Here is a 57,671-nt window from a genome sequence, read left to right on the forward strand (position 1 = left end):
GCGGCTGACGGTGCTGGTTCGCGAACCCGACTGTTCGCGGACCAGAACCGTCACCGCGCTGACGAGAACACGCCTCGGGCGGTGGCGAGCATCGAGGGCGGGCGATGGAAGGCCACCAGTACGCGCGAGTGACCCGCTGCGTCCGCGGCGGCTCCAGCGCACGCAGCGCGCTCAGCGCCCCAGGGCCTCCCGGCCAGTGCGGGCCTCGGCGACCGCCGGGCCGAAGTCGACGACGCGGTCGTCGATCGCGAACCGGTACCGGCCGAGCCGACGGACCTGCGGGTCGTGGCCCAGGAACGACGCGAGGTCGTCGTGTTCCGCCGGCGTGAGCCGCTGCACCGGGTCCGACGTGGAGCGGAAGCCGCACACCCGCGCGAGGTCGGCGAGCAGGGCGCGCTGGTCGGCGGGCAGCGCCTCGTCGTCGGCGGTCCCGTCGCCGGCGCGGAACGAGACGACGTCGGGGTCGATCCGGTACAGCGAGTGCATCCAGATGCGTTCGAGCGGGCCGATCAGGCCGTTCAGACCGCCCTCGTGGCTGGGATCGGGCACGGTGGCATCGCTCTTCCAGAACGACGCCGTGTCGGGGCCGGCACGCATCGCGTCGAGGACACCGATGGACGCCAGCATCGGCGCGCCGCACCCGAGCAGGTGCACGTCGTCACCGACGACCCGGCGGATGAGCGTGATCGCGTCGCGGTAGACCTGCTCCCGGTCGCCGTCCCGGTGGCGGACGCCACGCAGTGCGGCGGCGGACAGGAAGTCGAGCTTCAGGTAGCGGAAGCCCCAGTCGACGACGGCGCGGAAGACCCCCGTCAGGTGTTCCTGCACCGCCGGCAGCGTGGTGTCGAGCGCCCAGTAGTGCGTGTCCCAGTTGTACCCGGCGATGATCGGACCGCCACCGTCTTCACGCTGGACGAGCCAGTCCGGGTGCTCGCGGGCGGTGCGGGAGTCGGGCAGGCAGATGAACGGCGCGAGCCAGAGCCCCGGGCGGGAGCCTCGGGCCGCGATCCGTCCCGCGATCGGCGCGAGTCCGTCGGGGAACCGGTCGTTCGGCTGCCAGTCGCCGACGATCTCCTCCCAGCCGTCGTCGACCTGGACGACGTCGAACGGCAGGTCGCCGAGGGCCTCGACGCCGCGCTCGATGCGCTCGGCGTCGATGTCCTCGAAGAACGAGTACCAGCTGCACCAGACGGTCGACACCGACCCGGCGTCCGGCGAGGTGCCGAAGTGGGCGGCGAGCTGCGCGGCGTAGGCGTCGAACACGGCGGACTCGTCGCCGACCCCGAGGAACCACTGCCCGCCGTCGTGCTCGGTCCGGCCCCACAGCGACGCGTCGTTCGCTCCCGCCCGCGGGACGCCGAGTCCGACGGCGCCGAGCAGCACCACCCGGCCGTCGGCCAGGGTGACCGCGACGGCGCCGTTGCCCTCGTGCCGGTCCGGGGTGTCGTTCGCGGCGTCGTCGGCGGTCACGGTCCGCTCCGGGTCACCCGAGATGCGCAGGGGTGCATCGTCGATCGGGGTCCAGCCGGTCGGCGACCACGAGGTCCAGCCGTGGCGGTGCACCTCGACGGCCGCTCCGTCGTGCTCCACGGTGAGGGGCCCGGAGGGCAGCAGCCAACCGCCCGGAACAGCGTGCGCGCCCGGGTCGTCCGGTCCGGTCCCGCGCAGGCGGACCGTCCGTCCGGTCGTCGGGGGCGTCCGGTTCACGTCGTCGTCGCGGTGCACGGTCGGCAGTCTGCCGTCCACGGTCGTGGCACGACCAGTGCGGGCACGGAGGTGCGCAGTCGGTCTGCGCGGTCCGTGCACGATCGCGCCCCCGAACGGGCATCGCGCCCCGGAGCGTCGGGGCGCGACGACCGTGGAGGGGCGCAACCGCGACCGAGCAACCGCGCGACCGGGCCGCTGCGACCAGGCGCCCGGCGCGGGACCGGCGTCAGCGGGGCTCGGGGGAGCGGTTCGCGACGACGTGCACCCGCACGCCCAGGTCCGCGATGCGGCCGAGCTCGGCGGGGTCCGCGCCGTCGTCGGTGACCAGGTCGTGCACGCCGCGCATCCCGACCACGGGCGCGAGCGTCGTCCGCCCGATCTTCGACGAGTCGGCGACGACGATCGTGCGCTGGGCGTTGCGGAGCATCGCGGCGTTCGTCCTGGCCTCGGTCTCGTCGTGCGTGGTGGCACCGCCGGCGGCGCTCACCCCGTCCATCCCGACGAAGGCGGCGCCGACGTTCATCGCCGCGAACGCGTTCTCGGCCAGGACGCCGACGAGTTCGAACGAGTGCGGCCGGATCGTGCCGCCGGTCATGACGACGCGCAGGTTCGGCCGCGCCCCGATCTCGCCGGCGGTGGTCAGGGAGTTCGTGACGATCGTGAGCCCGCTGCGGAACACCAGGGACCGTGCGACCGTCGCCGCGGTGGTGCCGCCGCCGATCGCCACCGCCAAGGGGCCGTCCGGCAGGAGCGCGGCGGCGGCTCGCCCGATGCGCTGCTTCACCCCGCGCGACCGGCCCTCACGCAGCCGGACGGGGATCTCGGACGTCGGGACCGCGATCCGCGCACCCCCGTGCGTGCGGGCCAGCAGTCCCTGCTGCTCGAGGTCGGCGAGGTCCCGCCGGGCGGTCGCCGCGGAGACCCCGAGGGTGTCGACGAGTTCCTGCAGCGACACCGCACCCTGCTCGGACAGGAGTTCGAGCATCGCGAGCATGCGCCGGGACCGCTTGCCCGAGCCGGACGCGGGCGAGGTCTGGCCGAGGGCGGTGGAGCGGTCGTCGATCACGATGGCGATCGTAGCGGTCAGTCATTCTGATCGTTTCGCTCGGAATGTTGGCCGGACGATCGATCCGCAGCATCATTCCTGAGCATGACCCGTGTTGCGTTCATCGGTGCCGGCAGTGTCGTCTTCACCCGACAGCTGCTCGCCGACCTCCTCGGCTTCGAGGACCTGCCCCAGCTCGACCTCCGACTCCACGACGTCGACGAGCGCCGTCTCGCCGTCGCCGAGGGCACCGCCCACCAGGTGAGCGAGCGCCTCGGCCGCCCCCTGCAGGTGACGGCGACGACCGACCGGCGTCGCGCCCTCGCCGACGTCGACTTCGTCGTGAACATGGTGCAGATCGGTGGGGTGGACGCCACGCGCCTCGACCTCGAGATCCCGGCCCGGCACGGCCTGCAGCAGACGATCGGTGACACCACCGGCGTCGGCGGCGTCTTCCGTGCGCTGCGGACCTTCCCGTTCCTGACCGGCCTGCTCGAGGACATGCGGGCCGTGGCCCCCGGCGCGGTGCTGCTGAACTACACGAACCCGATGGCGATGAACGTCTGGTGGGCGAACGTCGTGGCACCGGACATCACGACCATGGGGCTGTGCCACAGCGTCTACTGGACGGCGAACGACCTCGCCGAACTGGTCGGCCTGCACGTCGACGACACCCGGTTCCGGGCCGCCGGCGTCAACCACCAGGCATGGCTCCTCGACTGGACCCACGACGGCCAGGACCTGTACCCGCGACTGCGCGAGCGCATCCGGCAGGACCCCGAGCTCGAACGCCGGGTGCGCGTCGAGGTGTTCCGCCGCATCGGCTTCTACCCGACCGAGACGAGCGAGCACTCGTCGGAGTACCTGCCGTGGTTCCTGCGGTCCGCCGAGCAGATCGAGCGGTTCCGGCTGCAGCCGCTGGAGTACGTCGGGATCTCCGAGGAGAACCTCGCCGAGTTCGCGGCCGCCGAGCGCGCCCTGGCGAACGGCGAGCCGCTCGAACTCGAGCAGGGGGCCGCGGAGTACGCCCCGCAGGTGATCCACTCCCTGGTCACCGGCACCGAGCGCGAGATCCACGCCAACGTCGTCAACGACGGACTCATCGACAACCTGCCGGCCGGGTGCGTGGTCGAGGTCCCGACGAGCGTCGGCGCCGGCGGTGTCGTACCGCAGCCGATGGGCTCGCTGCCGACGGCGGCGGCGGCGCTGAACCGCTCGTACGTGTCGGTGAACGAACTCACGATCCGTGCCGCGCGCGACGGCGACCCGCTGGCCGTCCGCCAGGCCGTGCTCGTCGACCCGAACGCGTCGTCCACGCTCACCCCCGCGCAGATCTGGGACCTGTGCAACGAGCTCGTCGCGGCCCACGGCGACCTGCTGCCGGAGCCGCTCCGCGTGCAGCTCGACCCGGCCGCGATCTGATCCGCTCCCGAGCGACCACCCGACACTGACGACGAAGGAGTCCCCAGTGACCCGAACACGAACCCGCGCGACCCCGGCCCGGTCCGGCCGTCGCCGCCGTGCCCGCTGGACCGCGGCGGCGGCCGTCCTGGCGGTGACGGCCTCGGCCCTCGCCGGCTGCGCCACCCAGGGCGCCACGGAACTCGACACCGACGCCCCCGTGCGCCTGACCATGTGGTCGGGGCAGAGCGACGAGGCCGAGAAGCTGCTGCAGCGACTCGTCGACGAGTACGAGGACGACCACCCCAACGTGACGATCGACATGTCACCAGGGGCGTCGTCGACGGACGAACTGCTGCAGAAGCTCGCGGCCTCGTTCGCCGGGAACGACTCGCCGGACATCTCGTACACGTTCGGCTCGTGGGCGAGCCAGCTCGAGCGCTCGGACCGCACGCTCGACCTGCGGGACACCGTCGCCGAGCCGGAGGTCGCGTGGGACGAGTTCACCCAGGCGGCGCGCGACACCGCCCAGCCGACCGGCGGCAAGGTCATCGGGTTCCCCGCGGTGGTGGACAACATCTCGCTGCTCTACAACACGACGGTGTTCGACCGCGCGGGCGTCGCGTACCCGACGGCCGACTGGACGTGGGAGGACTTCCGGGAGGCCGCGGAGCAGCTCACCGACGAGGACAGCAACACCTTCGGGTACGGCTACTCGGTGTCCGGCAGCGAGGAGACGACCTGGCAGATGTGGCCGCACCTGTGGCAGAACGGCGGCGAGATCCTGAGCGCCGACGGCAAGCACGCGGCGTTCGACTCCGAGGCCGGCGTCGAGGCGCTCTCGTTCCTGCGCGACATGGCCGTCGAGGACGAGAGCGTGTACCTCGACCAGACGGACACGAAGTTCGCGCAGCTGTTCGAGAGCGACCGCATCGGCATGATCACCTCGGGCCCGTGGGAGCTGTCCGCCCTGAAGACCGCGGGGACCTCGTACGGGGTCGTGCAGCTGCCGGGCACCGACGGCGACCACCAGACGGTGTCCGGCCCGGACCTGTGGACCCTGTTCGACAACAAGGACGTCAACCGTGCCTACTGGGCGACGGACTTCACCAAGTGGTTGACGGCGAAGGAGCAGGACGAGCGCTTCAACGTCGCGGTCGGCAACCTGCCGCTGCGCTCGAGCGAGGCGTCGAGCCCGGCGTTCCGGAAGCAGGCGAAGGCGCTCCCGGGCCTCGACGTCATGCAGGAGAACTCCGCGAACGCGAAGCAGACCCGCCCGACCGTCCCCGGCTACAACGGCCTGTCCGAGGCCTTCGGCAACGCGGTCGCGCACGTGCTGCAGGGCGAGGGCGACCCGAAGACCGCACTCCGGCAGGCGAGCGACGCCGCCGACAAGGCACTCCGCCAAGGCTAGGAGCCCCCATGACCACCTTCGCACTCCGCCCCGCCGAGCACGCGGACCACCCGGACGACCCCGAGCGGCCCCGCCGCCGTCGTCGATCCGCCGCGGCCGTCCGCGAGGGCCTGGCCGGCTGGGGCTTCGTCGCCCCCGCACTCGTCGTCGTGCTCGGGCTCACCCTGTTCCCCGGCGCCTGGGCACTCGTCCTGTCGTTCCAGAGCTGGGACGGGTTCAGCCCCGCGACCTTCGTGGGCGGGCAGAACTACGCCGACCTGGTGACCGACGACGGCGTCCGCGCGGCGGTCGTGCACACCGTGCTCTACACGGTGCTGTTCGTGCCCGCCTCGCTGCTGCTCGGTCTCGCCCTGGCGGTCGCCCTGAACCGGCGGATCCGCTTCATCGGGCTGTACCGCACGGCGATCTTCGTGCCCTTCGTCGCGTCCGCCGCGGCCACCGGCATCCTGACGACCTACCTGTTCAGCCCGCAGTTCGGCATCGTGAACAACGTGCTGCGGGTCCTGCACCTGCCGCAGCAGGGCTGGCTGGAGGACCGGAGCGAGGCGATGCTCGTCATCGTCATCATGTCGCTCTGGGGGCAGGCGGCCTTCACGACGGTGATCTACCTGGCGGCGCTGCAGGACGTCCCCGCCGACGTGATCGAGGCCGCCCGCATCGACGGCGCGAACGCCTGGCAGACCTTCTGGCGCGTCGTGTGGCCGCACCTGGCCCCGGTCACGGCGTTCGTCGCGATCTACCAGACGCTGCAGGCGGTGCAGCTGTTCGACCTCGTGTACGCCACCACGCGCGGCGGCCCGCTCGACGCCACGCAGACCATCGTCTACTACCTATGGAAGACCGCGTTCCAGAACCTGCAGTTCGGGTACGGGTCGGCGATCGCCTACGGCATGTTCTTCGTCACCCTCGTCGCCACCGTCGTCGTCACGCTCGTGCAGCGGCGCGCGGGAAGGAGCTCGCTCTGATGTCCACCGAGACCCAGGTCCTCGAGTCCCCGTCCCGCGTGCGGGTCGGTGCCGCGTCCCGCCCGACCGGGGCCGTCCGACGCCGTCGCCGCCTGCCGTTCAGCCCGTGGCACCTGCTCCTGCTGCCGGTGTCCGTCCTGTTCCTGCTGCCGTTCGTCGAGATGTTCCTCACGTCGATCGAACCGGCGTCGGAGATCAACAAGTTCCCGCCGTCGTTCTTCCCGACGCAGTTCACCCTGGGCGGATACGCCCGGCTGTTCGCCGACTCGGACATCCTGCACTGGCTGCTCAACACCGTCATCGTCTCGTCGTCGGCGATCGTGTCGCACCTGGTGCTGTGCTCCCTGGCCGGCTACGGCTTCGCACGGTTGCGGTTCCCGGGCCGCACCCTCGGGTTCCTCGCCGTCCTGGCGACGATCATGATCCCGTCGCAGCTGCTGATGATCCCGACGTACGTGATGTTCGCCCGGCTGCACCTGGTCGACCACCTCGGCGCCGCCATCGTGCCCTGGCTCGCCTCGGCCTTCGGCATCTTCCTCATGCGCCAGTTCTTCCTGTCGCTGCCGGCCGAGCTCGAGGAGGCCGGCATGATCGACGGCTGCAACCGGCTGCAGGTGTTCTTCCGCATCGTGCTGCCGCTCGCCAGGCCCGCCCTGGCGACGCTGGCGATCTTCACCCTGCTCGGTTCGTGGAACGACCTGGTGTGGCCGCTCGTCGCGATCAACGACGACGACGCCTTCACGCTGCAGCTCGGCCTGACCAACTTCCAGGGGTTCCGTCGAACCGACTGGTCGTTGCTCATGGCGGGGAACGTGGTCGCCACGCTCCCGCTCATCCTGCTGTTCCTGGTCGCCCAGAAGCAGTTCGTCGCGACGATGGCGTCGGCGGGCCTCAAGGGCTGACCGCCCACCCGCGTCCCCGTCGCACCCCCGGAAAGGAACACCGTGACCACCGACGTCACCACCCCCGCAAGCGCCACCCTCGGCGAGATCCACCAGCAGCCCCGGGCCTGGCGTGACCTCGCCGTGCTCCTCGACCAGGCACGGGAGCCGCTCGACGCCTTCCTCGGTCGAGCGCTCGAGGACCCCCGCACCCGCGTCGTGCTGACCGGTGCCGGTACCTCGGCGTTCGTCGGCCGCATCGTCGCCGAGTCGCTGCGCGGTCGCCTGCACCGGCGGTTCGACGCCGTGTCGAGCACCGACCTCGTCGCGGCGCCCCGCACGGTGCTCGCCGAGGGCGTCCCCGTGCTGCTCGTCTCGTTCGCACGGTCGGGCAACAGCCCCGAGAGCATCGCCGCGACGGAACTCGTCGACGCGCTCGCCCCCACCGCCCACCACCTGGTCGTGACCTGCGACCCGACGGGTGCGCTGGCCGTCGGGCACGGGGACCGCGAGGACTCCTTCGTGCTGACGATGCCGCCGCAGACGAACGACACCGGCTTCGCGATGACGTCGAGCTTCTCGAGCATGCTGCTCGCCGCCCTGCTGGCCTTCGTGCCGACGGACGCCGCGGCGCTCGACCGCATCGTGGCGTCGGGGGAGCGGGCGCTCGCCGCCGAGGACGGCCTCGACCGGATCCTCGACCGCGCACCGCGCCGCATGGTGTTCCTGGGCGGGGGTGCGCTCGCCGGGCTCGCCGAGGAGTGCGCGCTGAAGACGCTGGAGCTGACCGCGGGCACGGTCGCGGCGTTCCACGACACCCCGCTCGGCTTCCGGCACGGTCCGAAGGCGGTGCTCGACGACGAGACCGTGGTGGTCGTGCTGCGATCGGCGGACCCGCGGGTGCGGCGGTACGACGACGACATCGTCCGCGAGATCCGCTCGGACCGCCCCGACCAGGTCGTCGTGGTCGGCGCGGACGCCGACCAGCAGGGGGCCGGGGGCCTCGACCTCGTCATCCCCGAGGCCGAGGGACTCGACGACGGCCTGCGCGCCGTCGGGCTCGTCGCCGTCGCGCAGCTGCTCGCGCTGCACGCCTCGGTGCGGCTCGGCTGCACCCCGGACAACCCGTTCCCGGACGGGTCGGTCAACCGTGTCGTCCGCGGCGTCACCATCCACCCGCTCGACGCGACGGACGCGGGAGCGGGACGGGCATGACGCTGTTCCTGGGCCTGGACGGCGGCGGCACGAAGACCGCCGTGGTCCTCGCCGAGGGCGACGGCCGGGTGCTCGCCCGGTGGCGCGGTCCGGCGTGCTCGTGGCTGGACGGCGGCGTCGCCGTGGTGGCGGACGTGGTCGCTCGCGGGACGCACGCGGTGCTCGCCGAGGCGGGGCGCTCGACCGCCGAGGTCACGCACGCGTTCTTCGGGGTCCCCGGTCACGGCGAGTCCTCGGGCGCCGACGACCGGCTGGACGCGCTGCCCGCTCAGGCGCTCGGCCACCGCCGGTACACGGTCGGCAACGACATGCTCGCCGGGTGGGCGGGGTCACTCGGTGGTCGCGACGGCATCAACGTCATCGCGGGCACGGGCTCGATGGCCTACGGCGAACGGGGCTCGCGGACGCACCGGGTCGGCGGCTGGAGCGAGCTCATCGGCGACGAGGGGTCGGCGCACTGGATCGCCCGCCGCGGCCTCAACGCCTTCAGCCGCATGGCCGACGGCCGCCTGCCGCGGACGCCCCTGTACGACCTGCTGCGGGCGCGGACCGGGATCACGGACGACCTCGACCTGGTCGGCCTGGTGATGCACGACTGGCAGGCCGGCCGGACCGAGGTCGCGACGCTCTCCCGGGTCGTCACGGCCGCGGCCGCCGCGGGGGACCCGGCCGCCGGAGCCGTCCTGGACGCCGCCGCCGTCGAACTCGTCGAGCAGGTCCGGGTGGTCGTGGACCGCATCGGCGACGACCCGGACGGGCAGCCGACCGCGGTGTCGACCTCGGGCGGGGTGTTCTCCGACGACGGGTTCCGCACCCGGTTCGCGAGCCGCGTGGTGGCCGGACGGGGGAGCGGACAGGGGAGCGGCGCAGGCCCGAGCTTCGCCCTGGTCGAGCCGGTGCTGCCGCCCGACCTGGGCGCGGTCGTCTACGCGATGCGCGTCGTCGGGCACGCCGTCCCCGCCACGTGGACCGCGGCGGAGGACCCGGCGCGCCAGCGCGCGACCGGCTGACACGTCGGCCCGCGCCGTCCGGTGTGCGGGCCGGTCGCGCCGTCGACGCGACCCGTGTCGGTATGGAGGCCCGTGGCGGGCCCCGCCCCGGGCCTCCAGACCGTCACGGGGGGGCGTCAGCGACGCACGTCGCACCCGCAACTCGCGCCGACGACCAACTCGGCGGGCACCAGGTCGCGGTGCCACTGGTTGTCGGCGTCGAGGCCGAGCACCCGGTCGACCGCGGCGACGGCCATCGCGCCGGTCGGCTGCCGCACCGTGGTGAGCTGCGGGTTCGTGTAGTCCGCCTCGGCCGTGCCGTCGAACGACACGATCGCGACGTCCTCGGGGACGCGCAGGCCGAGCTCCCACAGCGCCCGCATGACGCCGATGGCCTGCATGTCCGAGCTGACGAACACCGACCGCGGTCCGGAACCGTCGGCAAACATCCGCAGGCCAGCGTCGTAGCCGCCGCGTCGTGTGAAGTCGGTGCGGACGATGGGGCCGTCGGGCAGGTCCGCCTGGCGCAGGGCGCGCATCCAGCCCTGCTCGCGCAGCTCCATCGAGCCGGTGTGGCCCATCACCAGGCCCACGGAGCGGTACCCGTGCTCGATCAGGTGCCGGGTGCCGTCGAGGGCGCCGCCGAGTGCGTCGACGCCGATGCTGGCGTACTCGGGGACCTCGAAGAACGTGTTGAGCAGCACCATCGGCAGTCCCGGGTCGGTCACCGTGGACAGGTCCGGCCTTGTCAGGATGCTCGTCACGATGACGCCGTCGACCTGGCGGGCGGAGAGACTGCGGAGCCGCTCGCGTTCCTGCCGGGCGTCGCCGTCGCTGTTGGCGAGCAGGACGTCGTACCCGCGGGCGGCCGCGGCGTGGGTGACCTCGACCGCGAGCTCGGACCAGAACGGGTTCTCGAGCTCCGGGACGATCAGGCCGAGCATCTTCGACGACCCCGTGCGCAGGGCCTGGGCGCTGGCGTTCGGGCGGTAGCCGAGCACGCGGATGGCCTCGCGCACGCGGGCGGCGGTGGCGGCCGCGACCGGGCGCGGACCGTCGTGCACGACGTAGCTGACCACCGAGGTGCTGACGCCGGCGTAGCGGGCGACGTCCGCGCGGGTGACCGCCCTCGGGTTCGTCGGGACGGTCACGGCAGCCACCTTCGTCGGGTCCGGGTACGGCGTCCGGGTGCCGGCCCCGCAGGACCGACACCCGGACGACGTGTTACTCGGACGCGATCGTAGTCGACGCCGTGGCCCCCGCCGACGCCGGTGCGTTCGTCGACCCCGCGGTGCTGGTCGACGCCGCGGTGCTCGCGGTCTCGGGGGCGTCGCCGAAGTCCGGCACCTCCAGACGGACGCCCCCCTGCAGGGCGGACTGGTGGGCGACGATGCCGGGCAGCGTGAACCGGGCGGCCGTCCAGGCGTTCACCGGCGGCAGCGTCCGGTCGACGACGGCACGGACGAAGTCGTCGGCCAGGAACTGGTGGCTGCCCTCGTGCCCGGTCGGCACGCCGTCGTACTCGGCCGGCAGACGGTCGGTGTCGTGCACCTCGGCGTAGCCGGACACGAACGCCTCGCGCAGGGACGGGTCGACGTCGGCCAGGCGCGGGTCGTCGAGCGACATCGTGGCCTTGGTGTCGATCTTGTCGCTGATGTCGACCGAGTCCTGCTTGTCCTGCCAGACGCTGACCTTCGCCAGCTGCTCGAAGCTCGCCTCGGTGCCGAAGTACCGGAAGCGGGACTCGCGGATGTGCGACGGGTAGCCGACGCGGCGCATCTCGTTGATGCGCACGACGCCGCCGTTGTCGAGCTCGAACAGTGCCGTGGCGTTCGAGAAGTCGTTGTCGAACTGGCTGACGTCCTTGTCGAAGACGCCGTCGCCGCGGTCGTCGCGAACGCCGATGCAGCTGACGCTCACCGCGTGCCCCGGGATCGCGCCGAGCACCCCGCCGACCGAGTGGGTGGGGTAGAGCATCGGCGGGTAGCTGGCGGTGCGCTTCCACTCGTCGCCGCCGCTGTACTGGTACGCGGCGTAGAACCCGAGGTCCATGTCGTGCACGTAGTCGCCCTCGGCGTAGAACACCCGGCCGAAGGCGCCGGCGGCGACCTGCTGTCGGGCGAAGACCGTCGCCGGGTTGTAGTAGCTCGTCTCGCCCATCATGTAGGTGAGGCCGGTCTCGCGCACGGCGTCGATGATGTCGCGGATCTCGTCGACCGAGATCGCCATCGGCACCGCGGAGTACACGTGCTTGCCGGCCCGCAGTGCCCGGACCACGAGCGGGCCGTGGGTCCAGCGCTGCGTGAAGATCGCGACGGCGTCGACGTCCGACGCGAGCACGGCGTCGAAGTCGGGGAACGTGCCGTCCAGGCCCTGGGACTCGACGAGTTCGGACGCGCGCTCGTCGACGAGGTCGGTGACGAAGACCCGGTCGACGTCGGGGTGGAGCTTGAACAGCTTGGCGAACTGGGGGGCGAACTGGCCCGCGCCGACCATGCCGACAGAGATCATCAGTGACCTTTCCGAGGTGAGGGATGCGTCGCCGGGCGGGTCGCCCCGATGCGAACGCCGTCATCCTGTCACACGGTGTCTACACGTGACAACCCGCTTTCCCGCCGTTGGAACAGCCCTTGTCACCGTGTGTCCCCACGTGTAGATTCCCGGCTCACGGACTGCTGCACGTCAGTCCACCGCAGACGAAGGAGTCGCGATGGCCACCGAGAGCCCCGTGTCGTCAGCCCTGACGACCGCCAGCACGAGACGGAGGAGTCGGCCGGCCGACCTCGCCCGTGCACGCACCAGCGCACCGCGGCGCCGCCCCAGGAACGACCTGTGGCTCGCGCTCGCCTTCATCGCCCCGGCCGCCCTCGGCTTCGTGGTGTTCCTCGCCTGGCCGACGGTCCGGGGCATCTGGCTGAGCTTCACCTCGTACAACCTGCTGACCGAACCCGAGTTCACCGGCCTGCAGAACTACGCCCGGCTGGTGCAGGACTCGATCTTCTGGCACTCGATGGTGGTGACGATCGAGTACGTCGCGATCAACATCGTCATCCAGACCGTCGTGGCGCTGTTCATCGCCGTGATGATGCACCGCCTGACGAAGTCGACGTTCGTGCGGGGCATCGTCCTGGCGCCCTACCTGGTGTCGAACGTCGTCGCCGCCCTCGTCTGGCTGTGGATCCTCGACACCCAGCTCGGCATCGGCAACGAGTTGCTCGCCGCGATCGGGCTCGACCGGGTCCCGTTCCTGCAGAGCGACGTCTGGGGCATCCCCTCGATCGCGCTCATCAACGTCTGGCGGCACGTCGGGTACACGGCCCTGCTCATCTTCGCGGGCCTGCAGTCCCTGCCCGAGACCGTGTACGAGGCCGGGCGCATCGACGGCGCGAGCGAGTGGAAGATGTTCTGGCGCATCACGGTGCCGCTGCTCCGCCCGATCCTGTCCCTGGTGCTCATCATCACCGTCATCGGCTCGTTCCAGGTGTTCGACACCGTCGCCGTCACCACACAGGGCGGGCCCGCGAACGCCACGAACGTCGTGCAGAACTACATCTACAACCTGGCGTTCGGCCGGTTCCAGTTCGGCTACGCGTCCGCAGTCTCGGTCGCGCTCCTCATCGTCCTCAGCATCATCACGATCATCCAGTACCGACTCACCCGCTCGGGCGAGTCCGACCTGGACTGAACGGAAGCGCCATGACCACGACACTCACCCGTTCCGTCACCACGTCCCGTCCGCCCCGGATGGGAGCAGGCCACCGCAGTCGCCCCTCGGTCGGCCGGGTCCTCGCCTGGGCCGCGATGATCCTGGTCATCGTCGTCACCCTGTTCCCGTTCTACTGGATCCTGCGCACCGCGCTCTCGTCGAACACCGCGATCAACGCCGACCCCACCTCGCTGCTGCCCGTCGGGTTCAGCACGGGCGGGTTCGAGCGCGTGTTCGGCCTGCAGTCCACCGAGGAAGCACTGGCGCAGGGCGGCTCCGGTGCCGCGCTCGACTTCTGGCGGTACCTGGGCAACTCGATCCTGGTGTCGACGCTCGTCACGGTCGGCCAGGTGTTCTTCTCGGCAGCGGCCGCCTACGCGTTCGCCCGCCTGCGCTGGCCCGGCCGCGACCGGGTGTTCGCGGTGTTCCTGGCCGGGCTCATGGTCCCCGCGATCTTCACGCTGCTGCCGAACTTCACGCTCATCAAGCAGCTCGGCCTCGTCGACAACCTGCTCGGCATCGCCCTGCCGACGATGTTCATGACCCCGTTCGCGGTGTTCTTCCTGCGGCAGTTCTTCCTGGGCATCTCGAAGGAGGTCGAAGAGGCAGCACTCATCGACGGCGCCGGAAAGGTCCGAGTGTTCTTCCGACTGGTCATCCCGATGGCCGCGGCCCCCATCGCCACCCTCGCCGTGCTCACCTACATCACGAGCTGGAACGACTACTTCTGGCCGCTCATGGTGTCGTACACCGACAGCTCGCGGGTGCTCACCGTCGCGCTCGGCGTCTTCAAGTCGCAGACCCCGCAGTCCGGCACCGACTGGGCGGGGCTGATGGCCGCGACCCTGGTGGCGGCGCTCCCGATGATCCTGCTGTTCGGCGTCTTCGCCAAGCGGATCGTCAACTCCATCGGCTTCTCCGGGATCAAGTGACCCGGCTCCGGACAGGACAGACACCATGACGAACCACCTGACCCGCCGTGCCCTGCTCGCCGGTGGCGCCTCCGCCCTCGCCCTCGGCGCGCTCGCCGCCTGCTCGTCACCGGGCGACCGCCGGACCCCGGCCCGCTCGGGCACCCGCACCGTGAGCTACTGGCTGTGGGACGCCAACCAGCAGCCCGCCTACCAGGCCGTCGCCGACGCCTTCCACCGCGAGCACCCCGACATCACCGTGCAGATCACCCAGCTCGGCTGGAACGACTACTGGACCAAGCTCACGGCGGGGTTCATCGCCGGCACCGCGCCGGACGTCTTCACCGACCACCTGACGAAGTTCCCGCAGTACGCCGACCTCGACGTGCTGTACGGGCTCGACGAGCTCGAGGCGACGAAGGGCATCCGCGACGACGACTACCAGTCCGGGCTCGCCGCACTGTGGACGGGCCGGGACGGACACCGCTACGGATCACCGAAGGACTGGGACACCGTCGCGATGTTCTACGACCGGAAGGCCATGGCGACGGCCGGGGTCTCCGCCGAGGAGCTCGGGTCGCTCGCGTGGAACCCGGACGACGGCGGCACGTTCGAGCGGATGCTCGCGCGGCTGACCGTGGACGCGAAGGGGCGGCGCGGCGACGAGGACGGCTTCGACAAGGACGACGTCGCCGTCTACGGCATCTCGTCGAACGGGTCGGGCGGTGACGGCTTCGGGCAGACCCAGTGGTCGCCCTTCACCGGTTCGGTCGACTGGTCCTACACGAACGAGAACCCCTGGGGCGACCGGTTCCGCTACGACGAGCGGGTCGTGCAGGACACCCTCGCCTGGTACTACCGGCTGGCCGACAAGGGCTACATGGCGAAGTACGGGGTGTTCTCCACCACGACCGGGCCCGAGGTCCAGCTCGGCGCGGGCAAGTGCGCGCTGTCGTTCAACGGCTCGTGGATGATCGGCTCGTACCTCGGCATGGAGGATCTGGACATCGCGGTCGCCCCGACCCCGATCGGTCCGAGCGGCCACCGGGCGTCGATGTTCAACGGGCTCGGCGACTCGATCACGAAGCAGGCGAAGGACCCCGAGGCCGCGGCGGAGTGGGTCGCGTTCCTCGGCAGTGACGAGGCACAGCGGATCGTCGGCGAGCGCGGGATCGTGTTCCCCGCCCGACCCGCCGGCACCGAGGCCGCGGTCGCGTCCTTCCGCGAGCGCGGGCTCGACGTGTCGGCCTTCACCCGCCAGGTCGAGGAGGGCACGACGTTCCTGTTCCCGGTGACGAAGAACCCGGCCGACGTGCAGGCGCTCCTGCAGCCCGCCTTCGACGGCGTCTACGCCAACGGCGAGCCGATCTCGACGCTCAGCGGCGTCAACGAGCAGGTGAACACCCTGCTCGCGCTGACGTGACCCGAGCCGACCCCGCGAGCACGGACCGGACGCGCCGCGCCCGGTGGCCCTGGTCGTCCGCACACCGCACCGGCCAGTGCGGTGTGCGGACGACGCGTTGACCGCTCCGCCGACCGGACCGAGACTGGGGCCGATGACAGCTCTCACCTCACTCGTGTACATGTCCGTCGCCGTCGACGACCTGACCGACGACCAGCTGGTCGCCATGCTGCGCGAAGCGCGGCTCCGCAACGACGCCCTGGGGGTCTCGGGGCTCCTGCTCGCCAAGGGCGGCCGGTTCATGCAGGTGCTCGAGGGACCGGCGTGGAGCGTCGAGGACCGCTTCGCCGCCATCGAGCGCGACCCGCGTCACCGGGACGTGAAGTCGCTGTCCCGCGAGACCATCAGCGCACGCCGCTTCGACGGCTGGGCGATGGCCTTCGGCAACCCGACCGCGGCCGAGATCCAGGACGAGCCCGGCTTCAGCACCTTCCTGAGCGAGCGCAGCGGCCTGCCGACGGGTCTCGCCGGCACGCCGGCCGACTGGCTGCTCCGCTGGTTCCGTGGTCGCGACCTGCAGGACCTGCCCGAGGAGCGGATCTCGCTGGGCCGCCACGCGGCCTGACGCCACCACCGGCGTTCTGGGCCGACGCGACCGGCCGTTCCGGTCGGGAGGCGCGGTGCGGCGCCGCCCCGCGCCTCCCGACCGGCAGACTGGTCGCGTGGAACGACGTGAGCAGATCCTGGTGGCCGCGGCCGAGGAGTTCGACCGCGTCGGCTTCGCCGCCGCGACGATCGCGGCGATCGCCCGCGCGGCGGGTGTGTCGCAGGGAGCGCTGCACTTCCACTTCCCGACGAAGACCGCCCTGGCGCTCGGCGTCATCGGCGAGCAGAACGCCCGCACCTTCGACGTCGTCAGCCACACCGACAGCTCGCCCGTCGCCGCGCTGATCGGGGCGTCGCACGGCATCGCGCTGCTGCTCCGCACCGACCCGATCGTGCGCGCGGGCATCCGGCTGTCGCTGGAGCGCGGGGAGTTCCAGACCGCGACGCTGAGCTTCTACGAGCAGTGGATCGGCGGGATCGTCGACGTCTTCCGCCTGGCGGGCGCGAGCGGGGAACTCCGCACCGACCTGACCGCCGAGCAGCTCGGGTCGACCGTGGTGCCGTACTTCACGGGCGTGCAGCTGGTGTCCGACGTCCGGACGCGGCGCACCGACCTGTTCCCGGCGGTCGCGACGATGTGGCGTGTGGTGATCGCGGCCACGGCGGACCCGAGGCACCGCGACCGGCTGCTCGCCGTGGTCGACGAGGCGTTCGGCACTGACTGACGCCGGGGGATCCGGCCGCTGGGTCGAGCCGGCGTCAGGGGAGTTCGTGCAGCTCGCGGTCGCGGAACCACTTCAGCAGCCAGGCGGCGCTGGTGCGGTCGAACGACCGCGGGAAGTCCATGGTGCCGGACAGGAAGGGACTGAAGCCCTCCTCGGACCGCACGTCGGCGTCGTCGAGTGCACGGTAGGCCATCGACCAGCCGTCGAAGCGCCGTCGCTCGATGTCCTCGCGCACGAGCGACTTCACCTCGCCGTGGCGGGGGTCCTTCGCGATCACGGCGAACCGGTCGTCGACGCTCCACGCCGGCCCCTCGAGCAGCTGCATGAACCGGCCGCCCTTGGCGAGCAGGAGCCCGGAGACCCCGAGCGCCTCGTTGCGGAGCCGCGACTCGGCGAGCAGCACCGCCAGCGCGTCGTCGTCGAAGGGGACGACGGCGCGACTCATGTAGACGATCGAGACGAGCACCACACCATCCTGCTGTGCGAGGGCGCATTGCGCGAAGTGGATGTCCGCAACGCGCCCGCTGGGGCGGCGCTGCGGGTCAGCCCTGCGGCAGCTCGTGCGCGGTGACGTCCTCGTTGCGCTTCTTCCGCCACGGGCGGGCGGGCGTGTTCGGGCCGTCCCAGACGAGGATCGCGCCCCAGGCCGCGGCGATCAGCGGCACGGAGATGATCGCGCCGGTGATGCCGGCGAGGACGGTGCCGGCGGTCAGCCCGATCAGGATGACGAGGCCGTGCAGCTTGAGGGTGCGACCCATCAGGACCGGCTGCAGGAAGTTGCCCTCGAGCTGGTTCACGACGATCACGATGCCGATCACGATGAGCGCCTGCACGGGGCCGAGGGCCACGAGCGCGACGAGGGCGGCGAGGATGCCGGCGGCGGTGGCACCGACGATCGGGATGAACGCCGTGATGAAGACGATGACGGCCAGCGGCAGGGCGAGCGGGACGCCGACGATCGCGATGCTGACACCGATGCCGATCGCGTCGACGGCAGCGACGGTGGCCGTACCGCGGACGTACCCGCCGAGGGTCGAGACCACACGGTCGCCGACGCGGCGTGCACGGGCGTAGCGCTCACCGGTGAAGGGCCGGAGCAGGAACTCCCAGATGCTCGGGCCGTCCTTCAGGAAGAAGAACAGCACGACGATCATCAGGACGAGCCCGGTCAGGAAGTTTGCCGTGGCCGAGGCACCGGCGAGGGCACCGGAGCCGAACTGCGCGCTCGTCACGAAGTCGGAGGCACCCGCGACGGCGTCGTCGATCTGCTTGTCCGAGATCGAGAACGGCAGGGTCTTCGCGAACGTCTGCAGCTGCTGGAACCCGTCGACGGCGGACTTCTGCAGCTGTGCCCACTGGTTCTCGACCGCGACGACGATGAGCCAGCCGATCAGCCCCAGGACCGCGAGGACGCCGATGAGCACCGCGAGGGTGGCCAGCACCGACGGCACCCGGTGCTTGCGGAGCCACGACACCACGGGGTGCATGGCCGACGCGATGATGAGCGCGAGGAGCACGGGGATCGTGACGACGCTCAGGATGTTGCTCGCCCAGACGATGCCGGCGATGACCACCACGACGATGATGAGCTGCAGGCACCGGGTCGCGAGGTGCCCCGCGGAGTCGGACCAGGCCGCCTGGACCCTCGACGGAGTGGGCGTGGTGGTCGGGCGCGGAGCGTCGCGGAAGAACGGCATGCCCGAGACGCTACCGACCGGACGGCCGACGCGCCGGTTCCGCCGGTTCGATCGTGGGTGGGGTGTCCTGTCCCCGCGTCGCCGGGGCGACGAGGAACGCCGCGACCAGCAGGACGAGGGGCACGAGCATCGCCGTCTGCAGGCCGAGGTGCTCCCCGACGAACCCGAGCAGCGGCGGCCCCACCAGGAAGGCGATGTACCCGGCCGTGGCCACCACCGACACACGGCGGTCGCCGTCGGTGGGGTGGTCGCCCGCGGCCGAGATCGACAGGGGGAACCCGAGGGCGATGCCCAGCCCCCAGACGCCGGCGGCCGCCGCGGTGACGACCGGACTCGGCGACAGCACGACGAGCAGGACCCCGACGGCACCGACCGCGGCACAGACCCGGACGACCGGGGCGCGACCGAACCGGGCGACGAGCGGGGTGCCGGCCGCTCGACCGATGAGCATGGCGAGGGCGAACCCGGTGAACACGAGGGACCCGACCGATTCGGGGGCGTCGTGGTCGGTGGTCATCAGCAGCGGGAGCCAGTCGCTCGCGGCACCCTCGGCGAAGGCCATCGCCAGCGTGATGACGGCGATCATGGCGAGCTGCACGGTGAGGACGGAGCGGCGGGCTCCCCGGCGGGCGCCGGGGGCATCGGCAGGCGTGTCGGCCGGTGTGTCACGGGGCACCGGCCGCAGGTTCAGCGCCGCGAACCCCGCCAGTGCGGCCATCACCGCGGCACCGACGAGCAGGTGCGCCCCGACCGGGGTCCGCACCGCCGTCACGGCGATGCCGACGACCCCGCCGACCACGCTGCCCAGGCTGAAGCAGGCGTGCAGCACCGGCACGACCGGTCGCCCGATCTGCCGTTCGACCGCGGCGGCCTCGACGTTCAGCCCGATCTCGGCGACGCCCGCCCCGAAGCCGATCAGGAACAGCCCGGCCCAGACCCCGGCGGCGACCTGCGCCGGGGCGAGCAGCGCGACGAGCACCATGCCGACGACGGGCAGCGCGCCCCCGAGCAGGATGAGCGGGCGGTTGCCGGTCCGTCGCACCAGCGCCCCGGCGCCGAGGATCCCGATCATCGACCCGATCGACAGCCCGAGCAGGACCAGGCCCATCGCCTCGATGGACGCCCCGAGCTCGTCGCGGATCGCGGGCGTCCGGGTGATCCACGTCGCGATCCCGAACCCGGTCACCGTCGACGTGGCGAAGAGTGCGAGTCGATGCCGCCCGGCCATGCCCCCATCTGATCGGTCCGCGGGCAGCCCGTCAAGGGCGACCGCGTCACGCGCCTAGGATCGGGCCCATGGCGACCGTCCTCCTCGTCCGTCACGGACGCACCACCGCGAACGCCACCGGCGTCCTGGCCGGACGCACCGCCGGCGTGCGGCTCGACGCCGTCGGCCGCACCCAGGCCGAGCGGACCGCGGAGCGCATCGCCGCGGTGCCCGTCGTCGCCGTGGTGTCGAGTCCGCTCGAGCGCTGCCGGCAGACCGCCCGCGCGATCCTCGACCGGCAGACCGACCGGCAGACCGACCGACCGGCCGGGCCGCCCGCCTCGTTGATCGAGCGGGCCATCACCGAAGCCGACTACGGGAAGTGGCAGGGCCGGAAGCTCGCCGACCTGGCGAAGGAGCCCCTCTGGCGCACGGTGCAGGCGAACCCGAGCGCCGTCGTGTTCCCCGGTGGTGAGTCCATGCAGACGATGCAGTCCCGGGCCGTCGCGGCCGTCCGGCGCATCGACGCCGAGGTCGAGGCGGAGCACGGACCCGGCGCCGTCTGGGTCGCGGTGAGCCACGGCGACATCATCAAGAGCGTCCTCGCCGACGCGTTCGGCATGCACCTGGACCTGTTCCAGCGCATCGGGGTCGGCCCGGCCTCGGTGTCCGTCGTGCGCTACGGCGAACACCGCCCCGAGGTCGTCGCGACGAACACCGAGTCCGGTGACTTGTCCTGGCTGCGCACCGCCCCGGCACCCAGCGGCGACGCCGCGGTCGGCGGCGGCGCGGGCCACCCGGCACCCGACGCGTCCGCGGGTCCTGCCCGACCCTGAACGGGCGGAGCCGAGCGCTCCTACAATGCGGGTATGCCCACCATCGTCCACGGCTTCGACTGGCCGGACCGCCTCGTCGTCGGCACCATCGGCCGTCCGGGTGAGCGCGCCTTCTACATCCAGGCCCGCTCCGGTCGGCGCGTCACCAGCGTCGCGCTCGAGAAGGAGCAGACCGCCGTGCTCGCCGACAAGATCGACGAGCTCCTCGACGAGGTGGCGACCGTCGACGACAACCGCTTCAGCGTGCCGCCGTCGGTGCCCGTCGAACTCCGCGACCCGGAGCCGCTCGACCAGCCGGTCGAAGCCGAGTTCCGCGCCGGGGCCCTGAGCCTGGGCTTCGACCCGTCCACCGCGCAGGTCGTCATCGAGGCGTACCCGATCGACGACGACGTCGAGATCGTGTCCGAGGAGAGCGAGGACGGCCTGGAGATCGAGGCCGTGGTCGAGATCCCCGAACCCGCCGAGCTCTTCCAGGTGAAGATCCCGGTCGGCACCGCCCGGGCCTTCGTCCAGCGCACGCGCGAGGTCGTCGCCGCGGGTCGTCCGCCCGGCTCCGGGCGACCGTCCGGCGACGCATGACCGACGGATCGGTGTCCATCCGGGCACGCATCCGCGAGGCGTCGAACGCCACCTTCCTCGCCGAGCTCGACGGCGCGTCCGTCGTCTACAAACCCGTCGAGGGCGAGCGCCCGCTGTGGGACTTCCCGGACGGCACGCTGGCCGGCCGCGAGGTGGCGGCGCACCTGGTGTCCGAGGCGTTCGGCTGGGGCGTGGTCCCGCCCACCTGGATCGGCGACGGTCCGTTCGGGCCGGGCATGGTGCAGCGGTGGCAGGACGTCGACCCCGAGCAGGACGCCGTCGACCTGGTCGACCCCGAGACGGCCGAGGCGGACGGATCGCCCTGGCTGCCCGTGCTCGAGGCCATCGACGAGCACGACCGGCCCGTGACGCTCGTGCACGAGGACTCCGAGGCCCTGCGCCGGATGGCCGTCTTCGACGTCGTCGTGAACAACGCCGACCGCAAGGGCGGGCACGTGCTCGCGATGCCCGACGGGCACCGCTACGGCGTGGACCACGGCCTGACCTTCCACGTCGAGCACAAGCTGCGGACGGTGCTGTGGGGCTGGATCGGGGAGCCGCTGAACCCGGACGAGCTGGAAGGGCTGGACCGGGTGTCCGAGGCGCTGCGCGGTGGACTGGGCGACGCGCTCGCCGAGCACCTGACCGACGAGGAGATCGACACGCTGCGGGCGCGCTGCGCGGCCCTGCGTGCCGTCGGGATCTTCCCGCCGCCTCCTGGTCACGGCCCCGCCGTGCCCTGGCCGCTGTTCTAGACGCACCCGACGGACGGACTGGAGGCGCGGGGCGGGCCCGCTACGGGCCTCCAGGCCGTCCCTGGCTGGCTTCAGAACCCTCGGTCGTCGCGGGGGAGCGCGTCGCCGCCTCGGCGACGGGAGCCGAGGTAGGAGCCGACGACGGCGACCCCGAGGTCGTCGTTCTCCGGCGCCACGACGCTGCCGTCGACCCGCTTCGCCATCGCGTCGATGAACCGGGCGAGCCCCGGGTCCTCGCCGAGCCGGAAGAACGTCGTCTGGGCGCCGAGCCGTCCGGCGTTCTCGAGTTCCCGGACGGTCAGAGCGATCGTGACCGGGTCGGGCGGGTAGTCGAACCAGACCTGCCCGTTCGGCTCGAGGTGCGACGTCGGCTCGCCGTCGGTGACGACGAGGAGCACCGGCTGCGCGGTCGGGTGCTTCCGGAAGTGCCGGTTCGCCAGCAGCAGCGCGTGGTGCAGGTTCGTGCCCTTGTCCCACTGCGCGTCGAGGCCGACGAGCTGCTCGACGTCCATCACCTCGGCCTCGCGACCGAACGCGATGAGCTGCAGGTCGTCGCCGCGGAACCGGGTCGACACCAGGGTGTGCAGCGCCAGGGCGGTGCGCTTCATCGGGACCCAGCGGTCCTCCATCGCCATCGAGAACGACGTGTCGACGAGCAGGGCGACGCAGGCCTGCGTGCGGGCCTCGGTCTCCTGCACCTCGACGTCGTCGATGGTCAGGCGGACCCCCGGACCCGTCCGGCCGCCCGCACCGGCGGTCCGGGTCAGGGCGTTCGTGACGGAGCGCGGGATGTCCCACGGTTCGGTGTCGCCGAACGCCCACGGTCGGGTCGCCCCGGAGAGGTCACCGGCGGCCCCCGATCGCCGGAGGTCGCGCGTGCCCTGCCGCCCGGACATCCGCTGCGCGACGTCCTTGAGCAGGCTCCTCCCGAGCTGCCGCATCGCCTTCGGGGTGAGCCGGAGCTGGCCGTCGGCACCGCGGCGGACGGCCCCGGAGTCCCGCAGGGCCCGCTCGAGGCGTTGCAGGGTCCTCGCGTCGACCGCGGCCTCGTCACCGAGCTGCCGTGACAGGGCGTCGAGGTCGAGGTCGTCGAGCTCCGACCCGGGGCCGGACTGCGCGAGCTGGTCGGCGAGGGCGTCGAGGTCGGCGATGTCCTGGAAGACCCCCGTGCCGTCGCCGAGCCCGAGGCCCTGCTGCCCGTCCATCCGCTCCGACCCGCCCCAGTCCTCGCCGGGCCGCAGCGCGCGCAGGGTGCCGTCGAGCTGCGACAGCTGTCCCATCAGGTCGGGAGAGCCGAACGCCTGCTGCGCGAGGGCGTCGAGTTCGTCGCGCTGCTCCTGGGTCATCGAGTTCCGCATGCGCTGCGCCGCCGCCGCGCGGGCCGCCAGGTCGTCGAGCAGCTCGTCGACGTTCGCGGGGTCCGACGGGAAGTACTCCCCGTGCTGGTCCATGAAGTCGTCGAACTGCTGCTGGGTGTCCTCGCCGCGGGCGTGCGCCTCGAGCAGGGCGTTGAGGTCCTGCATCATCGCGCTCACCGCCGCGCGGTCCTGGTCGGTGGCACCCTCGAGCGCCTGCTTCATGCCGGCGAAGCGCTGGTCCAGCACCTCGCGGCCGAGCACGTCCTTGATCTCGTCGTACTTCTGGCGGGCCTCGCGGCTCGTCCAGTCGTAGTCGCCGAGTTCCTGCACGGCGGCGGCGGGGGAGGGCGACAGGCTGTCGAGCTGCAGCTCGGCCAGGGCACGGTCGCCGTCGTCGAGGTCGACGTTCCGGGCGAGCTCACCCCGCTCGGCACGCAGGGCCTGGTCGAGCAGCTCGCGCACCTGCTGCAGGGTGCCGTCGAGGTTGTTCGTGCTCGTCAGCTCCCGGCGCCGCTCGGCCACCCGGCGGGCCAGGTCGTCGAGGCCGCGCTGCGTCCGACCGCCACGGCGCAGGAACTCCCGCATCGCGCGCTCCGGCGAGGTGCCGCCCATCACGTCCTGCCCGATCGCGTCGAGCGCCTCGGCCAGGTCGACCGGTGCGGCGAGCGGGTCGGGACCGCCGTCGTAGCGGCCGTAGCGCGCGTCGCGGGTCAGGCGGCGGTTCTGCCTAGCCATAGACGGCTTCGCCCCCGCCGGACTCCTTGCTGATCCGTCGGGCCAGGAACAGTGCCTCGAGGGCGAGCTCGATCGCGCCGGCCCGTTCGCCGTCGTTCGTCGCACCCATCCGCTCGCACACCTGGTCGTAGACGTCCGACTCACCGACCGAGGGCAGCCCCTCGAGGAACGCGCGAGCACTCACCTGTTCGCCCGTGGTCACCATCGTGCCGCCGTCGAGCGCGTCGACGAGCACGGTGAGGTCGAGCCCGCGGAACCGTGCGCGGACGGTCTCGGCGGTCGCGGTGCGGAGCAGGTGCTCGAGGACCTCGTCGGCCCGGTCCTCCTCGCCGTTCTCGAACTCGATCTTGCCGCCGAGCACGTCGACCGCGGTCTCGAGGTCGATCGGCCGTGCCACGGCCTCGTCCTCGCCCTGCCGTGCGGCCCGGTGCACCGCGGCGGCGGACACTGTCTCGGCGCCGGCGATCGCGAACCGGGCGCTCACACCGCTGCGCTGGTCGACGGCGCTCGACGAACGGAGGGCCCGGGTGAAGCGGGCGAGGATCTCGACCAGGGCGTCGGGCACCGCGGCCGTCAGCTGGGCCTCCTGCCGGATGACGGCGATCTCGTCGTCGAGCTCGATCGGGTAGTGCGTGCGGATCTCGGCGCCGAAGCGGTCCTTCAGCGGCGTGATGATCCGGCCGCGGTTCGTGTAGTCCTCGGGGTTCGCGCTCGCCACCACCAGGACGTCGAGCGGCAGGCGCAGCACGTAGCCGCGGATCTGCACGTCGCGCTCCTCCATCACGTTGAGCATCGCGACCTGGATGCGTTCGGCCAGGTCGGGCAGCTCGTTGATCGCGACGATGCCACGGTGGCCGCGGGGGACGAGCCCGAAGTGGATGGTCTCCGGGTCGCCCAGACTGCGGCCCTCGGCGACCTTCATCGGGTCGACGTCGCCGATCAGGTCGGCCACGCTCGTGTCCGGCGTCGCCAGCTTCTCGACGTAGCGGTCGTCCCGGTGCCGCCAGCTGATCGGCAGGGCGTCGCCGAGGTCCTCGGCCCGCCGGATGCTCGCGGTGGTGATCGGTTCGTACGGGTGCTCGCCGAGTTCGGAGCCGGTGATGACCGGTGTCCACTCGTCGAGCAGGCCCTGCAGGGTGCGGAGCAGACGGGTCTTGCCCTGGCCGCGCTCGCCGAGCAGGACCACGTCGTGTCCGGCGATGAGGGCGCGTTCGAGCTGGGGGACGACGGTGGTCGCGAAGCCGTGCAGGCCGGGCCACGGATCGGTGCCCTGGCGCAGGGCGGTGAGCAGGTTGTCGCGGATCTCGGCGCGGACCGTCTTCTGGACGTGACCAGAGGTGCGGAGCTCGCCGACCGTGCGGATGTCAGGTCGGGTCACCGATCCGACGCTACGCCGCGTTCGCGACGGCGACCAGAGGCGGACCGGAGGCACGGTGCGGGCCCGCCCCGTGCCTCCGGTCCTGCTTGTGAGTCCTCACAGCACGCGCGATCGCCGGGATCCCGGCGAGGGAACCGGACGCGGCGGCGGGGGATCCGGCTCCGTCGCCGGTCGACGTGGTTCAGCATCTGAACCAGATCGGCGTCTGCGGCGTACGGTCCGCCCCGTGAGCAGCGCGAACGGAACGATCACGAGCCTGGTGCCCGCCAGGATGGACAGACTGCCGTGGACCCGGTTCCACTGGAGCGTGGTGGTGGGTCTGGGGGTGTCGTGGATCCTCGACGGTCTGGAGATCCAGATCGTGTCGAACGCCGGGTTCCAGGCCGACCTGGACCTGTCGACGCAGCAGGTGACCCTGCTCGGCACCATCTACCTGGTCGGCCAGGTCGTCGGTGCACTGGTGTTCGGGCGCATGTCCGACCGGCTGGGGCGCCGGAAGCTCTTCATCCTGACGCTGGCGATCTACCTGATCGGTTCCGGCATCGCCGGACTCGCGCAGGACTTCTGGTTCCTGGCGGCCTTCCGGTTCGTCGCCGGGCTCGGCATCGGCGGCGAGTACGCGGCGATCAACTCCGCGATCGACGAGCTCATCCCGGCGAAGTACCGCGGGCACGTCGACATCGCCATCAACGGGACCTACTGGGGCGGTGCCGCGCTCGGTGCCTTCGCGAACATCTACCTGCTCGACACGTCGTACTTCGCCGAGAGCGTCGGCTGGCGCATCGGCTTCTTCCTCGGCCCGGTGCTCGGCATCGCGATCATCTTCCTGCGCCGGCACATCCCGGAGAGTCCGCGCTGGCTCATGACGCACGGGCGCGAGGAGGAGGCCGAGGCGACCGTCGCCCGGATCGAGGCGTCGGTGGAGCAGGCGACCGGCCAGCGCCTGCCGGAGGTCGACCGGTCGAAGGCGATGACGGTCACGCCCACCGACCGCGTGGGCTTCCTGACCATCGCGCGCGTGCTGCTGCGGCAGTACCCGACCCGCACCTTGGTCGGCGCGACCATGATGATCACGCAGGCGTTCCTGTACAACGCGATCTTCTTCACCTACGCGCTGGTGCTCACGAACTTCTTCGGGCTGAAGACCGCGGAGACGGCGGTCTACTTCTTCCCGTTCGCGATCGGGAACCTGCTCGGGCCGATCATCCTCGGTCGGTTCTTCGACACCTGGGGTCGGCGCCAGATGATCTTCCTGACCTACCTGGTGTCGGGGCTCGTGCTCGCGACCTCGGCGTTCCTGTTCCGGGCCGACGCCATCTCGGCCACTGTGCAGGTCGCGTTCTGGTGCGTGTCGTTCTTCTTCGCCTCGGCCGGGGCGTCGAGCGCGTACCTGACCGTCAGCGAGATCTTCCCGCTCGAGCTGCGGTCGCAGGCCATCTCGTACTTCTTCGCCCTCGCGCAGATCTTCGGTGCCGTCGCCCCCGCGATCTACGGCGCGTTCATCGGGGACGGGTCCTCGCGTGAACCGCTGTTCTGGGGGTACCTGCTCGGATCGGCGGTGATGATCGCGGGCGGGGTCGTCGCGCTCGTGTTCGGTGTCGACGCGGCGCGCAAGGGCCTGGAGGACGTGACGCAACCCCTGTCGGTGCTCACCGGGGAGGCGGAGCGCGGGCGACGCTGAGGCGGGGCGCCGACATTTCGTATCCGGAGTGTTTAGCGGCGTCGACGCGGCGCTGTCAGGGTTCGTCCATGGCACTCCTCCACAGCGCGACCTCGGCGGCACCGATCCACGGCGGCGGTGACGCTCCCCTCGGGCGGTCCGTCCGTGCGTGAGCCTGGCGTGATGGAGTACACACCCCTCCGGGCCACGGTCGGTGACCTCGACCCGCACGGTCTGCGCCGCAGCCTGCTCCGCGACGCGGTCTTCCTCCGCCTGCTCGACAACGTCCTGCGGGGGGAGTACCGCCGCGGTCAGCGTCTGCGTCTCGACACCCTGGCGTCGGACATGCGGGTCTCGCGGACGCCCGTGCGCGAAGCCCTGGTCACCCTCGAGTCCCTGCAGCTCCTCACGGTGCAGCGGTACGTCGGGGTCGTCATCTCGCAGTGGTCCGTCGAGCAGATGGTCGAGCGCGTCCGGATCGCGCGGACGATGCTCGCCGACCCACCCTCGAGCACCCCGGCGACGGACGACCGGTTCGACACCACGTGCCTGCGCGGCTGCTGGACCGAGGCCGGCGCCTTCGCCGAGCTGGGCGCCTGGTACCTGCGGCGGCGTGGCTCGTCGGTGAGTGCGGAGTGGGTGCTGTCGCAGCGCATCGTGCTCGACATGTTCTTCACCGACGACGTCGCCCTGGCGAACGGCATCGACGCCGCGGTCGACCGTCGGCGTCGGGTCGAACTCGTGGAGCGGGCGGCCGAGGCTGCCCAGCGCGATGCCCTCGACGACTGCGCGGCGGCGCTGCTCGACCTGGCGGCGACCCTGATCGGGCTGCCCGGTCGCTTCCGCACGGTCGTCCCGGCCTGACGGTCGGGGCCGCGGCCGGCCTGTCGCCGGTCGCGGGTGCTCCGCGGGACCTTCGCACTGGATCGTCAGGGAGCCGCGTGGCACGCTGGACCGGTTGCCGTCCCGTCGTGTCCATCGACGGGTGCGCCCGTCGTGCCCGTCGACGGGGCTGCCCCGTCGTGTCCGTCGACGGAGCGTGTGCGGCGTGTCCACCGACGACAGGAGTGCCCGTGCCCGACGTCCGCGATCGATCCCACCGCATGAACCGAGCGGACGGGATCGCACGGCACGGACGTCTGCCGCGGTCGTCCCCCTTCGGCGCCGCCGCCAAGCTCGTCTCGGGGGTCGTCGCTGTGGCGCTCGTGAGCACGGCGTCCGTCGGCGCCATCGCCGCGAAGCAGGTGTCGGACGACCTCGGCGACGGCGTCGCGATCGAGGGCCAGCCCGCACCCCGGTCGAACGGCACCAGGGCTCCGTCGCTCGACGCGTACGAGGGCGGCTTCAACATGCTCGTCGTGGGCACCGACAACGACCCGGAGCAGAGCGCCGCGTTCGGGGAGCGGGACGCCACCCTGAACGACGTCAACATCCTGCTCCACGTCTCCGCCGACCACACCAACGCGACCGCGGTGAGCATCCCGCGCGACCTGGTGACACCGATCCCCGCGTGCAGGAAGACCGACGGCTCCGGCACGGCTCCGGCGATGGCGGCGCAGCCGATCAACACCTCCTTCGGAGAGGGCGGCCTGAACTGCGTCACGCAGACGGTGCAGGGGCTGACCGGGCTGGACATCCAGTACTCGGCGGCGGTGTCGTTCAAGGGGGTCATCGAGATGTCGAACGCGATCGGCGGCGTGCCCGTCTGCGTCGCGCAGCCGGTCCGCGACCCGTACACCGGGCTCGACCTGCCGGCGGGCACCTCGACGCTGCAGGGTGACGAGGCACTCGCCTTCCTGCGGACCCGCCACGGCGTCGGCGACGGCTCCGACCTCGGGCGCATCTCGAGCCAGCAGGTGTTCCTGTCGTCGCTGCTCCGCACCGTGAAGTCGAACGACACGCTCGGCTCGCCGGCCCGGCTGTACAAGCTGGCGCGGGCGGCGGCGTCGAACATGCAGCTGTCCCAGAGCCTGAACGACATCCCGACCATGGTGCAGATGGGCCTGGCGCTGCGCAGTCTGCCGCTGGCGCAGGTGAACTTCGTGCAGTACCCGGGCACGACCGGCGGCACCGGGGTCTACGAGGGCAAGGTCGAGCCGACGACGTACCTGGCCGACCGGTTGTTCGCCAAGATCAAGGCCGACGAGTCGTTCTCACTCGGGGCCGACAGCACGGGCATCGGGTCCGAGACGAGTCCGTCGCAGCCGAGCGCGGCCCCGTCCGCACCTGCTGCGCCGTCGTCGCCCGCTGCCCCGTCCGCCCCCGCTGCTTCGTCGTCGCCCGCCGCTGCGCCGTCCGGCGGCACCGCGTCGTCGGCCGCTCCCCGCACCCCCTCGGCCACGCCCGAGACCATCGACGGGCTCGAGGGCCAGTCGGCCGACCAGCGGACCTGCTCCAAGGCGTTCGGGTACTGACGGCGGGCCGGCGGGGCCGCCGCGCGTCGACCCGCCCCTGAACGCAGGAACGGGGGCGCGGTGGTGGGCCGCGCCCCCGTGGAAGTCGCTCCCCGAGCGGCGCCGGGCGATCGGGCGCGCCGGGCCGACTCGGAGAGCGACGTCGGGTGCTGTGTCGCGACGACGGGGACGAGCCCCGGAACGTGATTGCCGCGTCCCGACGATGCTATGCAGCGGGGTACACCGCGACAACCCCCTGGTGTCCCCACTTCAGGGGACTGCGTTCCCCGGCCCGTGCCACGCGCGGGTGCGGCGTCGGGTCGAGAGTCGTCCGGTCCTCCTGTATGGTGGTCGCAGCGCTCGCGAGAGTGCTTGGAGACGTCGCATAGTCCGGCCGAGTGCACCACCCTGCTAAGGTGGAGTCCCCTTTGAGGGGACCGAGGGTTCAAATCCCTCCGTCTCCGCACCACACGAAACCCCGGTCCGACAGGACCGGGGTTTCGTCGTTCCGCTCGCGGCCACGGTCGGCGCGCCGGACGGGAGGCCCGGACCACGCGGGCAGACCCGCTCACGTCATCCGGGCCTCCCGTCCACTGCGCACTGCGGCGCACGGACCGTCTGCCTGTCACCGGGCCGATGTAGCATGCACGACACCTGTCCCGCGACGATGGAGCCCTGCGTGCCGGAGCCGACCGACCCCACCTTCCCGCTCGAACACATCCGAGCGGTGGGTGACGACATCGTGGCCTCCGTCTCCACGGTGATCGACGGCAAGACGGACGCCATCCGCACCGCGCTCACCGTGATGCTCGCCGAGGGACACCTGCTGGTCGAGGACGTCCCCGGGGTCGGCAAGACGGTGCTCGCCCGGGCGCTCGGCGCCTCGGTCGGTGGGTCCGTGAACCGTATCCAGTTCACGTCGGACATGCTGCCGTCGGACGTCACCGGCGTGAACATCTTCGACCAGTCGTCCGGCACGTTCCGGTTCTCGCCCGGGCCGGTCTTCGCGAACGTCGTCATCGGCGACGAGATCAACCGCACCAGCCCGAAGACCCAGTCGGCCCTGCTCGAGGCGATGGCCGAGTCCCAGGTCACCGTCGACGGCGTCACCCGGCAGCTCGACCGGCCGTTCATGATCGTCGCGACGCAGAACCCGATCGACATGGAGGGCACGTACCCGCTGCCCGAGGCCCAGCGCGACCGCTTCATGGCCCGCATCGCGATGGGGTACCCGAGCGTCGACGCCGAACGGCAGATGCTCGCGAACCGCGGCGGCAGCGACCCCTTGTCGCGCCTGCGGCCGATCGTCGACGTCGGCACGCTGCGGCAGGTCATCGAGACCGTCGCGCGGGTGCACATCGCTCCCGACGTCGAGGCCTACATCGTCGCGATCGTCCGCGCGACCCGGACCCACCCCGACCTCGTGCTCGGCGCCAGCCCGCGTGCGACCCTGCACCTGGCGCAGGCGGCCCGTGCGCACGCGGCCCTGCTCGGTCGTCCGTTCGTCACGCCGGACGACGTCGCCGCGCTGGCGCCGATCGTGCTGGCGCACCGGCTCGTGCCGGTCGCCCGCGGCCTCGGCGGCGCCGCCGAGGACACCGTGCGCGAGATCGTCGTCCGCATCGTCTCGGACACCGCGATCCCGTTCACGGCGACCCCCGTCCGCTCCTGATGGCCGGCCGGTCGGCGTCGTCGTCGGTCCTGCGACGAGCGGGAGCCGCGCGCTCGACGTCGCGCCGGTACGCCCGCCGCGGGTTCGCCCTGCTGCGCCGCACCCCGTTCCCCCGACCGACGGTGCGGGGGTGGACGGTGATCGCCGTCGGGATCGGCCTGGTCGGCGGCGGACTCGTCGGCACCACGAGCGTGGCGGTCTCGGCCGGGCTCCTGCTGCTCGTGCTCGTCGTGCTCGGCATCGTCACGGCGTTCGTCGTCGCGGCACCGCTCCGCGGGACACGGAGCACCGCGCGGGCGATCGTGCAGGTCGGTGAGGTGTACCGCGAGCGCATCACCCTCGGCGGCACGAGCCTGCCGATCGGCCCCCGGGCGACGCTGCTCGTCCGGGAACAGCTCGACGACGCCTTCGCGAGCGCCTCGGACGCCGAGACGTACGCCCAGGTGGGCCCGGGCCTGCCCCCGGCGGTGCTCGACGTCGAGGCGCTCGCCGTGCACCGGGGGCGTTCCCTGGTCGGCCCCGTCACGATCCGCGTCGAGGACCCCTTCGGGCTGCTCCGCATCGACCGTCCCGTGGTCGCCGCCGAGGAGGTCGTCGTCGTCCCCGCCTCGGCCCCCATCGGTGCCATCGACGCCGGTGCCCTCGCCGGTGCCGTCTCCGCCGACGAGGGACGGGTCGGTCAGGGCGGGTCCGCCGACGACAGCGAGCTCCGTCCGTACCGGCCGGGCGACCCGATCCGCCGGGTGCACTGGGCGCAGAGCGCACGTCGGGGCGAACTGCACGTCCGCCAGACGACGCAGGCCCAGCCGCCCGAGGCCGTGATCGCGCTCGACGTCCGCCGCGAGTCGTACCAGCGCCTCGGCCGCGAGGACCTCGCCGAGATCTCGGACCTCGGCGGCGACCAGGCGTTCGAACACGCCGTCGTGGTGGCCGCGAGCGTCGCCCGGGCCCTCGCGGCGCGGACCTCGCGCGTCGTCCTGGTCAGCGACGGTCCCGACGGGAGCACCCGGCACACCGGGGACGTCGGCGGCCTGACCGACGTCCTGGTGGGCCTGGCGGACGTCCGACTGCGAACCGACGCCCGCGAGGTCACCGACGTCCTGCCCGAGGTCCGCGGTCGCGACGTCCACGGCATGACGGCCGTGGTCACCGGTGCCTGCTCGGTGGAACAGGCCGCTCAGCTCGTCAGCGCGACGAGCGGGTCGAGCCGGGGCATCATGGCGACCATCGTGCCGCCGGACCCGGTGGTCCGGGGGATCCTCGACCGTGCCGGCTGGCGCACCCTCGTGGTGCCCGTCGCCGGTGCCACACCGTCCGGAGCCGCACGGTGAGCGGCGCCGCTGTGCCGACGCGCGGGCGGACCGACGTGCGCGAGATCCTCGACCGCGACGACGACCTCCGCGACGTCCCGAGCACGTGGGTGGTCGCGCTCGCCCCCGTGCCGGTCCTGATCGCCGCGCTCGCCATCCGTCCGCTCGTGCAGGGCACCGCGTGGTGGATCTCCGGGGTCGTGGTCGTCGCCGTGCTCGTCGGCGTGGTGCTGGCCGTGCGGCGCCGTGCGCCCGGGGTCCGGTTCGTGGCCCTGGTCGCCGCCGTGGTCGCGTGCTCCTGCGCCGCCGCACTGGTCAACGACGTCCAACCGCTCGGGTGGCTCGACGCCGACGGGGCACTGGGGGAGACCCTGGCCGCGATCCGGCTCAACCCCGCGCCGCTGCCGCAGACCGATGCGATCCGGCTGATCGTGACCGTGTCGATCGGCTGGGTGGCGGCGGTCTCGCTGTTCGTCGCCGCCGTCGCGCGGATCCCGTCGCTCGCCGCGGCGCCCGCCCTGGTCATCCTCGTCGTGCCCGGCATCATCACCGGTCAGCCGGCGAGCACCCCGCTGGTGGTCGGCACGGCGGTGGCGTTCCTGGTGCTGCTCTGGCTGTCGGTCCGACCGGTGCAGCGAGCGGTACCGGCCGCCGTCGTCGGGGCGATCGGTCTGGTCGTCGCCGTCGGGCTGCCCGCGGTCGTCCCGCTCAACGCGGGCTGGCTGTCCGGCGTGACGGGTGCGATCCAGTCGCCGATCCAGCCCGGCCGGCCCGGCACCCTGCTCGAGCTCGGCGACGACCTGCGCCGCCCGAACGAGCTCGAGGTGTTCCGGTACCGGTCGTCGGACGGCCAGCCCGAGTACCTCAAGCTCGCCGACCTCGACGAGTTCGGCACGGGTGACTGGGTGCCGACGGTCACGAACGCCGCCGAGGCGGAGACCGCCGACCAGCAGCAGTGGGCCGAGGGCGTGAACCCGCGCCTGGCGACCCGCGGCGACGTGACCGTGCGGATCACCGGCCTGTCGAGCACCTACCTGCCCGTGCCGTCGGGGGCGGTCTCGATCGAGTCGCAGTCCACCAACCTCGACCTGTCGCAGTGGCGGTGGATGGGGAACTCGAGCACCGTCCGGTCGACGGGGGCGGCGACGGCCCGGGGCGCGATGTACGAGGTCTACGGCGCCTCCACCTTCGCGAACGAGTACCTCGACGCGGTCGCCGCCTCCGGTGCCCTCGGTCGGACCGACGGGCGGGGCTTCCGCGCACCGAGCGACGAGCAGCTCCGCACCGACCTGACCCTGCCGGACGACCTGCCGGAGAACATCTCGGCCGAGGCCGCCGACGTGTCCGCCGCCGCCACCGACGACTACGGGCGGGCCCGCGCCCTCGAGCAGTGGTTCCGGAGCGACCTGTTCACGTACTCCGAGACCGCGCCGGTGGAACAGGGCTACGACGGCGACAGCATGGACGTCGTCTCGACGTTCCTGCGCGTGCGCGAGGGGTACTGCGTGCACTACTCGTCGGCGATGGCCGTGATGGCCCGCTCGCTCGGCATCCCTTCGCGCATCGCGGTCGGCTACCGGGCGGGATCACCCCAGCCCGACGGCGAGTACGCCGTGTCGAACCGGCAGTTGCACTCCTGGCCCGAGCTGTACATCGAGGGGGCCGGCTGGGTGGCGTTCGAGCCGACGCCCGACTCCGACGAGGCCGCTCCCAGCGAGGAGCCCTCGGCGTCCCCGACGGCCGTCACCCCGGAGACGCCGCTGCCGGCTCCCGAGCAGACCACCCCGGCCGACCCCTCGGCGTCGCCGACCCCGTCGGCGACGCCCGCTCCGGGCGCCGCGGGGGCGTCGGGCAGCGGTGGCGGTGGCCCCGCCGGGCTGCTGGTCGGGCTGCTGCTCGTCCTCGCCGTCCTGGTCGCGCCCGCTGCGGTGCGTGCCGCCCGGAGGCGTTCCCGATCGGCGGCGGTGGCGGCTGGACGGTCGCCCGCCGTGCAGGCCTGGCGCGAGGTGCTCGACGACGTCGCCGACCACGGGTACGCGCCCGGGGTCGCGCCGACCGGTGATGCCGCCGCGGTCGCGCGCACGGCCCGAGCGGTGCTCGGGCGCCTGCGGCCGACGCTGCCGGCCGCGGTGCTGCCGCACCTGGAGGCCGTGGTGGACGCGGTCGACCGCGAACGGTTCGCGGCCGACGGGGCGGCATTCGTCGACACGGGTGCGTTGACCCGCCACCTCCGGGAGGCCCGGTCTGCCCTGGATGCGTCGGTGTCGGCCGCGCGGGTGGTGCGGTCGCGTCTGCTGCCGCCGAGCTTGCTGCCCTCGTCGGCGTGGTCCCACGACGGGCCGCGGCGCCGCGGGCGGGACCGCCGCACGGCCTGACGCCGGCGGCAGACCAGGCTCAGCGGGGGCGGACGACCGCCTCGACCAGCGCGGCCACGACCTCGCCGGGGTCCACCCCCGGGAACGCCGGGGTGTCGAACACCAGGCCGACGTTCACGGCGATGAGCGCGCTCGCGAGCATCTCCGGCGACAGGCCCGCGTCGACCTCGGGGTGGGCGTCGAACCACATCCGGACGAGCCCGAGCACCCCGTCCTGCAGGGCCCGGCGCTGTCGGACGAACTCGGGCAGGAACTCCGGGTGCCGCACGGCGTACCCGCGGAAGGCCGACAGCAGCGCGAACTGCTCGCCCTGGTCGTGCCGTCCGAAGGCCGCGCGCACGACGTCGCCCAGGTCGGCGGCGGCGACGTCGGCGTGCACGAGTTCCTGCAGCGACGCGAGCACCACGTTCGTCGACCGCTGCATGACCTGCGCGAGCAGGTCCTCCTTGCTCGAGAAGTTCGAGTAGACCGCGCCCTTGCTGAAGCCCGCGCGGGCGGCGACGTCGTCGAGCCGGGCGCCGTACACGCCCTGCTCCGCGAACACCGCGGCACCGGCGACCAGCAGGCGTTCACGGACCTCCGCACGCGGGGTGCGCGGGGTGGGGGCATCGTCGCTCATCGGTTCCTGCTTCGACCTGGCCCGGAGGCCGCCGGGTGGTGCAGCGTGGGGGAGACCTGCCGCGCCGCGCGTCTGATCCCGCGCGGCATCAGCGAAGCCCCCATCCCCACGTCTGCTCGGAACCGGCGCGTTCGGGTCGCGTCGGTGCTGTGCGGACAGCGTGTACCGGGACGATACCCGGCGGTACTGATGGTAGCGCCGGACGTCGAGGGAGGACAGCCCTTCAGTGCTCGTCGCCCGTGTCGTGCTCTTCTCGGACACTGCCGGCCCCGGTCCGTCGTCCGGGGCGACGCAGCAGGCGCAGGGCGTCGGGCCGCAGACTGCGACCGCGGCGGAGCAGGGACCCGAGCGTGGACTTCGGCTGCCAGTCGCGGCCGTTCGGCAGCCCCCAGCCTCGGCGGACCGCACCCCAGCGCAGCCCGAGCGACAGCGTGATCGCGAGCAGGATCCCGATCGACGGTGATCCCAGGGCCGACGCGACGACCATCACGGCCGACGCGGCGACGGCGACGGTGGCGTAGAGCGCGTTCCCGCCGAACACCGCGGGCACGCGGCGGAGCAGCAGGTCGCGCATGGCGCCGCCGCCGACCGCGGTGATGGTGCCCATGATGATGGCCGCGGGCCAGTCGAGTCCGGCGTCGTACGTGCGTTGGACACCGACGACGGCCCAGAAGCCGATGACCGCGGCGTCGAGCACCGTGAACAGCCGGTCCCACGTCAGCTCGGAGAACGACACGAGGAACGCGACGAGCGCTCCGGCGACGGCGACCGGCACGTACAGCGGGTCGACGAGCGCGACGGGCGGGCCGTTCTGCAGCAGCGTGTCCCGGAGCATGCCGCCGCCGAGCCCGGAGACGAAGCCGACGACCACGAAGCCGAACAGGTCGAGGTCCATCGCGCGGGCGATGGACCCGCCGAGCAGGGCGGACGCGAAGACCCCGGCCAGGTCGAGCACGTTCGTGACCGACGCCAGACCGTCGACGGACAGCAGGTTCATGAGAACCATCAAACCTCACGCCGCAGGAGTGGCGAGCCGCTCCGGGGTTAGGTTAGCCTCACCTTCGTCATGCTCGCCACCCTCGTCATCGGCCTCCGCGAAGGCCTCGAAGCGACCCTCATCGTCGGCATCATCGCGGCGTTCCTGCGACGCAACCGCGTCCCGCTCGCCCCCATGTGGTCGGGCGTCGGGCTCGCGGTGCTGCTCAGCATCGCCGTCGGCTTCGGGCTGCAGGCCGTCGAGCAGGCGCTGCCGCAGGCCCAGCAGGAGGGCATGGAGGCGGTCATCGGCGTCGTCGCCGTGGTCTTCGTCACCGGCATGATCATCTGGATGCGCACCCACGCGCGCACCCTGGCGAGGGACCTCGAGGCGAGCGCGACCGCGGCGCTCGGCCGTGGCACCGCGTGGGCACTCGCCGGCATGGCGTTCCTCGCCGTCCTCAAGGAGGGCTTCGAGACCTCGGTCTTCCTGCTCGCCACGTTCCAGGCGTCGTCCGACACCGGACTCGCCGCCCTCGGCGCCGTGGTCGGCATCGCCGCAGCGGTCGTCGTCGGGTACGGGATCTACACCGGCGGCGTCCGCCTGGACCTGTCGAAGTTCTTCACCGGCACCGGCGTCTTCCTGGTCTTCGTCGCCGGCGGTCTGGTGCTCACGGTCCTCCGCCGCGCGCACGAGGCCGGCTGGATCGTCATCGGCCAGCAGCGCACCGTCGACCTGACCTGGCTCGCCCCGAACGGCTCCGTGCAGGGGGCGCTGGTCACCGGCGTGCTCGGCATCCCGCCGGACCCGCGGGTCGTCGAGGTGCTCGGCTGGGTCCTGTACGTCGTCCCCGTCCTGGCCCTGACGCTCTGGCCGCGGCGATGGCGTCCGTCTTCCGAGCGCGTGCCCGCGGTCCGCCTGGTGGTCGCCGGGGCGCTCGCCGTCGCCGCCGTCGTGCTGGCGGTCGCGGTGCCGTCCGGCAGCGCGCACCTGCCGCACACGGTCGCGGTGCGCGGGGACGCCACGTCGGTCTCGGTGGACGTCGAGGGCGCGTCCGGCGTCCTCCGCGTGGCCGGCGACGACCGGGAGGCCCGGCTGCGGTTGCCGACGTCGGCCCACCGCCGCGTGACGCGCGCAGGTGTGGCCGCGGACCGGTGGCGGCTGACCACGGACGGTGCGGTGGCCGACGCATCGGCCGCCGACCACCCGACGACCCTCACCCTGGACGACCTCGTCGCCCTGTTCGGCCGGGTGCCGGTCGGTGTCTCGCCCTCGACGAACCCTGGACCGTTCGCGGCCCGCTGGACCGTCCGCGACACCGTCACCGTGTGGACGGTCGACGGTGGCGTCCTGGACGCGACCCGCTCGGAACGTGACGTGCTGACGCTGAGCGGTGGGGGCCTCCCGGCTGCCCGGACGACCACGCTGGACCGCGAGGTCTGGGCCGTCCCCGGTGCCGACGCGGACCGCGCGGCGGCCACCGCCGCGGCAGCCCAGGCCCGTGCCACCGACCTGCGGCTCTGGGCGGTGTGGCTGCCGGTCGCCCTGACCGTCGCCGCGGCAGCCCAGGCCCTGCTCGCGGTGCGCGACCGACTCCGCCGACCGCAGCTCTCGACCACCACCCCCGATCCCGACCCGTCGCGCGGACCGCCCGCCGACGCACCCGCAAGGAGCCTCGACCATGCCGCTCGGTAACCCCGCCGTCCGACCCCTGATCACCCTCGGCGCCCTCGGCGCCGCCACCGCCCTCGCACTCACCGGCTGCGCCGGCGGGTCCGCCGAGGCCGGTGGCTCCGCCTCCGGCGACGACGCGAAGGTCTCCCGCGTCACCATCACCCTCACGAACGACGGGCAGGACGCCTGCGCGGTGTCCACCACGAAGGTCCCCGCGGGCCCGGTCACCTTCACCGTCGAGAACGAGTCGTCGACCGCGATCACCGAGGTCGAGCTGCTGCAGGACCAGCGGATCCTGGGCGAGAAGGAGAACCTGGCGCCCGGGCTCGACGCCGTCCGCTTCACCGCCACGCTGACCGGTGGCGAGTACCAGGTGTACTGCCCCGGCGCCGAGACCGAGCTGACCGACTTCACCGTCACCGGCAAGGCCGCGTCGACCGCGGACAGCAGCGCCGCGACCCTGCTCCGTGACGGGGCGACGGGCTACGCGACCTACGTCGACGGCCAGGTCACCGACTTGGTCGCCGCGGTCGAGCAGCTGCAGCAGGACATCGACGCCGGCGACCTCGACGCGGCGAAGACCGACTACGCGAACGCCCGCCCGTTCTACGAGCACGTCGAGAGCGACGTCGACGGCTTCGTGAAGCAGGGCTTCGACGCCACCGACAACGCCGGCAACCTCGACTACCTGATCGACATGCGCGCGTCGAACCTCGACCCGGCCGTCGGCTGGAGCGGTTTCCACGCCGTCGAGAAGGACCTGTTCCAGGCCGGGAAGATCACCGCGTCGACCAAGCGGACCGCGGCGGACCTGACCGAGAACGTGCGCCTGCTCGCGAAGCTCGTGCCGACCCTGGACTACAAGCCGGAGGACCTGGCCAACGGTGCCGCCGGCCTGCTCGAGGAGGTGCAGTCGAACAAGGTCACCGGCGAGGAAGAGGCGTACAGCCACATCGACCTCGTCGACCTGGCCGCCAACGTCGAGGGCGCCCGCCAGGCCTTCGCGTACCTCAAGCCGGGGCTGACCAAGCTCGACCCGACCCTGACGAAGCAGATCGCGGAGCAGTTCGACGCCACGAACACCCTGATGGACGGCCACCGCGACGCCGACGACCTGGGTGGCTTCGCCACGTGGGACGCCGCGACCAAGCGGTCCGACGCGAACACGATCTCGCAGCAGATCCAGGCGCTGCAGGACCCGCTGTCCCGTCTGGCCGAGAAGGTCGCCACCGCGTGACCGGGCCCGATGACGCCGGACGGACCGAGTCGGCCGCTGCCGCACCCCCTGACGGTCGTCGCGCCCCGGAGCAACGGGGCGCGACGACCGCAGCGGGGCGCGGTTCCGGACGCGGTTCCGGCCGCGGCTCCGGACGGGTCTCGCGACGCGGGCTCTTCGGCGCCGGGCTGGCCGCCGCGGGCGCCGGCGTCGGTGCCGCCGCGGGCATCGGCGGTGCCACGGCGGCGACCGGGGTGGACCCGTTCACCGCGGCGACGAACGGCGACGAGTCGATCGACCTGTCGCAGCGGTACCCCTTCTACGCCACGGCGGCCCGCACACCGCAGGGCGGGATCCGAACCACCCCGCAGCGGCACTGCGTGTACATGACGTTCGACCTGTCGACGACCGTGACGACCGAGCTGCAGGTGCTCCTCGCCCGCTGGTCGGCCGCGATCGCGCAGCTGCAGGCCGGCGAGACCGTCGGCAGCGTCGAACCGGCCCACGGCAACGGGGTCGGCGCCGACACGGGCGAGGCGCTCGACCTCGGTCCGGCGTCCCTGACGGTGACCGTGGGGTTGGGGCCCGGCGTCTTCGACGAGCGCTTCGGTCTGGCCGACCGGCGTCCCGCCGCGCTCGCCGACATCCCGACGCTGCCGAGCGACGAGCTGCAGCCGGGGCTGACCGGCGGTGACCTGTCCCTGCAGGCCTGCGCCGACGACCCGCAGGTGGCGTACCACGCGGTGCGGGACCTGGCGCGGATGGCCCGGGGCACCGCGACGGTGCGCTGGACGGTGATCGGGTTCGGACGCGCCTCGGCCGGGCCGCACCAGCGCACGCCCCGCAACCTGATGGGCTTCAAGGACGGCACCCGGAACATCACGACGGACGCCGACCACGAGCGGTTCGTCCTGCTCGACCGCGACGCCGGGTGGATGGCCGGCGGCACCTACCAGGTGGTGCGGAAGATCCGGATGAACATCGAGACCTGGGACGCCGACGTCGTCAGCGACCAGCAGCGGGTGTTCGGCCGCACCAAGATCGAGGGCGGGCCGCTGTCCGGGGGCGGCGAGCACGCCACCCCGGACTTCCACGCGCGGGACGCCGACGGCGCGACGAGGATCGACCCGCGGTCGCACATCGCCCTGGCCGCGCACGAGGCGAACGGCGGCGTGAAGATCCTGCGGCGGCCGTACAACTACACCGACGGGATCGACGAGTACGGACAGCTCGACGCCGGGCTGCTCTTCATCGCCTACGTCAACGACCCGGAGCACTTCACCCGGCTGCAGCGGAAGCTCGGCGCCTCGGACCGGCTGAACGAGTACGTCTCGCACATCGGCTCCGCGGTGTTCGCCGTGCCCCCGGCGCCGCGCAAGGGGTCCTACATCGGCGAGCAGCTCTTCCGCTGAGACGGGAGTGGGCGTCCTCCGCCGTTTCCCTGGAGGCGGAGGACGCCCGCGTCGCGGAGTCTCGCCGAACGGAACCACCGTCGACTTGCTGAAGGCGACCCGGCGCGACGCGTCGCGGAGCGACAGGGCTGAGGATAGCGCGCGGATCCGCGGAACAGCAGGGCCGGACGAAGAATGCACAGTCGGCGTGACCGCCGGACCACGCGCGCGACGTGCCGGACGTGCACCGGGCCTCCAGGCTGACGCGGAACGGGCCGCCTCACCAGGGTGAGACGGCCCGTTCCGGCGTGTGCCTGGAGGCTCGGCTTCAGTCCGTCAGGACCGTCGCGTCACGTCGAGCCCGCTTGCGGCGGGCGACCACGAGTGCCGTGATCCCGGCGAGCAGCAGGAGCCCGGCGGCGACGGCCGGAGCGGCCAGGTCGGCGCCCGTGTAGGCGAGGTCGCCACCAGCACGCGGTGCGTCGTCCGCGTCGCCGATGCCGGTGCCGTCACCGGTCCCGGCATCGCCGCCGGCACCCGTGCCGGGCTCGGGGGTGACCCCGCCGCCCGTGCCCGGGGTCGGGTCTGCCGGGTCCGTGGGGTCGGTCGGGTCCGTCGGGTCCGTGGGGTCCGTCGGGTCGACCGCGGCCGCGACCGGGATCGTCACCGCGAGGGTGACCCGCTGCCCGCCGGGCAGGGTCACGACGAGCGGGGCGTCCGTGGTGGCGACCGGCTCCGCGGCGGCGGCCAGGGAGACCGAGCCGGCGGTGCGGGCGGCGGCCCGGGCGGCGGGCGCCTCGATCTCCGGGACCGTCACGGTCAGGGACGCGCGGCCCTGCTCGTCGGTCGTGTCGACGATCGTCCGGTCGATCACGGACGAGGCGAGCACCTCGCCGTCGGCGCTGACCGACACGGTGCCGGCCTCGGTGGCGTCGTCGCTGCTGAACACCAGTGACGACAGGTCGAGGTCGATCTCGTCGCCGGGCTGGAAGCCACCGGCCGGGGTCGGCGTGACCCGGACGCCGACCGCGCGCTGGGTCTGGTCGACCTCGACGGCACGGTTCGCCTCGAAGTACTCGACCTGGGCCTCGAGGTCGACCTTGCCGCTGTCCTGCTTGGCGGCGGCGGCCTTGAACGCGCCGAAGTTGTCCCCACCGCTGGCGAGGAACGAGTTGACGGTCACCTTGTAGGTGGTGGCGTCGACGATCGGTTCGCCGGCGAGCGTCATGGACGTGATGCGGGAGCCGGCGTCGGCCTTCGGGTCGTAGGTGTAGGTGAAGCCCTTCGACGCGCCGAGCTTCAGGAAGGGACGGCTCGCGGTCGACGGCTGCCACTGCTGCTCGAGCGCCTGCCGGATCTGTGCGCCGGTCAGGTCGAGGACCACCAGCGTGTTCGCGAACGGCTGGACGACCGCGGCCTCCTTGTAGGTGACCGAGCCGGACAGGACGTCCGCGCGGAGCCCGCCCGGGTTCATGAAGGCGAGCTGCGACCCCTGACGTTTCGTCGCGGTGCGCTGCACCTCGGCGACGAAGTTGCCCAGGGTCGACTCACCGCCGCGGTTCTCCGACCGGTCCGTCTGCACGGCGCGGCGCAGGTCGCGGTCGACGGTCCCGAGCTCGACCTTGCCGGCCTCCTCGGCCGCGGCGAGGGCGGCGTCGACGGTGGTCTTCACGGTGGTGTCCGCCGGGTACGTGCCGTCGACGAGCCGGATGTTCTCGGCCGTCGTCGGCGTGACGGTGCCGTCGGCCGCGACGGTCAGCTGCACGTGCCCGAGGTTGAAGCCGTACGAACCGGTCTGGATGACCGGGCGGGCGACGGTGCCGCCGGTCGGCACGACCGAGTGCACGTACGTCTGGTGGGTGTGCGCGGAGAGGATCGCGGAGACCTCGGGCGACACCCCGCGCACGGCGCGGGCGAAGTCGCCGCTGCCGTTCAGGTCCGCCGCGGCCGACGTCTCGGCGCCGTCGTGCACCAGGAGGACCAGGACGTCGGCCTCGTCGTTGGTGTCGTCGCCGTCGGAGAGCTGCGCGGCGACCTTGTTGACCTCGGTCGTGATGTCGCCCATCCGCAGGCCGGCGATGCCGTCCGGGCTGACGAGTCCCTGGCCGACCAGGTCCACGGTCGCGCCGATGAAGCCGACGCGCTTGCCGCTGATCTCCTCGATCGCGTAGGGGTCGAACGCGGGCTTGCCGGTGGCCGCGTCGAGGATGTTCGCGGAGACGTAGTCCCACTTCGCGTTGCGCGCGTCCGGTGCGCCGATGACGCGGTCGCGCAGGTCGTCCTGGCCGCGGTCGAGCTCGTGGTTGCCGATGGCGCTGACCGACAGGTCCATCTGGTTGAGCACGTCGATGGTGGGCTGGTCCTTCGCGATGAAGGACTCGAACGTCGAGCCACCGATGTTGTCGCCCGAGCTGACGAACGCCGAGGTCGACGTGTCGGCTCCGCGGAGCTGCTCCAGGGCCCCGGCGAGGACGGCGGCTCCGGCGGCGTCGCCGTCACGCGGCACCGGCTTGGAGATGGACTGGGCGATGCGACCGTGGAAGTCGTTCACGTTGTACAGGTCGATCGTCGTGTCGCCCGGTGCGGCGACCGCGGCGGACGGGAGGGACAGGGCGACGAGGACGCCGGCGGTCGCGAGTGCTGCACCGCCGGCGGCACGCCGTCGCCGGCGCATGGAGGAGTGGAGGTTCATCGACGGGGAATCTACGAGGATGCACAGGAGACGCGCCAGAGGTGCTGCGAAGTCGTCACGCGGAGTTCACACGACGCCGGCGTCAGCGGATCTCCTGCCACGCGTCGGTCGCGGCGCTCGTCACGACGGCGTGCACCACCTCGGCGGCACGGGCACCGTCGGCGAAGGTCGGCAGGCCCTCCGGCGTCCCGCCCCGCACCGCCGCGTAGGTGTCGGCGACGAAGGCCGCGAACGCGTCGAGGTAGCCCTGCGGGTGGCCGGACGGCACGACGGCGAGCCGACGCTGGTCGAGGTGCCCCTGGGACGGGTCGCGGACGACGACCTGCGCGCCGCGCTCGTTGCCGAACCAGGCGGACTCGGGCTGCTCCTGGTCGAAGGCCGCCGAGCCGCGGGTGCCGTCGACCTCGAACCACAGACGGTTCTTCCGGCCGGCGGCGACCTGCGAGATCACGACGTTGCCGATGCGCCCGGTGGTGGTGCGGAACGTGGCGACGGCGGTGTCCTCGGTGGTGACCTCGGCACGGTCGCCGGCGTCCGCGACGGGGTCCGGGTCGGGCGAACCGGAGAACGACGGACCCGAGGCGGCAGGGCGGGTCGGGTAGACGATGTCGGTCGCGGCCGAGACCGAGGCGAACCGCTCACCCGTGACGAACTCGACCAGGTCGCACCAGTGCGAACCGATGTCGGCGAAGGCCCGGGACAGTCCGCTCGAGGTCGGGTCGACCCGCCAGCTCGAGGCGTCCTCGTCGAGCATCCAGTCCTGCAGGTAGTGCCCGTGCACGGCGAGCAACCGGCCGAGGTCGCCGTCGGCGATGCGTGCGCGGACCTCGCGGACCATCGGGTGGTACCGGTAGACGAACGGCACCGTGGCGACGACGCCGGCGTCCGCCGCGGCGCGGACGAGCTCGGCGGCCTGCGCCGGGTCGATCGCCAGCGGCTTCTCGCACACCACGTGGACGCCCGCGGCGATCACCGCGAGCGCCTGGGGGTGGTGCTGGTCGTTGGGCGTGCAGACGTGCACGACGTCGGGGGCGTCCGCCAGGACCTCGTCGAGCGAGGCGTACCCGCGGGGGAGTCCGAGCTGCTCGGCGGCCTGTTCAGATCGCGAGGCGGTGCGGCCGAGGACACCGAGCACGTCCGCACCCGAGGCCCGGGCGGCACGGGCGTGGACGCCGGCGATCATGCCCGTCCCGACCACGGCGACACGGAGGCGCCGTCCTTCGTACCCACTGCTCATGGTGCTCCCTCGCGCCCGACTGCCACCACCGTACCGACCGGTCGTGCGCCGGGCTCGGTGAGTACGGTCGAGGGCATGTCGAGCCTCCAGACCAGCCTGCTCATCCTCGGAGCGAGCGGCGACCTGTCCAAGCGCCTGCTCCTGCCCGGCCTCGCCACCCTGCTCGAGGTCAAGGACGACTGGGACGTCCAGCTCGTCGGCGCCGGCGTCGAGGACCTGACCGACGAGGAGTGGAAGGCGCAGGTGCGCGAGTCCTTCGAGAACGCGCAGGCCTCGAAGAACGAGGAGGACGAGGGCGCCTCCGGCGACGCCACGCTGCCGGAGCGCCTGCGCGCCGTCGTCGACGCCTCGACCTACCGGAAGGCCGACGTCACGGACCCGGACGACCTGCGGGCGCTGCTCGACGCGTGCGACCACGACCCGGCCGTCTACTTCGCGCTGCCGCCGGCCGTCACCGAGAAGAGCTGCGAGCAGCTCGCCCACATCGACCTGCCCGCCGGGACCCGTCTGGCGCTCGAGAAGCCCTTCGGCACCGACGCCGACAGCGCCGCGCACCTGAACGACCTGCTGCACTCGTTCATCCCCGAGGAGCGCATCCACCGCGTCGACCACTTCCTCGGTCGCTCGACCGTGCTCAACCTGCTCGGGCTGCGCTTCGCGAACCGCATCATCGAGCCGCTGCTGTCGTCGCAGCACGTCGAGCGCGTCGACATCGTGTACGACGAGACCCTCGGCCTCGAGGGACGCGCCCGTTACTACGACAAGGCCGGTGCGCTCACCGACATGATCCAGAGCCACCTGCTGCAGGTGATGGCGGTCGTCGCGATGGAGGCACCCGCCTCGATCGACGCCGACGACCTGCGCACGCAGAAGGAGCTCGTGCTGCGTGCCGTCCGGCCCTGGGGCGGTGACCCGGTCGCCGCCGGCAAGCGCGCCCGGTACACCGCCGGCACGGTCGGCGACCGGCAGCTGCCGTCGTACGTCGACGAGGACGGCGTCGACCCGTCGCTCGGCACCGAGACGCTCGCGCAGCTCACCCTGGAGATCGCGAACTGGCGTTGGGCCGGGGTGCCCTTCACCCTGCGGTCGGGCAAGGCGCTCGCGAAGCAGCGCCGCGAGATCGTGATCACGTTCAAGGACTCGCCGCACGTGCCGCTCGGCCTGACGGGTGCGGTGCTGCCCGACCGGCTGCGCATCTGGATCGCGCCCGACGAGATGCAGCTCGAGCTCAACGTCAACGGTGCGGGCGACCCGTACGCGATCGACCACACGAGCCTCGACGTGACCTTCAACCCGGGACGCTTGAGCGCCTACGGCGAGGTGCTCGCCGGGGTGCTCGAGGGCGACGCGACGCTGTCGGTGCGCGGGGACAGCGCGGTGCAGGGCTGGAAGGTCGTCGCGCCGTTCCTCGACGCGTGGGCGAGCGGCAAGGCTCCGCTCGACGAGTACGCGGCGGGCTCGAACGGTCCGGACGACTGGGACAACATCGAGGGCTGAGCCGACGGGCGGCGTAGCGTCGGGTGACGTGACCACCACCGACGACGTCCTGCAGACCGCTCCCGAGCCCGCCGGGGCCGACATCCGTGTCGAGCCCGTCCGGTACGACCACGAGGGCACCGAGTTGCTCGGCGTGCTCGCGAAGGACGCCGCGATCGCCGGCCGGCGTCCCGCCGTCCTGGTCGTGCACGACTGGCACGGGGTCAACGAGCACGTCGAGGCGCGCGTCACGATGCTCGCGCGGCTCGGGTACGTGGCGTTCGGCGCGGACGTCTACGGCGCCGGGGTGCGCCCGGGCGACGACACCGCGGGTGAGGTGGCGGGCGGGTTCTACCGCGACCTGCCGCTGCTCCGCGCCCGGGCGACCGCCGGTCTCGAGCGGCTGCTCGCCGACCCCGACGTCGACCCCACCCGGGTCGTCGTGATGGGGTACTGCTTCGGCGGGTCCACCGCGCTCGAGCTCGCGCGGACCGGGGCCGACCTGGTGGGTGCCGTGTCGTTCCACGGCGGCCTCATCGTGCACGAGCCGTCGGACGCCGCGGCGATCCGGGCCAGGGTCCTGGTGCTCACCGGGGGAGCGGACCCGATGGTGCCCGACGAGGCCGTGCACGCGTGGCAGGACGAGATGCGCGCCGCACCACAGGTCGACTGGCAGGTCGTGACGTACTCGGGCGCGATGCACGCGTTCGCGGTGCCCGGCACGGACGCGCCCGACCACGGCGCGCAGTACCAGGCGCGGGCGGACCGTCGGTCGTGGCAGGCGCTGCGGGTGTTCCTGGCCGAGGTCTTCGACGAGGAGCCGGCCGGACTGTGACGGGCTCGTGCGGCGACCGGGCTCCCCGCGACACGCCGAGAGCGGGGGTCGGAGGGCCTCGATTGGCGCCCGCGCCGCAGCTGTTGTAGAGTCTTCCACGGCCGCAAGGCCACGCGCTCGTAGCTCAATGGATAGAGCATCTGACTACGGATCAGAAGGTTGGGGGTTCGAGTCCCTTCGAGCGCACAGTGAGACGAAGGCCCCGGCGACATCGCCGGGGCCTTCGTCGTTCCCGGGCGGAGACGTTCTCGTGCGAGCTGCCGCGCCGCTCTCCCGCCCCGCGCGAAGTGCACGTGCAGCGATCACACGCGCACGCTCCGCACCCCCGAGCGCACGCGCCCGCGCCTCCGCGTCAGCGCTCGAACGCGGCGAGCCGGCGCTGCAACGCCCGCTCCAGGTACGGCTCGAGCGACGTCGCCCACGTGGCCGTGATGTGCGAGGTGTCCCGGTAGACCACGACGCCGCCGACGACCGCGGGGCAGCTCGTCGCCGTGCAGTAGTGGTCGCTCAGGTCGATCGCCGCCGCACGGCCACCGGCCTCGCGGAACGCGGCGACCGCCTCGACCGTCGAGTCGGTGGTGCCGAGGGCCTCGGAGCGGGGACGGTCGCACGCGTCGGTCGTCGGCCCGGACATCCGGCTGAGGCAGGCGATCACGTCGCGCTGGGGGATCGGGTTGTCGCGGATCGCGATGACGGGCAGCTCGTCACCGGCGGCCTGCTCCCAGGCGTCGACCATGCCGTTGCGGGTCGCGGCGTCGCGGCGGGGACCGGCGGGCAGGCTGACGGGCATCTGGTTCGTCGCGTGGGTCACGACCAGGGCGTCGGCGTCGCGGTGTTCACGGACGTAGTCGATCGCGGCGTGCTTCCACGCGTTGCAGCCGCGCATGGCCTGCAGGCTCACGGCGTCCTGCTGCGCCGTCGTCAGGTAGCAGCCGCCGACCCCGGCCAGGTCGATCCGCCACCCGTTGTCGTCGGCGATCTGCTCGTACGCCCCGAGCAGTGCGTTGCTGTGCGAATCACCGAGCACGATGAGGCGCTTCGACCACCCGGTCTCCTTGCCGAGCACGCAGGTCCGGAACCGACCGTGCCAGCACTCGGCGCGGTTGTCGTCGTCGTCCGCGGCGGCTGCGGGCGCGGGCACGCGGACGTCGGCGAGCTCGGGGTCGGTGCAGGCGTCCTCGAAGCCGATCCGCGCCGCAGCCCCGAAGCAGGACTCGTCGTCCTCGTCCTGCTGCTCGGTGGTGATCCGCTGCGCCGTCTTCGCGGCCTCGACCTGCTGCACGTCGACGGCGGTCAGGGTGCCGGCGCCGAGGGTCAGGACGGTGAACGAGCAGATGACCGCGAGGGAGGCGACCCCGCGCGGCCGGAGGTGCCGCAGCCAGGTCGAGAACCGCACCGGTTCCTCGAACCACAGGGTCGACGCGGTGGCCAGGCCGACGGCGACCAGGAGCGCCGCGGTGCTCGTCGCCCCGTCGAGCGGGTGGCCGAGCACGATCGGCAGGATGACGACGAGCGGCCAGTGCCACAGGTACAGCGCGTACGAGATCCGCCCCACGAACGCCACCGGGCCGAGCGCGCCGACCGTCTCGAACACGGTCCCGCCGCCGAACAGCACCACCAGGGCCGCGCCCGCCACGGGGAGGAGCGCCGCGGCCCCGGGGAACGCCGTCTCCGGGGTGATCACCACGAGGGACAGCACGAGCGCCACGAGACCGATCGACGTGCCGACGAGCCGGACGCGACCGGCGACCTCGGTCCGGACCTCGGGCAGGCGGACGGTGGCGACGAGCCCGCCGAGTGCGAACTCCCACGCGCGGGTGCCCGTGGAGAAGTAGGCGACCCCGGGGTTCGTGGCGGTCTGCACGACGCTCCACACCAGCGACAGCACGACGACGGCGCCGAGCAGCAGGCGCGCGGTGGTCAGGGGAGCGAACCGCCCCCGCGCCACCGTGGCGACCCCGACCAGCAGCAGTGGCAGGGTGATGTAGAACTGCTCCTCGACCGACAGGGACCAGAAGTGCTGGAACGGGGACGGCCCCTCGGCGGACCCCAGGTAGTCGACGGCGTTCGCCGCGAGCTCCCAGTTCTGCAGGTAGATCGTCGAGGCGATGAGTTCGCGCCCGTACTGCCCCCACAGCGCGCTCGGCACGGCGACGAGCACCGCGGTGCCCGTGACGACGATCGTCAGGAACGCGGCGGGCAGCAGGCGCTTGGCCCGGCGTGACCAGAACCGGCCGAGTCGGACGGTGCCGGTCTCGACCTGTTCACGCACCAGCAGGCCGGTGATCAGGAACCCGGAGATGACGAAGAACACGTCGACCCCGACGAACCCGCCGGGCAGGGCGCCCGGCCACAGGTGGTAGACCACCACGGCGAGGACGGCGAACGCGCGGAGGCCCTGGATGTCCCACCGTGTCGTTTCGCGCGCTCGGTGCGCGGGGCCCCGCTCGCCCGGCGTTGCTGTACTCACTGCGTCGATCCTAGGAGACCGCGTCCCGCCGGTGGGCGTGCGATCGTCGGCCGGCCGCTACGATCCTCGACGGGAGGGGGACCGATGGACCTGCGCTGGCTGACCGCGCCCGACGAGGAGCTCGCGGCGAGGACGGCGGACCTGCCGCTGCCGCACGGTCGGCGTCCGCACGGACGCTGGTGGACCGTGCTGCTCCTGGCGATCGAGGTCCCGCTCGCCTGGCTCGCGTCCGCACTCGTCGTGTGGGGGACCGCCCTCGTGCACGACGGCGGCGGGGTCGGCGACGTCGTGCGCTGGGTGGTCTGGCTCGTGGTGCTCGTCGGTGGCGTCGTCGGGCTCGTCGTGTTCCTGGTCCGGAGCGACCGCCCGCAGCCGCTGCCTCCGGACGAGGCGCGTGCCGTCCTGACGGGGGCGGCCAGCGGCTACCCCCTGCTGCCCGTGCGCCCGAAGCCCCTCGACTCGATGGTCACGCCGCGGTACTCGGGGATCCGTGCGTGGCCGCGCTTCGGCTCCCCGCCCGTGCACGCCGACGGCGTCCCGGACGTCGAGTTCGGCTCGGTCCTGCGCCGGTGGATGGTCTCGCGGGACTGGACCTACGTCGTCGTGCGGCTGCCCGGCACGCTGCCGCACCTGCTCCTCGACGCGACGGCGAACGACGGCCGCCGCAGTGACCTGCCGGTGGTGCTCCGTCACCGGCAGCGGATGTCGCTGGAGGGCGACTTCGACCGGCACTTCCGCGTGTGGGCGCCGGAGGACTACGGGCAGGACGCCCTGTACGTGCTCACCCCGGACGTGATGGCCGCGCTCGTCGACCACGCCCCCGGCTGGAACGTCGAGATGATCGACGACCGGGTGGTGTTCTCGGCGCCCGGGACCGCGGACTGGTCGCGTCCGGGGCCGTGGATCCGCGTCGAGGCCGTGCTGACCGAGGTCGTGCCCCGGATCGTGCGCGCCGCCGCCCGGTACCAGGACGACCGCTCACTGCTCGAGGACGGCCGGGCGGACGCCATCGCGGCCGCCGGCCGCCGCCTGGTGCTGCGCGACCGGCGGAAGAGCCGCGTGCGTTCGACGTGGGCCGGCATCGCGTGGATGGGCGTGGTCTGCGTGTCCTACAGCGGTCCGCTCGCCGTCGCGGTCGTCGGCTCGAGCTCGGTCCTCGACCACTGACGGACGGAAGGCCCGTGGCGGTGTCGCCACGGGCCTTCCCTCAGTTCTTCGGTGCGTCGACTACGCGACCGACGCGCGCGCGTCGGCCAGCGTCGGGTAGTCGGTGTAGCCCTCGGCCGTGGCGCCGTAGAACAGCTCGGGGCGCGGCTCGTTGAGCTCGGCGTCCTGCTCCCAGCGCTCGGCGAGGTCCGGGTTGGCGATGGCCGCACGGCCCACCGCGACGGCGTCGGCGTGGCCGCCCTCGACGATGGCGATGGCCTCGTCGCGGGTGGTCAGCGACGAGAAGCCCGAGTTCACGACGAACGGGGCCGCCGCGACGGTGCGGATGTGCTGCACCAGCGAGCCGGTCGGCTCGGCGTGCAGGACGTCGACGAAGGCGAGGCCGAGCGGCGCGAGCCCCTCGGCGACAGCGGTGTAGGTGGCGCGCACGTCGGCGTCGTCCTCCTCGAGCACGCCCTGGATGTTGTGCTGCGGCGACAGGCGGATGCCGGTGCGGTCGGCGCCGATCGCCTCGGCGACGGCCGTGGTGACCTCGATCGCGAAGCGTGCGCGGTTCTCGGGGGAGCCGCCGTACTGGTCGGTGCGGGTGTTCGACACCGGGGACAGGAACTCGTGCACCAGGTAGCCGTTCGCGCCGTGGACCTCGACGCCGTCGAGCCCGGCGGCGATCGCGTTGCGGGCGGCCTGCGCGAAGCCCTGCACGGCTTCCTGCACCTCGGCGGTGGTGAGCTCGTGCGGCACCGGCATGTCGGCCTTCGAGCCGTCGGCCAGGTGAGTCTGCCCGGGCGCCGCGATGGCCGAGGGGCCGACGATGCGCGGGGTCTGCGAGATGTCGGTGTGCGAGACCCGGCCGCCGTGCATGAGCTGCATGACGATGGTGCCGCCGTCGGCGTGCACGGCGTCGGTGACGCGGCGCCAGCCGGCGATCTGCTCGTCGGTCTCGATGCCGGGCTGCCCGGGGTACGAGCGGCCCTCCTGCACGGGCCAGGTGCCCTCGGTGATGATCATGCCGAGGCTCGCGCGCTGGCGGTAGTGCTCGACGAGCAGGTCGTTCGGGATGCCGTGCTCGCCGGCGCGGGTCCGCGTGAGCGGGGCCATCACGATGCGGTTCGACAGGGACAGGGCGCCGAGGGTGGCGGGTTCGAAGAGCTTCACGTGTCCGTTGAACCACGTGTTGCGCGGCGCAATTCCGACTCGGAGGAGTTCCTCAGCGTCAGTCGCGCGGGCAGACCAGCGTCGACGAGCGGACCTGGCCCTCGGGGCGGATCACCTGGTGCAGGGAGAGCGGCTTGCCGCACAGGGGGCAGCCGCGGTCGATCGTGCGGTCGTCGATGCCCTCGGGTCGCCCGGCGCCGATCTGCGAGGGGCCCATCTTGTCGATGAGCGTCGTGTTCCACCGTTCGTACCACTGGCCGAAGCGTCCCACGGGTCCGTCCTCTCGATTCGTTCGTGCACGAACCATTGTGCCACCGATCGCGGCAGATCACACCTGGTCGACGCGCTCCAGCAGTTCGGTGAGCTCGTCCTTCAGCGACTCCAGGCGGGCGAGCGGCCACCCGAGTCGGTCGGCGACGGCGAGCGGCACGGCCTGGGCGCGGTCGCGCAGGGCGTGTCCGGCGGTCGTCAGGGAGACCTCGAGCTGGCGTTCGTCGGCGGCGCTGCGGGTGCGGCGGACGTAGCCGGAGGCCTCGAGCCGCTTGAGCAGCGGGCTCAGGGTCGCGGAGTCGAGTCGCAGTTCGCGGGCGATCTCGCGCACCGACCGCGGGTCCCGCTCCCACAGGGCGAGCATGACGAGGTACTGCGGGTGCGTCAGGCCCATCGGCTCGAGCAGGTCGCGGTACAGGCCGATGACGCTGCGGCTCGTCGCGGCCAGCGCGAAGCAGAGCTGCCGGTCGAGCGCGAGCGGGTCCGGTGCGGTCTCGGTCATGCGCCCAGCGTACCGTTCGTGCACGAAGTGTCACCGGGGTCGGTCCATCGCTCCGAGTGCGCGTGCGTCGTCCGACAGCACACGCGTCGTTCGACGCGTGCTCTGTCGGATCCCGCGCACGCACCGGAACGCAACGGCCTGGAGGCGCGGGCCGACCCGTGTGGGCCGACCCGCGCCTCCAGGCCGGGTGCGTCGACTACGCGCGGTGCGCGGGCGGGTGGCCCGCGTCGTGCGGGTTCGCGTCGGGCTCCACCGGGAGCGCGTGCGCCCCGGTGTGCGTGTCCTCGTGGCCCGAGGTCGGGTGGGTGCGCTCGAGCTTCGCGCCCTCCACGTCGACGTCCGGCACGATCCGGTCGAGCCACTTCGGGAACCACCAGGCGCTCTTGCCGAGCAGGTGCATCGCGGCGGGGATGAGCAGCATGCGGACGACGAAGGCGTCGACGAGCACACCGAACGCCAGCCCGAACCCGATCGGCTTGATGGTGGACGACTCCGAGAAGATGAAGCCCGCGAACACGGAGATCATGATGATCGCCGCGGCCGTCACCACGGCACGACCGGCGTGCAGCCCGCGCTGGACCGCGACCTTCGCGCTCGCGCCGTGGGCGTAGGCCTCACGCATGCCGGACACCAGGAACAGCTGGTAGTCCATCGCCAGACCGAACAGGATGCCGATCTCGATGATGGGCAGGAAGCTCAGGATCGGCGCGGGGTCGTGCACCCCGAACACCGAACCGAGCCAGCCGAACTGGTAGATCGCGGTCAGCCCACCGAACGACGCCAGGACCGACAGGATGAAGCCCGCGGTCGCGGTGATCGGCACGAGGAACGAGCGGAACACGATGATCAGGATGATCAGCGACAGCCCGACGACCACCACGAGGTAGAGCGGCAGCACGTTCGAGAGCTTCTCGGACACGTCGATGTTCGCCGACGCGTTGCCGGCGACGCCGAGGGTGACCTTGCCGTCGTCGGTGGAGACGGTCTGCTCGCGCAGGTCCTTGACGAGCTCCTCGGTCGAGACGCTGTCGGGGCCGCCGGCGGGCTTCACCTGGAACGCGATGATGTCGCGGTCCTCCGATGCACCGATGGGCAGCACGGCCTCGACGTCGTCGTTCTTCGCGATGGCCTGGCCGATGGTGACCTCGGTGGCGGTGACGTCGCTCTTGCTGATCGACTCGGGCAGGGTCGCGACGACGAGCAGCGGGCCGTTCTGGCCGGCACCGAACTCCTGCTCGAGCGTCTTGTACGCCTGGTACTGCGTCGACTCGACCGCCTCGGACGAACCGCTGGGCAGGCCGAGGCGCATCTGGGTCGCGGGGAGGGCGATGGTGCCGAGCACCGCGACGCCGGCGACGAGCGTGATGACCGCGCGCCAGGTCGACATCGGCTTGTCCGGGACGCGCGTGGCGCCCGTGTCACCGATGGAGGAGCGCTCCTTCTTCCGCAGGATCCGCATGCCGATGATCGACAGCAGCGCCGGGGTGAAGGACGTGGCGATGAGGATCGCGAAGAGCACCGCGACCGCACCGACCGAGCCCATGAGGCCGAGGAACGGGATGCCCGTGATGTTCAGGGCGAGGAGCGCGACGATGACCGTCGCACCGGCGAAGACCACGGCGTTGCCCGAGGTGCCGTTCGCCAGGCCGATCGACTCGTGCACCTGCATGCCCTGCTTGAGCTGCGTGCGGTGCCGGTTCAGGATGAAGAGCGAGTAGTCGATGCCGACCGCCAGGCCCAGCATCACCCCCAGCACGGGCGTGACCGAGATGAACTCGACCAGGCTCGAGAACGACAGCGCCGCGAGCGAGGCCACCCCGACGCCGAGCACGGCGCTGATGAGCGGGATCGCGGCGCCGATGACGGTGCGGAGCATGAGCAGCAGCACGATCGCGGCGATGATGACACCGGCGATCTCGCCCGGGCCCAGGATCGACGGCACGCCCTGCGCGATGTCGTTCGAGACGGAGACCTCGACGCCCTCGATGTCGGCCGACTCGGCGTCGTCGGCGATCGCGGTCTTGGTGTCCGCGGGGACCTCGTACGTCGAGGTGGTGAACTGGACGGTGCCGATCGCGGCGTTGCCGTCCTGGGACACGAAGCGGATGTCCTTCGACAGGTCGAGGAGCTCCGAGCCCTGCTCCAGCTCCTGCTCGCTGTCGTCGAGCTTCTGCTTGTTCGTGTCGATCGTCTTCTGTGCGTCGGCGAGCTGCTGCTCGCCGACCTCGAGCTGCTCCCGCTGTGCGTCGATCTGCGCCTGGGCCTGCTGCAGCTGGGCAGCCGCTGCCTGCGCCTGGGCGGTGGGGGTGGCTGCGCCGGCGGCACCGGCCGCCTCGGCCTGGGCCTTCTGCGCGTCGAGCTGTGCCTGCGCCGCGGCGATCTGCTCCTTGCCGGACTCCGCCTCTGCCTTCCGGGCGTCGAGCTGTTCCTGGCCGCGCTCGATCTTCGCCCGGCCGGACTCGATCTGCTCGCGGCCGTCGGTGATCTCCTGCCGCTGGTCGTCGAGCTGCCGCTGGGTGTCGAAGCCGCTCGTGGCGCCCTTGACGCCGTCCAGGTCCTCGAGGCCGGTCAGGAAGTCGTCGATCTCGGACTGCTGCGCCGACGAGAACCGCTTGCCGTCCGTCGTCTCGAAGACGAGCGTCCCGTTGCCGCCGTTCGCCGACGGGAACTTGTCGGCGAGCTGGTCCTGCACCTGACTGGTCTTGGTGTTCGGGATCGTGATCGACGACGAGATCGTGCCGGCGAAGAGCGTGTACGTCACGCCGGCGACGGCCATGATCACGACCCAGGTGATGATCACGAGCCAGTGGCGTCGTGCGGAGAACCGTCCGAGACGGTAGAGGAGACCGGCCATGCTGTGGTCTGCGTCCTTTCGCTGTCAGGTGCTGGTGGTGCGGGGTGCGCCGGTGGACCCCTGGGGATGAGGAGGCGGCAGGGTCAGCCGTCGGCCATGTAGCCGCTGCGGACGCTGTGCACGAGTCGAGCGAGCAGGTGGTCCCACGCGTCGAGCGCCGGTCGGTCGAGCTCGGGGCCGGACGTCGCGAGCCAGTGGTCCGCGATGACGACGATGCCGCTCATGAGCGACTCGACGAGCAGTGCGGCGTCCAGGGGATCGGCGGCCGGGTAGCGTCGCGCGACCTCCGCGCGGAGCCGTTCCGTCACGCGCGAGAACGCGGTCTGGGTCAGGACCGCCGCCTTCGGGTCGTCCTTGCCGGGCGCACCGAGGATCCGGTACATGCTGGCGATCGCCGGGGCCAGGTCGGCGCCGCGGGCCGCCGACTCGAGCTCGTCGAACATCGACGCGCGACTGCCGTCACCGACCGGGGTCCTGCTCATGTCGGCGAGGAACCGGTCGATGATCACCGACAGTTCCTGCTCGCAGACGGCCAGCAGGACCTCGTCGAGCGAGGCGAAGTGGTTGAAGACCGTGCGCCGGGCGATGTCCGCGCGGGCGGCCAGGTCGTCGACGCCGAAGTCACGCCCGCCGCGCTCGTCGATCAGGTCGCGTGCCGCCTGCAGGATCGCCGCACGGTGCTTCGCCTTCAGGGCAGCACGGCGGTCGGTCACGATGGTCACGGTGTCGAACACTAGGTGCATCGATGCACTCGGTGCAACGAGACAGGGGACTTCCCCAGGTTCGTCCCCCGGTGCGGTGCACCGGGCCGGGTGTCGGACGGGAGGCCCGTGCGGGCGCCGCCACGGGCCTCCCGTCCGTCGTCTGCGCACGTGACGGGCGCGGGACGACGGTCCGGTCTCCGCGCGCTGTCGGTTCCGGTTCGTGGACCCCGAGGATCGTGAACCAGGACCGTCAAGCGCTCAGCGCGCGACGTCGTCCCACGGCAGCGGGGTGGTCTCGCCCGTCTCCCGGTCGCGGCGGAGCACGCCGGAGCCGACCGACCCGACAGCGGGGCCGCCGTGGACGGGCCACTCGGGCGGGTGGGTCGGGCGGCGGGCAGGGACGCGCCGCTCAGGGTGATCGCACGCTGGTCGGGCAGGCTCGGAGTGTGCGAGGTGGGACGAGGACGATGACGGCGGCCCTGGCGGCCCTGCTGCTGGCCGGACTGACCGGGTGTTCGGGGACGCCCGACGGAGGGCCGGCGACCGCGACGGGTGGAGCAGGGGCCTCGGCCTCCGCGACCCCGTCGGCGGTGCCGGCCGGCGACGACGCGGCGACGACCCGGGCGTTCGACGCGCTCGAGCGGCGGTACGACGCGCGGCTCGGGGTCACGGCGATCGACACCGGGAGCGGTCGGACGGTCGCGCACCGTGCGTCCGAGCGGTTCGCGTTCGCCTCGACGATCAAGGTGGCCATCGCGGCGGCCGTGCTCGACGCGTCCTCGACGGCGGACCTGTCGACCGTCGTGCGCTACGACCGCGACGACCTGCTCGAGTACGCCCCCGTGACGAGCGAGCACGTCGACTCCGGGATGACGGTGCGCGAGTTGGTCGACGCGGCACTGCGGTACAGCGACAACACCGCGGCGAACCTGCTGGTCGAACGGCTCGGCGGGCCGGACGCCGTCGAGCGGTGGCTGCGCGGCATCGGGGACCGGACGACCCACGTCGACCGGGTCGAACCCGACCTGAACGAGGCGACCCCCGGCGACCCGCGGGACACGACGACGCCCGAGCAGTCGGCGGCGGACCTCCGGGCCGTGCTGCTCGGCGACGCCCTGGACGCGGACGACCGGCGGGTGCTCCGCGACGCGATGCTCGGCAACACCACCGGCGACGACACGATCCGCGCCGGGGTGGACCCGTCGTGGCGGGTGGCCGACAAGACGGGGACGGCGTCGTACGGGGTCCGGAACGACATCGCGATCGTCACGCCGCCCGGCCGGGAGCCCATCGTGCTCGTGGTCATGACGAGCCGGTCCGGCCCCGACGACGAACCGTCGGACGCCCTCGTGGCAGCGGCGACCCGGGCCGCCGTGGCGGGGCTGTCCGGCTGACCCGCCTGCCGGCGGCCCAGCGGGCGCTCAGCGGAGCGTCGTGGCCCAGCGCCCGATCGTGTCGTACGCCCGTTCCCGCACGTCCGGCGCGGACAGCACCACGTCGTGCAGGGCCCC

47 protein-coding genes and 2 tRNA genes (1 of these 49 running past the window's edge) are annotated in these 57,671 nt (G+C 72.5%); 29 read left to right on the forward strand and 20 right to left on the reverse strand.

Annotated features, from left to right (window positions below; all coding sequences use genetic code 11):
- Positions 1-171: 171 nt before the first annotated feature.
- Positions 172-1,725: a glycoside hydrolase family 36 protein gene (locus tag LEL83_RS00005; protein WP_225557238.1), complete on the reverse strand. Its 1,554-nt coding sequence runs from the start codon at positions 1,723-1,725 to the stop codon at positions 172-174.
- Between the two features lie 208 nt (positions 1,726-1,933).
- Positions 1,934-2,773, reverse strand: coding sequence for a DeoR/GlpR family DNA-binding transcription regulator (locus tag LEL83_RS00010; RefSeq protein WP_225557239.1), 840 nt, complete (start codon positions 2,771-2,773; stop codon positions 1,934-1,936).
- An 84-nt stretch (positions 2,774-2,857) separates the two neighbouring features.
- On the opposite strand from LEL83_RS00010, the gene melA reads away from it, so the two are divergent.
- From melA to LEL83_RS00040, 6 genes are read left to right on the forward strand one after another with little or no spacing between them, the layout of a single operon-like run.
- Positions 2,858-4,174: an alpha-galactosidase gene (gene melA / locus LEL83_RS00015; RefSeq protein WP_225557240.1), complete on the forward strand. Its 1,317-nt coding sequence runs from the start codon at positions 2,858-2,860 to the stop codon at positions 4,172-4,174.
- A 46-nt stretch (positions 4,175-4,220) separates the two neighbouring features.
- On the forward strand, positions 4,221-5,567 hold the full coding sequence (locus LEL83_RS00020; RefSeq protein ID WP_225557241.1) for an ABC transporter substrate-binding protein: 1,347 nt from the start codon (positions 4,221-4,223) through the stop codon (positions 5,565-5,567).
- Between the two features lie 8 nt (positions 5,568-5,575).
- Positions 5,576-6,532 carry a carbohydrate ABC transporter permease gene (locus LEL83_RS00025; protein WP_198656595.1) on the forward strand — a complete coding sequence of 319 codons (957 nt, stop codon included), beginning with the start codon at positions 5,576-5,578 and terminating at the stop codon, positions 6,530-6,532.
- Positions 6,532-7,434, forward strand: a complete 903-nt coding sequence (locus tag LEL83_RS00030) for a carbohydrate ABC transporter permease (protein ID WP_198656594.1) — start codon at positions 6,532-6,534, stop codon at positions 7,432-7,434. Before LEL83_RS00025 ends, LEL83_RS00030 begins: the two co-directional genes overlap by 1 nt.
- 42 nt (positions 7,435-7,476) lie before the next feature.
- Positions 7,477-8,628 carry an SIS domain-containing protein gene (locus tag LEL83_RS16090; protein ID WP_225557242.1) on the forward strand — a complete coding sequence of 384 codons (1,152 nt, stop codon included), beginning with the start codon at positions 7,477-7,479 and terminating at the stop codon, positions 8,626-8,628.
- Positions 8,625-9,638: an N-acetylglucosamine kinase gene (locus LEL83_RS00040; protein WP_225557243.1), complete on the forward strand. Its 1,014-nt coding sequence runs from the start codon at positions 8,625-8,627 to the stop codon at positions 9,636-9,638. Before LEL83_RS16090 ends, LEL83_RS00040 begins: the two co-directional genes overlap by 4 nt.
- Before the next feature lie 116 nt (positions 9,639-9,754).
- On the opposite strand, the gene LEL83_RS00045 is transcribed toward LEL83_RS00040, so the two are convergent.
- Both LEL83_RS00045 and LEL83_RS00050 read right to left on the reverse strand, forming a co-directional pair.
- Entirely contained in the window at positions 9,755-10,777 is a 1,023-nt protein-coding gene (locus tag LEL83_RS00045) for a LacI family DNA-binding transcriptional regulator (protein WP_225557244.1), read from the reverse strand.
- 64 nt (positions 10,778-10,841) lie between these two features.
- Entirely contained in the window at positions 10,842-12,128 is a 1,287-nt protein-coding gene (locus LEL83_RS00050; protein ID WP_372454416.1) for a Gfo/Idh/MocA family protein, read from the reverse strand.
- A 199-nt stretch (positions 12,129-12,327) separates the two neighbouring features.
- Between LEL83_RS00050 and LEL83_RS00055 the strand changes: the two genes are divergently transcribed.
- From LEL83_RS00055 to LEL83_RS00075, 5 genes are all read left to right on the forward strand, one after another.
- Entirely contained in the window at positions 12,328-13,302 is a 975-nt protein-coding gene (locus tag LEL83_RS00055) for a carbohydrate ABC transporter permease (RefSeq protein ID WP_225557245.1), read from the forward strand.
- Positions 13,303-13,313: 11 nt separating this feature from the next.
- The gene (locus LEL83_RS00060) at positions 13,314-14,255 is read left to right on the forward strand and encodes a carbohydrate ABC transporter permease (protein WP_198656590.1); all 942 of its coding nucleotides are present in this window, start codon (positions 13,314-13,316) and stop codon (positions 14,253-14,255) included.
- 25 nt (positions 14,256-14,280) lie between these two features.
- Complete coding sequence (locus LEL83_RS00065; RefSeq protein ID WP_225557246.1) at positions 14,281-15,657, forward strand: ABC transporter substrate-binding protein; 1,377 nt, start codon at positions 14,281-14,283, stop codon at positions 15,655-15,657.
- 133 nt (positions 15,658-15,790) lie between these two features.
- Positions 15,791-16,261 (forward strand): BLUF domain-containing protein, encoded by a 471-nt coding sequence (locus tag LEL83_RS00070; protein WP_198656588.1) that lies wholly within the window; start codon positions 15,791-15,793, stop codon positions 16,259-16,261.
- Between the two features lie 97 nt (positions 16,262-16,358).
- Positions 16,359-16,967 carry a ScbR family autoregulator-binding transcription factor gene (locus LEL83_RS00075; protein ID WP_198656587.1) on the forward strand — a complete coding sequence of 203 codons (609 nt, stop codon included), beginning with the start codon at positions 16,359-16,361 and terminating at the stop codon, positions 16,965-16,967.
- 34 nt (positions 16,968-17,001) lie between these two features.
- Here the strand turns inward: LEL83_RS00075 and LEL83_RS00080 are convergent, their stop codons facing one another.
- The 3 genes from LEL83_RS00080 to LEL83_RS00090 form a co-directional block, all read right to left on the reverse strand.
- Positions 17,002-17,433: a BLUF domain-containing protein gene (locus tag LEL83_RS00080; protein WP_225557247.1), complete on the reverse strand. Its 432-nt coding sequence runs from the start codon at positions 17,431-17,433 to the stop codon at positions 17,002-17,004.
- Between the two features lie 76 nt (positions 17,434-17,509).
- Complete coding sequence (locus LEL83_RS00085) at positions 17,510-18,664, reverse strand: AI-2E family transporter (RefSeq protein ID WP_198656585.1); 1,155 nt, start codon at positions 18,662-18,664, stop codon at positions 17,510-17,512.
- Between the two features lie 10 nt (positions 18,665-18,674).
- Positions 18,675-19,892, reverse strand: a complete 1,218-nt coding sequence (locus tag LEL83_RS00090) for an MFS transporter (RefSeq protein WP_182066772.1) — start codon at positions 19,890-19,892, stop codon at positions 18,675-18,677.
- 68 nt (positions 19,893-19,960) lie between these two features.
- Between LEL83_RS00090 and LEL83_RS00095 the strand changes: the two genes are divergently transcribed.
- Genes LEL83_RS00095 through LEL83_RS00105 form a run of 3 tightly spaced genes read left to right on the forward strand, consistent with a single transcriptional unit; the run spans position 19,961 to position 22,041 of the window.
- Positions 19,961-20,707, forward strand: a complete 747-nt coding sequence (locus LEL83_RS00095) for an MSMEG_4193 family putative phosphomutase (RefSeq protein ID WP_225557248.1) — start codon at positions 19,961-19,963, stop codon at positions 20,705-20,707.
- A gap of 33 nt (positions 20,708-20,740) precedes the next feature.
- Positions 20,741-21,286, forward strand: coding sequence for a DUF3090 domain-containing protein (locus LEL83_RS00100; protein WP_225557249.1), 546 nt, complete (start codon positions 20,741-20,743; stop codon positions 21,284-21,286).
- Complete coding sequence (locus LEL83_RS00105) at positions 21,283-22,041, forward strand: SCO1664 family protein (RefSeq protein ID WP_225557250.1); 759 nt, start codon at positions 21,283-21,285, stop codon at positions 22,039-22,041. Before LEL83_RS00100 ends, LEL83_RS00105 begins: the two co-directional genes overlap by 4 nt.
- A gap of 71 nt (positions 22,042-22,112) precedes the next feature.
- On the opposite strand, the gene LEL83_RS00110 is transcribed toward LEL83_RS00105, so the two are convergent.
- A complete protein-coding gene (locus LEL83_RS00110; protein WP_225557251.1) occupies positions 22,113-24,134 on the reverse strand; it encodes a vWA domain-containing protein in 2,022 nt (673 codons plus the stop codon).
- On the reverse strand, positions 24,127-25,512 hold the full coding sequence (locus LEL83_RS00115) for a MoxR family ATPase (RefSeq protein WP_225557252.1): 1,386 nt from the start codon (positions 25,510-25,512) through the stop codon (positions 24,127-24,129). Before LEL83_RS00115 ends, LEL83_RS00110 begins: the two co-directional genes overlap by 8 nt.
- A 226-nt stretch (positions 25,513-25,738) precedes the next feature.
- Here LEL83_RS00115 and LEL83_RS00120 point away from each other — a divergent pair, with 226 nt between their 5' ends.
- The 7 genes from LEL83_RS00120 to LEL83_RS00150 all read left to right on the forward strand — a co-directional run bounded on the left by LEL83_RS00120 (position 25,739) and on the right by LEL83_RS00150 (position 34,922).
- Positions 25,739-27,193: an MFS transporter gene (locus LEL83_RS00120; protein WP_308009842.1), complete on the forward strand. Its 1,455-nt coding sequence runs from the start codon at positions 25,739-25,741 to the stop codon at positions 27,191-27,193.
- Between the two features lie 162 nt (positions 27,194-27,355).
- Positions 27,356-28,036 (forward strand): GntR family transcriptional regulator, encoded by a 681-nt coding sequence (locus LEL83_RS00125; RefSeq protein ID WP_225557253.1) that lies wholly within the window; start codon positions 27,356-27,358, stop codon positions 28,034-28,036.
- Positions 28,037-28,275: 239 nt separating this feature from the next.
- A complete protein-coding gene (locus tag LEL83_RS00130; RefSeq protein ID WP_225557254.1) occupies positions 28,276-29,586 on the forward strand; it encodes an LCP family protein in 1,311 nt (436 codons plus the stop codon).
- A gap of 353 nt (positions 29,587-29,939) precedes the next feature.
- A tRNA-Ser gene (locus LEL83_RS00135) sits at positions 29,940-30,029 on the forward strand.
- 203 nt (positions 30,030-30,232) lie between these two features.
- The gene (locus LEL83_RS00140) at positions 30,233-31,237 is read left to right on the forward strand and encodes an AAA family ATPase (protein WP_198658748.1); all 1,005 of its coding nucleotides are present in this window, start codon (positions 30,233-30,235) and stop codon (positions 31,235-31,237) included.
- Positions 31,237-32,568: a DUF58 domain-containing protein gene (locus LEL83_RS00145; RefSeq protein WP_225557255.1), complete on the forward strand. Its 1,332-nt coding sequence runs from the start codon at positions 31,237-31,239 to the stop codon at positions 32,566-32,568. Before LEL83_RS00140 ends, LEL83_RS00145 begins: the two co-directional genes overlap by 1 nt.
- On the forward strand, positions 32,565-34,922 hold the full coding sequence (locus tag LEL83_RS00150) for a transglutaminase TgpA family protein (RefSeq protein ID WP_225557256.1): 2,358 nt from the start codon (positions 32,565-32,567) through the stop codon (positions 34,920-34,922). The genes LEL83_RS00145 and LEL83_RS00150 overlap by 4 nt, the downstream gene beginning before the upstream one ends.
- A 19-nt stretch (positions 34,923-34,941) precedes the next feature.
- On the opposite strand, the gene LEL83_RS00155 is transcribed toward LEL83_RS00150, so the two are convergent.
- Both LEL83_RS00155 and LEL83_RS00160 read right to left on the reverse strand, forming a co-directional pair.
- On the reverse strand, positions 34,942-35,541 hold the full coding sequence (locus tag LEL83_RS00155) for a TetR/AcrR family transcriptional regulator (RefSeq protein ID WP_225557257.1): 600 nt from the start codon (positions 35,539-35,541) through the stop codon (positions 34,942-34,944).
- Positions 35,542-35,764: 223 nt separating this feature from the next.
- A complete protein-coding gene (locus LEL83_RS00160) occupies positions 35,765-36,538 on the reverse strand; it encodes a trimeric intracellular cation channel family protein (protein WP_198656574.1) in 774 nt (257 codons plus the stop codon).
- 69 nt (positions 36,539-36,607) lie between these two features.
- Here LEL83_RS00160 and efeU point away from each other — a divergent pair, with 69 nt between their 5' ends.
- The 3 genes from efeU to LEL83_RS00175 are packed head-to-tail and all read left to right on the forward strand — an operon-like array spanning position 36,608 to position 40,819.
- Positions 36,608-38,212 carry an iron uptake transporter permease EfeU gene (efeU, locus tag LEL83_RS00165; protein ID WP_225557258.1) on the forward strand — a complete coding sequence of 535 codons (1,605 nt, stop codon included), beginning with the start codon at positions 36,608-36,610 and terminating at the stop codon, positions 38,210-38,212.
- Entirely contained in the window at positions 38,199-39,428 is a 1,230-nt protein-coding gene (efeO, locus tag LEL83_RS00170) for an iron uptake system protein EfeO (RefSeq protein WP_225557259.1), read from the forward strand. The genes efeU and efeO overlap by 14 nt, the downstream gene beginning before the upstream one ends.
- Positions 39,425-40,819, forward strand: coding sequence for a Dyp-type peroxidase (locus LEL83_RS00175; protein ID WP_225557260.1), 1,395 nt, complete (start codon positions 39,425-39,427; stop codon positions 40,817-40,819). The genes efeO and LEL83_RS00175 overlap by 4 nt, the downstream gene beginning before the upstream one ends.
- Positions 40,820-41,126: 307 nt before the next feature.
- Here the strand turns inward: LEL83_RS00175 and LEL83_RS00180 are convergent, their stop codons facing one another.
- Together LEL83_RS00180 and LEL83_RS00185 are read right to left on the reverse strand one after the other, a co-directional pair.
- Positions 41,127-43,490, reverse strand: coding sequence for a bifunctional metallophosphatase/5'-nucleotidase (locus LEL83_RS00180; protein ID WP_225557261.1), 2,364 nt, complete (start codon positions 43,488-43,490; stop codon positions 41,127-41,129).
- 82 nt (positions 43,491-43,572) lie between these two features.
- Entirely contained in the window at positions 43,573-44,727 is a 1,155-nt protein-coding gene (locus tag LEL83_RS00185) for a Gfo/Idh/MocA family protein (RefSeq protein ID WP_225557262.1), read from the reverse strand.
- A gap of 75 nt (positions 44,728-44,802) precedes the next feature.
- On the opposite strand from LEL83_RS00185, the gene LEL83_RS00190 reads away from it, so the two are divergent.
- From LEL83_RS00190 to LEL83_RS00200, 3 genes are all read left to right on the forward strand, one after another.
- Positions 44,803-46,224, forward strand: a complete 1,422-nt coding sequence (locus LEL83_RS00190; RefSeq protein ID WP_225557263.1) for a glucose-6-phosphate dehydrogenase — start codon at positions 44,803-44,805, stop codon at positions 46,222-46,224.
- Positions 46,225-46,252: 28 nt separating this feature from the next.
- Positions 46,253-47,038, forward strand: a complete 786-nt coding sequence (locus LEL83_RS00195; protein WP_225557264.1) for a dienelactone hydrolase family protein — start codon at positions 46,253-46,255, stop codon at positions 47,036-47,038.
- Between the two features lie 113 nt (positions 47,039-47,151).
- Positions 47,152-47,224, forward strand: a tRNA-Arg gene (locus tag LEL83_RS00200).
- A gap of 166 nt (positions 47,225-47,390) precedes the next feature.
- Here LEL83_RS00200 and LEL83_RS16095 read toward each other — a convergent pair.
- On the reverse strand, positions 47,391-49,508 hold the full coding sequence (locus LEL83_RS16095; protein WP_225557265.1) for an acyltransferase family protein: 2,118 nt from the start codon (positions 49,506-49,508) through the stop codon (positions 47,391-47,393).
- An 84-nt stretch (positions 49,509-49,592) separates the two neighbouring features.
- On the opposite strand from LEL83_RS16095, the gene LEL83_RS00210 reads away from it, so the two are divergent.
- Positions 49,593-50,675 carry a DUF3137 domain-containing protein gene (locus LEL83_RS00210; protein WP_225557266.1) on the forward strand — a complete coding sequence of 361 codons (1,083 nt, stop codon included), beginning with the start codon at positions 49,593-49,595 and terminating at the stop codon, positions 50,673-50,675.
- Between the two features lie 60 nt (positions 50,676-50,735).
- Here LEL83_RS00210 and LEL83_RS00215 read toward each other — a convergent pair whose 3' ends face one another.
- The 5 genes from LEL83_RS00215 to LEL83_RS00235 all read right to left on the reverse strand — a co-directional run bounded on the left by LEL83_RS00215 (position 50,736) and on the right by LEL83_RS00235 (position 56,178).
- The gene (locus tag LEL83_RS00215; protein ID WP_225557267.1) at positions 50,736-51,830 is read right to left on the reverse strand and encodes an alkene reductase; all 1,095 of its coding nucleotides are present in this window, start codon (positions 51,828-51,830) and stop codon (positions 50,736-50,738) included.
- 58 nt (positions 51,831-51,888) lie between these two features.
- Positions 51,889-52,101: a hypothetical protein gene (locus LEL83_RS00220; protein ID WP_110892521.1), complete on the reverse strand. Its 213-nt coding sequence runs from the start codon at positions 52,099-52,101 to the stop codon at positions 51,889-51,891.
- 57 nt (positions 52,102-52,158) lie between these two features.
- Positions 52,159-52,602: a MarR family winged helix-turn-helix transcriptional regulator gene (locus LEL83_RS00225; RefSeq protein WP_198656565.1), complete on the reverse strand. Its 444-nt coding sequence runs from the start codon at positions 52,600-52,602 to the stop codon at positions 52,159-52,161.
- 196 nt (positions 52,603-52,798) lie between these two features.
- A complete protein-coding gene (locus LEL83_RS00230; RefSeq protein ID WP_225557268.1) occupies positions 52,799-55,456 on the reverse strand; it encodes an MMPL family transporter in 2,658 nt (885 codons plus the stop codon).
- Positions 55,457-55,539: 83 nt separating this feature from the next.
- Entirely contained in the window at positions 55,540-56,178 is a 639-nt protein-coding gene (locus LEL83_RS00235; protein ID WP_225557269.1) for a TetR/AcrR family transcriptional regulator, read from the reverse strand.
- Between the two features lie 449 nt (positions 56,179-56,627).
- On the opposite strand from LEL83_RS00235, the gene bla reads away from it, so the two are divergent.
- Positions 56,628-57,554: a class A beta-lactamase gene (bla, locus tag LEL83_RS00240; RefSeq protein ID WP_225557270.1), complete on the forward strand. Its 927-nt coding sequence runs from the start codon at positions 56,628-56,630 to the stop codon at positions 57,552-57,554.
- Between the two features lie 27 nt (positions 57,555-57,581).
- On the opposite strand, the gene LEL83_RS00245 is transcribed toward bla, so the two are convergent.
- Positions 57,582-57,671: the 3' end of an alpha/beta hydrolase gene (locus LEL83_RS00245; protein ID WP_225557271.1), read on the reverse strand. Its footprint extends 900 nt past the window's final position; 90 of the gene's 990 nt are visible here — the last part of the coding sequence; its start codon lies beyond the right edge, outside the window; the stop codon is at positions 57,582-57,584.

It is taken from the genome of Curtobacterium oceanosedimentum (assembly GCF_020297365.1).
In the GTDB taxonomy this organism is placed as follows: domain Bacteria; phylum Actinomycetota; class Actinomycetes; order Actinomycetales; family Microbacteriaceae; genus Curtobacterium.

What these genes read in the sequence shown, in the direction of transcription:
- LEL83_RS00185 (WP_225557262.1), bottom strand. Translation starts at nt 44,727, where the DNA reads ATGAGCAGTGGGTACGAAGGACGGCGCCTCCGTGTCGCCGTGGTCGGG.
- LEL83_RS00160 (WP_198656574.1), bottom strand. Translation starts at nt 36,538, where the DNA reads ATGAACCTGCTGTCCGTCGACGGTCTGGCGTCGGTCACGAACGTGCTC.
- LEL83_RS00190 (WP_225557263.1), top strand. Translation starts at nt 44,803, where the DNA reads ATGTCGAGCCTCCAGACCAGCCTGCTCATCCTCGGAGCGAGCGGCGAC.
- efeO (WP_225557259.1), top strand. Translation starts at nt 38,199, where the DNA reads ATGCCGCTCGGTAACCCCGCCGTCCGACCCCTGATCACCCTCGGCGCC.
- LEL83_RS00105 (WP_225557250.1), top strand. Translation starts at nt 21,283, where the DNA reads ATGACCGACGGATCGGTGTCCATCCGGGCACGCATCCGCGAGGCGTCG.
- LEL83_RS00050 (WP_372454416.1), bottom strand. Translation starts at nt 12,128, where the DNA reads ATGATCTCTGTCGGCATGGTCGGCGCGGGCCAGTTCGCCCCCCAGTTC.
- LEL83_RS00125 (WP_225557253.1), top strand. Translation starts at nt 27,356, where the DNA reads ATGGAGTACACACCCCTCCGGGCCACGGTCGGTGACCTCGACCCGCAC.
- LEL83_RS00110 (WP_225557251.1), bottom strand. Translation starts at nt 24,134, where the DNA reads ATGGCTAGGCAGAACCGCCGCCTGACCCGCGACGCGCGCTACGGCCGC.
- LEL83_RS00210 (WP_225557266.1), top strand. Translation starts at nt 49,593, where the DNA reads ATGGACCTGCGCTGGCTGACCGCGCCCGACGAGGAGCTCGCGGCGAGG.
- LEL83_RS00155 (WP_225557257.1), bottom strand. Translation starts at nt 35,541, where the DNA reads ATGAGCGACGATGCCCCCACCCCGCGCACCCCGCGTGCGGAGGTCCGT.
- LEL83_RS00100 (WP_225557249.1), top strand. Translation starts at nt 20,741, where the DNA reads ATGCCCACCATCGTCCACGGCTTCGACTGGCCGGACCGCCTCGTCGTC.
- LEL83_RS00145 (WP_225557255.1), top strand. Translation starts at nt 31,237, where the DNA reads ATGGCCGGCCGGTCGGCGTCGTCGTCGGTCCTGCGACGAGCGGGAGCC.
- LEL83_RS00070 (WP_198656588.1), top strand. Translation starts at nt 15,791, where the DNA reads ATGACAGCTCTCACCTCACTCGTGTACATGTCCGTCGCCGTCGACGAC.
- LEL83_RS00065 (WP_225557246.1), top strand. Translation starts at nt 14,281, where the DNA reads ATGACGAACCACCTGACCCGCCGTGCCCTGCTCGCCGGTGGCGCCTCC.
- LEL83_RS00095 (WP_225557248.1), top strand. Translation starts at nt 19,961, where the DNA reads ATGGCGACCGTCCTCCTCGTCCGTCACGGACGCACCACCGCGAACGCC.
- LEL83_RS00060 (WP_198656590.1), top strand. Translation starts at nt 13,314, where the DNA reads ATGACCACGACACTCACCCGTTCCGTCACCACGTCCCGTCCGCCCCGG.
- LEL83_RS00025 (WP_198656595.1), top strand. Translation starts at nt 5,576, where the DNA reads ATGACCACCTTCGCACTCCGCCCCGCCGAGCACGCGGACCACCCGGAC.
- LEL83_RS00030 (WP_198656594.1), top strand. Translation starts at nt 6,532, where the DNA reads ATGTCCACCGAGACCCAGGTCCTCGAGTCCCCGTCCCGCGTGCGGGTC.
- LEL83_RS00090 (WP_182066772.1), bottom strand. Translation starts at nt 19,892, where the DNA reads ATGGCCGGGCGGCATCGACTCGCACTCTTCGCCACGTCGACGGTGACC.
- bla (WP_225557270.1), top strand. Translation starts at nt 56,628, where the DNA reads ATGACGGCGGCCCTGGCGGCCCTGCTGCTGGCCGGACTGACCGGGTGT.
- LEL83_RS00085 (WP_198656585.1), bottom strand. Translation starts at nt 18,664, where the DNA reads ATGCCGTTCTTCCGCGACGCTCCGCGCCCGACCACCACGCCCACTCCG.
- LEL83_RS00055 (WP_225557245.1), top strand. Translation starts at nt 12,328, where the DNA reads ATGGCCACCGAGAGCCCCGTGTCGTCAGCCCTGACGACCGCCAGCACG.
- LEL83_RS00040 (WP_225557243.1), top strand. Translation starts at nt 8,625, where the DNA reads ATGACGCTGTTCCTGGGCCTGGACGGCGGCGGCACGAAGACCGCCGTG.
- LEL83_RS00230 (WP_225557268.1), bottom strand. Translation starts at nt 55,456, where the DNA reads ATGGCCGGTCTCCTCTACCGTCTCGGACGGTTCTCCGCACGACGCCAC.
- LEL83_RS00225 (WP_198656565.1), bottom strand. Translation starts at nt 52,602, where the DNA reads ATGACCGAGACCGCACCGGACCCGCTCGCGCTCGACCGGCAGCTCTGC.
- LEL83_RS00130 (WP_225557254.1), top strand. Translation starts at nt 28,276, where the DNA reads ATGAACCGAGCGGACGGGATCGCACGGCACGGACGTCTGCCGCGGTCG.
- efeU (WP_225557258.1), top strand. Translation starts at nt 36,608, where the DNA reads ATGCTCGCCACCCTCGTCATCGGCCTCCGCGAAGGCCTCGAAGCGACC.
- LEL83_RS00180 (WP_225557261.1), bottom strand. Translation starts at nt 43,490, where the DNA reads ATGAACCTCCACTCCTCCATGCGCCGGCGACGGCGTGCCGCCGGCGGT.
- LEL83_RS00140 (WP_198658748.1), top strand. Translation starts at nt 30,233, where the DNA reads ATGGAGCCCTGCGTGCCGGAGCCGACCGACCCCACCTTCCCGCTCGAA.
- melA (WP_225557240.1), top strand. Translation starts at nt 2,858, where the DNA reads ATGACCCGTGTTGCGTTCATCGGTGCCGGCAGTGTCGTCTTCACCCGA.